Below are 54,348 nucleotides of genomic sequence, written 5' to 3'. Positions count from 1 at the left end.
AATACACGGAGCCAACCGCAGCGCATGCCACGAAAATGATAATGCGTGTCCGCAATCCAAGTTCAGTGGTGAACCTCAAACGGCTGGCGTTGACGTCAATAACAGCGACGAAACCTTAACCATTCGGTAGGCGACGTCGATTTGCGTCGTGAAGGCGGGAAATCCTTGAACAGCATGGTTAAGCGAGGCTGGCCACTGGACGTCTATTGATTGACACTCGCAAGCAAGATGGTCAAATCAAACAGGTATCTGGCGCCTTAAGGGCGCCTTTTACCAGCTGATTGAGCCCCGCTTCACCTGACGTCCTATGTAACCCTCCGTTTACCATCAGAGTCTTTGAATGTCAGCGATCTAGGCTAGCATTGGAAATCGGGCAGCCAACGCCACGCGGTATGGTTCAAGAGTCGGAAAATGGGAATAGAGTAAGGATGATCGTTCTCCTTGATCAAGATGGAGTGCTAGCCGACTTTGAGCGCGGTTTTCTCGCATCATGGCGGGTACGCTGCGTATTTCGGTCCATCGTGACCGCCCATTTCGGTAAGGCGTGACCGGTCATTTCGCTAAGGTGTGACCGGCTGTTTCGGTCGATCGTGACCGATTTCTCCCGGTTTCCGGAATCATCGGTCACACCTTACCGAAACGCCCCACCTGCGTTCGTTGTGCATGACTTTCACGGCGCATCCTTCCCGGTTTCGGGGGAGCGATGCCAACACCGCGAGTGGCCATGCGTGACATCAAAGAAATACTGCGATTGAAGTTCGAGTGCGGCTTGTCGCACGAGCGAATCGGGCGGGCGTTGGGCCTGTCCAAGGGCGTGGTCAGCAAGTACGTGGCGCGGGCGAGGATTGCCGGGCTGGACGGGGTGTCGGCGGCAACGTTGGATGAGGCGCAGATCCTTGCGCGCCTGTGCCCGGTGCCGGCGCTCGTGCGCGGGGATCGCGCCGCTATCGACCTGCCGTGGGTGCATCGCGAACTGCGTCGCAAGGGCGTCACCCTGCAATTGCTCTGGCAGGAATACAGCCAGGCGCATGCCGGACAGGCGACCTACCAGTACACCCAGTTCTGCCAGAACTACCACGACTATGCCGGAGCGCAGCGTCGCTCGATGCGTCAAGTCCATCGGGCCGGTGAGAAGCTCTTCATCGACTACGCCGGTCCGACCATGGCCATCGTCAATCCGGACACCGGCGAATTGCGTCGGGCCCACATCTTCGTGGCGGTGCTGGGGGCGTCGAACTACACCTATGCCTGTGCGACCCCGGGCGAGACGCAGACCGACTGGCTGCGAGGCTTGAGTCAGGCACTGACCTTCTTTGGCGGTGTGCCGGCGCTGGTGGTGCCGGACAATCCGCGCGCACTGATCAAGCATCCGGATCGCTATGAGCCGCTGCTCAACCGGGCCACCCAAGCCTGCGCCGAGCATTACGGCATGGCCATCCTGCCGGCGCGACCGCGCAAGCCGCAGGACAAGGCCAAAGTCGAGGTTGGCGTGCAGGTGGTCGAGCGCTGGATCCTGGCCCGGTTGCGCCATCAGGTCTTCTTCACTCTGGCCGCCCTCAATCACGCCATTGCCGAGCTGCTGGTCGAACTGAATGCGCGCGCGTTCAAGAAGCTTCCGGGCAATCGACGCGAGTGGTTCGAGACGATCGACCGGCCCGCGCTGCGGCTCTTGCCAACCCAGCCCTATGAGATCGCACGGTTCAAGCCGTGCACGGTCAATATCGATTACCACGTCGACATCGACGGCCACTATTACAGCGTGCCGCACGCGCTGGTGCGCAAGACCGTCGAAGCACGCATCACTGACACGACGGTCGAGATCCTGCACGGCGGCCAGCGGGTGGCGAGCCACGCACGTGCCGAGTCGCGTGGCCGTCACACCACGGTGGCCGAGCACATGCCCGCCGCCCATCGCGCCCATCGGGAGTGGACCCCCGGGCGCTTCCAGCGCTGGGCCGGCGATAGCGGTCCGGCGACCCATCAGTTGGTCACTCACCTGTTGATTGATCGTCCGCACCCGGAGATGGGTTATCGCAGTTGTCTGGGCCTGCTGTCGCTGGCCCGCGAATATGGCCTGCCCCGTCTTGAAGCAGCCTGTGCCCGCGCACTGGCGACGGGTGCACGCACGCGCAAGTCGGTCCTCTCAATCCTGCGCGCAGGACTTGATCAGCAGCCCTGTCCGACGACCCAACCCCAGGCCGACTGGATCAGCCCGGCACACGAAAATCTGCGTGGCCCGGCCTACTACCTGGATCCACCCAACCCCACTCTGAAGGAGATTGCATGTTGACCCATCCCACTCTCGACCAATTGCGCACGCTCAAGCTTGACGGCATGGCGTGCGCCCTCGAAGAACAACGCCAGCTGCCCGCCTGCGAGGACCTCGCCTTCGAGGATCGACTCGGCCTGCTGGTCGATCGCGAACGGGCGTGGCGTGACGGCCGACGCCTTGAACGTCTCTTGCGTGCGGCCAAACTCAAACACGCACAAGCCTGTCTGGAAGACGTTCAGTACAGCGCCGGTCGCGGACTCGACAAGCGTCTGATCGCAACCTTGTCCGGCGGCGACTGGATCCGCCAGGGACAAAGCATCCTGCTCACCGGCCCGACCGGTGTCGGCAAAACCTGGCTTGCTTGCGCGCTCGGCCAGCACGCCTGTCGTCAGGGCTTCCCGGTGCTCTATCAACGCGTCCCGCGTCTGACCGAGACGCTGCGCATCGCCCACGCCGACGGCAGCTTTGGTCGTGTCCTCGCCCAGCTCGCGCGCATCGATGTGCTGATCCTCGACGACTGGGGCATGACCCCGCTTGATCAGGCGGCACGTCACGATCTGCTCGAAGTTATCGACGACCGCAGCACCAGCAAGTCCACCCTCATCACCAGCCAGTTGCCGATCGACCACTGGCACGCCTGGCTCAATGATCCCACCGTCGCCGATGCCATTCTTGACCGTCTCGTGCACCGCTCCCACCGCGTCGCCCTGAAGGGTGAATCCATGCGCCGAAAACCACCGGAAAAACCCAAATCCGACAATCCATCGTGACCGCTGACGTACACTAACTCCAACGCACAACGACTCAGGTTAAATCGGTCACGATCAACCGAAACGAGCGGTCACGATCAGCGAAATACGCAGGTACGCCATCCCGACGTAGTCGCTATCCGCGCTGATCAACGCAAGACGTTTCGGGTTCGCGACGACTACCCGCTTGATCTGCGTGCTCAAGTTGACGCGATTTATCACGCCCCGAGCTTCTACCGCGATCTTGCGCCAATTGCTGGGGCCGTTGAGGGTGCGAAAGCAATGCTCAATGCAGGAATCGACGTTCGTATTTGCACATCCCCGTTGGACGCATACCGGCACTGCGTTCCTGAAAAATACGAATGGGTTGAACGCTACCTCGGCCACGAGTTCGTTCGGCGAATCGTCGTGACGAAAGACAAGAGCCTGATCCTCGGAGATGTGCTCATCGACGACAACCCTGAGATTCCGGTTTCTCGGCCCCCAGCGTGGTGCCATGTAGTCTACGACCAGCCTTACAACGGCAACCATGTGGGCCCGCGGGTTACGTGGAAGAGCTGGGAGGCCATTTTGGACCCGAATTTCCTCGTGGATGTTCCGAATTGCACCCGCCCTCATTTGGCGTAGACCTGCTTATAGATACGGTTGTTGAGCAATATCCGCTATTGCCATTGCGATTCCCATACACGCTCCGGCATAGGCAGCCATGGCGGGCTGCGTCACGCGGATCCTGCGGCCAACATCTGTGACCAATATCGACATTTCATTCCGGCAATATTCGTCTGCTAAGTGCGCTCGATGGACGATGCAATTACGCACGTAGATCATCTCGCGGAGTGCGCGGCAATGTTCGTCACTTATGGCGGTGGGGAGTCGCACGGCTTCGAGTCGTCGGAGCCAACCGTTCGGGGCGATTTTCTCCGTTCTCGTGAACGCCTTCAATCTAGAGGCTGCATGTTGTGCCTCGGTATGCGTTAGGTCGCGCTCAACCGGCGTGGTCAGTTTCGTGACCCCAAGTTTGGCGAGATGGACGAGTAGTCCTGGTCGAAATCGCAATGCAACGATGATCGTGTCGTCGATCCCTGCCTCAAGCGCCGAACAGAGGTTTACTATGACCATCGAATGCATTGGGTGAAGATTGTTGGAGAGTAGTTCTCCCCCACTCGCTGTCTGCCCAACCTCCTTTCGTAGCTTCCCAACTAGGGTCGCATTTCCCTTCAGCGAATCGATACCTGCGTGAAGAATTCGCGCGACGCTCAACGTTTCGTGAAGGAGTTGGAGGGTGCGGCCGGCAATGAAATTAAGTTCTATAACGAGGCCTGTATTCTTGCGAAGCTCATATGGTAACGACGCCTCGGCACGCCCTATCATGAGGTCGTGTACAAAGTCCGCGTCGTCAAGCTTTGCTGGTCTCTCGTTCATGCTTTTGTGCTCGGTATGGTTGCTTGCGTTGCACAAATTGAACCGATACTCATGGATGAAACTCGCTACCTGAGTTTTTCTAATGGCTGGAAGCTGACCTAGGCATTCGAGTGTTCACTTTACTCGGCCAGCCGATCATGTTGCATCGGTGCGCGGATCACTGCGTTCCGGTGCACGGACGAATTTTGGAGGTTCGTTGAAACACCTAGTAATGAAGTTTCCCAAGCTTACGGTCTTTAGACCTTTTACCGCCAAGCGGCCATCGACACTCACCCGATCATAGGCGTGCTGGTAGCACTCTGCAGATGCTGGAGAATATTCCGCCACTACGTAGGGCATAGCGCGTCGAAGTCCGCTTCCGCGTACATCAGCAATCGCTTGAAGCGCATGCTCGATCACCACGCATTCCATTCCGGGTGGGACGTCGAGCAATATCGGCGACAGCATTGATGCTTCGCTAGGGCGTCGCTCGATTTCAATCCAATAGGCGACCCGACCATTCAACGTGAGCTGCAGAACGAGCGCAGCTCGGGGAATTCCTGAAGCGCTGGATGTTTGGCTTCCCTTCGGATGGAGGGCGACCCATCCGCGACCAGGAACGCGCCCATGCGAACGCATCCTTTCGTCAAGAAAATTCCAGCAATGTAGTCCCTTTCGGTCGGTGCGCAGTGACGACTGCAGTGGCCCGAACAGACTGTAGTCATCAATCACGCCTTCCAATGCCAATTGTTCAAACGCAGCGAGCAGGTGATCAAAATGTACCTGCCCAGGAATCAAAAGGCTTTCTACCAGCGCCTTCCTATCCGTATCGATCTGGGACGAATTGGCGCCGGTGGAAGCGCTTTGTTCTTCCGAGGGGTCTGAAGATTGTCTTGGTGATGCGGTGTAGCGCTGGTGACTATTTTTTTCAAGTTTTCTGGTTTTGGGTTGGCGAAGGTAGCTGATGTTCAAACCTTCAAACGCCAGCGCCGAATACTGCGAAGAGGCGTCGTGTTGCGCCGACAGTTGCGCTTCTTCGTGCGCTCGTTGACTCGAACTTGACGCCGAATACGGGCGTGGGCCGTCATTCTCGCGCGGTTGATCTGAGCCTGCACCACTATTGAGGCGTTCCCATGCGATCATCGGAACGATATCCGGCCAATCAAATGCAGCAATATGAGTTGCCAGGAAAGTTCGCGAACCCTTTCGAGCAACGTCAGCGAGCCAGAAGCCACGGACCTGCAATTGTAGCGATCGATCCTCTGGCGGGAGCGGGATATGGCCGCTCGCATACCAGAGTGCATGTCGATTGCTTCCGCGATCTTGCAAAGACTGGGAGTACAACGCCTCTGCGCATCGAGAAGCGTGAGGATCAAATTGAAAGAGCGCCATCAATGGCGCAAAGGTGTCGGGCACTTTCGTTTCAAGAATTACGTGCCACTCCCCCGTCGTGGGATCGACTTGGGTCCTGAGGCCCGACTTCAATTCGCCGAAGAAGATTAGCTCTCGTTTGATCTTGGACCATGGTCCCATCGCGAATGCGTTCGCAATGGCCGTATGGGGAAAATAGAACGTCTGCTCAATGAGCGTGCGGGGAATCACGATGTCCGCAGGAGCTTGATCGTCTCGGTATATCCAGCATCGGGATGGAGCAAAGTCTTTGGGTAGATGGAACTGGACCGGATTCAGCACACGAAAAGGCGTGTCCCAATTCTTTGGGCGGGGCAACTCTTCGCCACAAGTCACCGACGTTCCGCATGACTCACCTGTTGCCAACGAAATCGACTGGACCTGAGTGGGGAGCGTGCCGACCAATTTCTTGGTTCGAAAAACCTGACCTATGCGCAAAGCCGACAGCGATCCGACATGTACGCGACCACGTTTGTATGTCGGATACCTGTCGCGAGGGAGTCGCAGGAAAGCGGTAATTTGGTCTGTTCGGAACCGCGCAACCTCAGACTTGGAGGAAACTGGCAGCTCTTGGAACAGGATCTCGATTGAGTTGGTTCGACTCAGCGCATGTGCTTGTCGGTAGCCATCAATCCATTTGATGCACCAGAATGCATCTCCTTCGGGAAACTCTAAAAACTCCATCGACCTCGTGCCCAGTACCTTTCTGCCATTACCCTACCCGAGTCGTGCCTATAAGTGGAGGGTCGTTTAATTAGGCGGAATTGACAGCAACCGCCGAAGCGGTGTGATGCGGCGCACGGAAAGCGCGCTGCATCCAGTTGCTCATCCCGCTGTCTACACCAGCCACCGAACGCACCGCGGCAAGTTCAAGCGCCTCATGCTCGGCCAGCGGCGGCAGGATGCCGGGCAGTCGACAGGCGAGCATGGTCTTGCCGGTACCTGGCGGACCTACGAGAAGCAAATTGTGGGCTCCGGCGGCGGCCACCTCGAGGGCGCGGCGGGCGTGTTGCTGACCGCGAACTTCGCTGAGATCGGGTGCTGTGCTGCTGAGCGGCGTCTCAGGCGCGCGTTCGGCGCGCGGCAAGCTCTCGCGCCCACACAGATGCGCACACACTTCGAGCAGACTGCCCGCGCTGCGTACATCGGCGCCGCTGACCAGCGCGGCCTCTGCGGCATTCTGGGCCGGAACAATGACGCGGCGTCCGCACAATGCGGCGCGCATGACTGCCGGTAACACACCGTGGACGGCACGCAGTCCGCCGGACAAGGCCAACTCGCCGAGGAATTCATGCTTCTCCAGCGCATCGCGCGGAATGCTGCCGTTGGCGGCAAGAATGCCGATGGCGATCGGCAGATCGAAGCGGCCGCCATCCTTGGGCAGATCGGCCGGTGCAAGTCCGACGGTGATCTTGCGCTGCGGGTAGTCGAGTTGGCAGTTGAGAATGGCCGCACGCACGCGATCACGCGCTTCGCGCACCGCGGTTTCCGGCAGGCCGACAATGGAAGTACTCGGCAGACCGCCGGAAAGATGAACCTCGCAGGTGACCAGCGGTGCGCTGACGCCTTCCTGGGCACGGCTGTAGACGACGGCGAGACTCATGATCGGGTTGCCGTCGTTGAAACAATCGAACCTTCAGCGCCGCGATCCGCGCAACAACACCAGTCAGTGTCGCGGCTGGGCCGATATCGAGGCCTCGAGCGCGGCGAGCTGTCGTTCAAGCTGCTCGATCTTCTCGCGCGTGCGCAACAACACGCAGCGCTGCACGTCAAACTCCTCGCGCGTGACCAGATCGAGCTTGCCGAGTCCGGTTTGCAGGATTGCGTGGAAGTTCTTGCCGAGATCTTCACGGGCTTCCTTCATCCCTGTGGGAACAATGGCGGCGAGGCGTTGTGCCAGTTCGTCGATGGTGGTGGCAGTAATCATGGCAAACCTCGAAACGTTGGGGAGCACGCTATGGTAACCGGCGGCGCTTGAATCGGCCGCTGCAAATCAGCGAGAACCCCGAGCGATGTGGGAAGTGTCGACCGCGATGACGCGAACGTCATCGCAGTCGACTGCAAATCCCTGCTTGCATCCGTGCCTGCATCCCTGCTCGCGTCCCAGCGCCTGCGTCAGCGGTGTTGCCGACGGGCCATCCCTTGGCAACAGAGTCTAGGCAGGTCGCAAGCATTCCACAGTGGGCGTTTTCTGATTTTCGTGTAGGAATTTTCCTACAAGGGGCGGGGACGGCTGAGTGCAGGGAACGGCGAATTCACAAGCCACGCGGCCGGCAGCCCGCCATCGCCGCGTGCCGGCTTTGCAGATAGCACCGCTCAGGGATCTTCACGAAATCGGATTGCCGCTATAGTTGTCACCATTCCACGATCTCAAGGACACAGCGCATGAAAATGGTCATGGCGATCATCAAACCGTTCAAGCTCGATGACGTGCGCGAGGCGCTTGCCGATATCGGCGTTCAGGGCATCACCGTCAGCGAGGTCAAGGGCTTCGGCCGCCAGAAAGGCCACACCGAGCTCTATCGCGGAGCGGAATACGTCGTCGACTTCCTGCCCAAGATCAAGATCGAGATTGCGGTCGCCGAAGATCAGCTCGAACGCGTCGTCGAAACCCTGCGTGAAAGCGCCAACAGCGGCAAGATCGGCGACGGCAAGATCTTCGTCTGGCAGCTTGATCAGGTCATGCGCATCCGCACAGGCGAGCTTGACGACGACGCACTCTAGGGCCTGTTCGCACTATTCCGCCGATGGTGCCGGAGGCCGGAAAGTCGCAGCGCAACGCCATTCGTCGTAATAATGTGAACAGGCCCTAGATTCGACTCGGCTGGATTGTCACATGCCCCCTCGCCAACGCCTGTCTCTTGATCACAAGTTTCGGCATCAACTTCTGGTCGGTTTCGCGAAACTCGACATCGGATTTCATGGAGGAACAGAAATGAGTTCGTCATTCCGGCACTTGGACAAGTTCGGGACACGCTCTGCTGCTGTGTCGGAATATCCAAGACTCTGGATCCATGGTGATTTTTACGCCGCTTCGCGACGCGGCATCCCTGCCCTTTTTCACTCGCCTCCGGGCGAGCGAGTGTCTTCTCTTTGCGTGGCCAAAGAGAAGGCACCAAGAGAAAGGCCACCCCGCAATCGCGCCTTGCGCACAGTCCCTGTGCTCCAGGTGCGCGAGGCCGCTCCGGGGTTCGCCGACAGTCCATCCCTGGACTGGCGTCAAACTCGCCCACATCGTGTGGGCGACCCTTCGGGCTGGTCCTCCGCAACCTCGCCGCGATCGAGGGGACCCCATAAAGCGCGCATCGTGCGCGCCACAGCAAAGAGCAAAGCCAAAGTCAAAAGCGCGAGCATGCGGGAATCTGATTCGTCTTGGCTGCGCAGGCGACTGCATGGATGCATGAGGTACGCCTCCATGGATGGAAGCGGTAGAACGGCGTCGGCAACAGCCGTCGAGAGGTCGCTGCTGCGCATCCTGCGCACGCGACATTCGCACATCCATGTGCAGCACAACGCAGCAGTTGCCGAGCGTGCTGCAAAACAGAAAAGTCACTGGACCCTGTTTTTGCAAGGGTGACTGAAGGCTGGAGGCGAGTGATGGCCGAGCGAGAGATCGCGTTGGCGCCGGAACGCCTCATGACAAACCTTGCAAGCGAAATCTCCTTGGTCTTCAGCGGAACGCAATCCAGATCGCGAGCGCAACAAACAGCAAGGCCGCGCCAATCCGCGCCGCCCGCAACGGCAGGCGATCAGCAAAGCGTGCGCCTAGCCAGACCACCGGCACATTGGCCAGCAACATGCCGATCGTCGTGCCCACCACTACTTGCCATAGCGGCGTGTATTGCGCCGCCAAAACCACGGTCGCAACCTGGGTCTTGTCGCCCATTTCGGCGAGGAAGAACGCAATCAGGGTTGCTGCGAGGACGCCGCGGCTGCCTCGATCAGGTATTTCGTCGGCGTTGACCTTATCCGGAATCAGGGTCCACAAGCCGATGACAAGAAACGAAATCGCCACGATCCAGCGCAGAACATCCGGTGCCAACAAGGCCGAAACGCTGGCACCGAACCATGCCGCGATGCCGTGGTTGGCCAGGGTCGCGATCAGGATGCCGACGCAGATGGGCAACGGTTTGCGATATTTCGCGGCAAGAATCAGAGACAGCAGCTGGGTTTTGTCGCCCATTTCGGCGATGGCGACGGCGGCCGTCGATATCAACAGGGTTTGCACTGAAGCTCCACGGTTTCGGAAGGCGCCTTGATAGCCTTACGAGTGAGTTTTGTCGAGGCAAGATTCCGCTGCTTGACACGCGAATGCGAATCGTTATCATTCAGGAACTGTCGATCAACGGAGTCCGCCATGCTGAGTTCCGAGATGCATTCATCCAACGCCGCGTCCGCACAAAGCCCAACCCAAACGGGCTTTCAACCGCGGCCATCACTCAACCGACAGCCGCAGCGTACCGATAGCACGCATTTGTTGCAAGGCGGGCGTGAACTGCTGATTGCGCACGCGGGCGAGGAATATCGTTTGCGCCTGACCCGCAACGACAAGCTGATCCTGACCAAGAGAGCGGTATCCCACACCAAAGGCCATGACGATGAGCGACGGATACCCACTTTGCGAAGATCTCCCGCCGCTGGATGTTGCGGATTGCGACCGCGAACCCGAGGCCTATGCGCATGCCTCGCGACCGGCCCGACATCGGCCGCAACAGCCATTTGCCAGCAACGAACTGCTGTCATGGCTGCCTCGATTGGGGCCGGTGCTGTGGTTGCAACACCGACAGGCCGGCCTCGACAAGCTGCCGACGCGTCACTCGGGATCGACGCTGCTGCTCGATCATCCAGCCATCACCGCGCTGGCAAACTGCAAGGTAATCCGCGCTCACCAGCGGGTCACGCCGCAAGGTCCGCGTGAGTGGCTCTCGTTCCACTCGAGTGACGGCAGCGCTGGCGCCAAGTTGTTCCTGCTGCCCGACTCTGATGTGCTGGCCTGGGACCAGATGTGCCTGGCGACGCATCTGACCGAAACTGAGCCGCCAAATACAGAACCGCCTTCACACGCAAGCTTCCTGCGCCGGGCGCTGGATCACTTCGGCCACCGTTGGCGAGCGCATCTGCTCGAGTTCAGCTTCAAGCAGCGGCCGTGGCTGAGCGTGCTCGGCGCACAGCCGCCTTTGCGCATCTCGCTATTGGGCCTGGATATCGTGCGAGTCATCGCACGCGACGAAAATGCCGAGTGGGCTTCGCCTTTGCAGCTGCCCTGAAAAGCGATTGCGCAGCGGGACTCAGTTTCGCCGACGCCGTGAACCACGCAAGCTGTCAATCGGAAAACTGGCAATGTCTTGACTTCCTGAGCGAATCGGCTGCCCGGCGGCCGGTGCCCAGGCCTGGGCGTAGACGACCTCGAAGGTCGCTGGAAGCAGCCCCTCGTGACGAAAAGTTTCGTAGGCCTCGATGACGCGCTGCAAATGCGCCTTGCCGGTCAGGGTCCGCGATCGATCCCTGTTTGCGTTGGTCGCGCCGATGGCACGCAATTCGCGCATCAGGCTGCGTACGTCGGGATAGGTCAGGGTGAACACATCGCGTTCCAGCACCGGATCACGAAAACCGGCGGCGAGCACGGCATCGCCGATCTGCTGGATATCGAGAAATCCGCTGACATGCGCACCACCGCCGACCTCGGCGAATGCCGCGCGCAACTCGTTCAGGGTCTGCGGCGCGAACGTACTGAACAACAACAAGCCGTTCGCGCGCATCACGCGGCGAAAACTCGCGAATGCGGCTTCAAGGTTGCCCGACCATTGCAGGCACAGGTTCGAGTGCAGCAGATCGACGCTGGCATCAACAAAAGGCAGAGCCTCGGTATCGCCGCAGACTCGTGCAAACGGGCGCAACCAGCCACGATTCTTCTTCGCCGCTTGCAGCATCGGCAGAGCCAGGTCGAGGGCGATGGTCTGCGCTTGCGGGAAGCGCTTGCGCAGCGCTGCGGTGCCGCGTCCGGTGCCACTGCCGACATCGACGATGCGCGAAGGAGCGAGTTTGGAATCATCAAGACGTTCCTGCAGGCGCGCTTGCACTTCTTCTTGCAGGATGGCGTGGGCGTCGTAGCTCGCTGCAGCGCGACCGAACGAACGACGAACCTGAGCGGAATCGAAAATACCGCTCATGCCGCGACCGCCACGTTCGCGAACTCCGAGATTGCCTCGGCGACCTCGTTGGCGTGACTCAAAAACGGGGCGTGACCGGCCGAAATTTCGAGGTACTTGCCGCGTCCTGTTTGTTCTGCCGCCCATTGCATGGCGGCGGCTGGAACCAGACGGTCGCGGCGCCCGGCGATCCACAGGCTCGGCGTGCTGAACGTCGCAAGTTCAGCGCGATAGTCGGCTCGATCGAGAATGTCCAGACCATCGAGCAACGCCTGTTCCGATGGGTCGCCACGCTCGAACACGCGCGCCTTGAGCTCGCGCAATTCTTCCTGCGCGTTGGCTGAACCCAGCGTCTCGAGCGCGAGGAAGCGCTCGATCGCCGGGCGGAACGCGGCCACCAGTCCGGCGCCGAACTCGCGAAAGATCGTCGCCGGAACCGCATGCGGCCAATTCACATCGCGCACAAAGCGCGGGCTGGCTGCAATTTCGACGAGACCGCGAACCTGTCGCGCATGGTCGAGGGCGCCGCGTAGCGCGACCAGCCCACCCAACGACCAGCCGATCCAGATCGCGGGCGGTGTTGCCCTGGCAATGGCCTCGGCGACCGCGCCCGGATCGAGTGAACCGGGCACATAGTCATGGTTGTGGCCATGCCCGGGCAGATCAACCAGATGCAGGCGAAAGTGTCTGGCCAGGCGCTCGCTGAGCGGCGCGAAGATGCCGCTGTGCATGGCCCAGCCGTGAACAAGAACCAGATCCGGACCCTGGCCGCGACAAGTGATCGACACATTCATTGACTAGCTCACGCTCCTGGAGGAATCGGCGAAGGACGGATCGTTGCGAATGCGCTCGACGCGCGCTGCAAGATCATTCCAGATGGTCTTCGCCACGCCGGAGAGAAACCAGCCCGGCACGCGCAGCCACGGCGGACGCGCCATGCGCTGCATGATTCTACCAGCCAGCCATTCCTGGTCGAATGCATCCCACACACCGCCTGCGACGGTCAGGTTGGCGCGCAGGACCGGATGCACCTCATCGAACAGAATCACGCGAAGCTCGGCCATGCTGTAGTCCGAGCCGGCCAGCGCGCGGGCCACGGACTGCAGCGAATCACCGGTTTCGGTATCGAGATAGAGCTCGGACAGTTGCGCCCAGACCAGGCGGCGCGAGGCGAGATTTTCGGCGAGGATTGTCACCGGCTGCCCACCCCGGCGGCGACCAGTGCAGCAAGCAGCTCCGCGAGGTCGGATTCCTCGTGCTCCGCAGACAAGGTGACACGCAGTCGTGCCGAATTTTCAGGAACCGTCGGCGGGCGGATTGCCGGTACGAAAAAGCCGGCCGCCTCGAGTCGACTTGAAACCGTCATGGCGGAATCGCTGGCACCAATCAGCACGGGCTGAATTGGCGTAGGTGAATTGGCAAGCACGATTCCGTGTTGACTGGCGCCGTGGCGAAAGAAGGCGATCAGGCGCAGCAGCTTTTCGCGTCGCCAATGTTCATCGCGGGCCAGGCGCAACGCAATACGACTGGCCGCCGCCAGCGCTGGTGGCATTGCGGTCGTGTAGATCTGCGTACGCGCGAACTGGCGCAATCCTTCAATCAGATCAGCGGGTCCGGCGACAAAGGCCCCGGCGACACCGAGTGCCTTGCCAAGTGTTGCCATCAACAACGGAACATCCTGCGCGTCGAGCCCGGCCGCGGCGACGCTGCCCTCTCCGTTGTCGCCAAGCACGCCAAGCCCGTGCGCATCGTCGATCATCAGCGTGGCTTGCTGCTCGGTGCACAAATCGGCGAGCGCACGCAGTGGTGCGATGTCGCCATCCATGCTGAACACGCCGTCGCTCGCCAGCAGTGCAGCGGCCTCCGGCTCGGAAAGCAATTGCCGGCGAGCACTTTCGACATCGGCATGCACATAGCGCTTGAGTCGTGCCCCGCTCAGGCGAGCGCCATCGATCAGGCAGACATGGTTGAGCTTGTCCTGGACGCAGACCGCGCGCGGATGGAGCAGGGTCTGCATGATGCCGAGATTGGCCATGTAGCCGGTCGAGAACAGCAGTGCGCGTTCGCGACCGGTCCACGCCGCAAGCTCGCTTTCCAGCGCCGCATGTTCATCGCGATGCCCGCCGAGCTGGTGCGCAGCCGTTGCGCCGACACCCCACTGCTTTGCGGCCTTGATCAGCGCCTCAAGCAACTGCGGATGCCGGGCCAGGCCGAGATAGTCGTTGCTGGCAAAATTGCGTAGTCGCTTGCCATCACTGACAAGGTAAATGCCGTCGCTCGCGCTGACCGTGCGCAGGCGACGCAGCAAACCATCCTGCGCGCGCTGCTCGCAGGCATTGGCCAGGTTGCTGAGCAGCGACGGTCGGCTCATCGCCGCAGTTGCCGGGGCAACCCTTGTCTTTGCTCGATCATGCGTCGACGTCGTGCTCAGGCGGTTGCCGGTTCGCAGCCAGCGTGCTCGACAATGTCGGCATGCACGGTGCGCGAGTGCGCGGAATTGCTGTCAATCGGCATGGCATGGATGCCGAGTCGCGAGAACAATTGCTGATCGGCGAGGACATCGGGATTGCCCGTGGTCAGCAGCTTCTCACCGTAGAAAATGGAGTTGGCTCCGGCGAAGAAACACAGGGCCTGCAGCTCATCGCTCATCTCGGCGCGACCGGCCGAGAGGCGCACCATCGATGCCGGCATGATGATCCGTGCAACCGCAACCGTGCGTACAAATTCGAACGGATCAAGCAAGGCAGTACCCGCCAGCGGCGTGCCCTCGACCTGGACCAGGCGATTGATCGGCACCGATTGCGGATGCTCGGGCAAGCTGGCCAGGGTTTGCAGCAAGCCGCCGCGCTGCTCGCGCGATTCACCCATGCCGACGATACCGCCGCAGCAGGTTTTCATGCCGGCCTTGCGCACATGGCCGAGGGTGTCGAGACGATCCTGATATTCGCGAGTCTTGATCACGTCGCCGTAGAACTCGGGTGCGCTATCGAGATTGTGATTGTAATAGTCGAGACCGGCCGATTGCAGCGCTTCGGCCTGCTCTTCCGACAACATGCCGAGGGTGGCGCAGGTTTCCATGCCGAGTTCGTTGACCGCACGGATCATCGCGGCGACTTTCGGCACATCGCGATCCTTCGGCGAGCGCCAGGCCGCGCCCATGCAAAAGCGCGTCGCACCGGCAGCCCTGGCCTGTTTTGCCCGCTCGATCACGGTTTCCAGCGGCAGCAGCTTCTCAGCCTTGACTCCGGTCGAATAACGCGCCGCCTGCGGGCAATAGGCACAATCCTCGGGACAGCCACCGGTCTTGATCGAGAGCAGGGTCGAAACCTGTACCGCATTGGCATCGTGGTGCGCGCGGTGCACGGAATGGGCGCGCTCAAGCAGATCGGCAAATGGCAGATCGAGGAGCGCAAGCACCTCGTCGCGGGACCAGTCATGGCGTGAAACGGACATCGCGGCATCCGGCATTGGGTAAAGTGCGGCGAGTCTGGAGTCGTCATCGGAGCCTGTCAACTTGGAATGGAAGAGGAAAGTTGACGGCGTACTGGGTGCTTTGCTCGCCTCGGTGCTGCCGTCACGCTGCCTGCTTTGCGGCGGCGAAGGCATGCAAGCGCGCAGCCTGTGCGCGGGCTGTCTGGCCGACTTGCCGGAAAACACCTGTTGTTGTGCGCGCTGCGCCTTGCCGCTGGAACACGCCGCCGATGCATGTGGCATCTGCCTCAAACGCGAGCCGCCATTCGCTTCGGCCTGGGCACCGTACCGTTACGCGCATCCGCTGAATCTGCTCGAATCGCGCTTCAAGTTCCGGCGCGATCTCGCCGCCGGGCATCTGCTTGCCCATCTGATGATCGATTGCGCGCGACGGCAATTGACCGACGCGCTACCGCAGCGCCTGCTCTGCGTGCCCTTGCATCAGGCCCGATTGCGCGAACGCGGCTACAACCAGGCGCTTGAACTGGCCAAGCCGCTGGCCAGAGCCCTGGAAATACCGCTTGATGCCCATGCCCTGATTCGCACACGCAGCACCAGCGCGCAAACCGGTCTCGATGCCAAGGCTCGTCGGCGCAACCTGAAAGATGCCTTTGCCGTGGATTCGGCGGCCGAACTACCCGCGCATGTCGCGATCCTCGATGACGTCATGACCACCGGCACGACCTTGAGAGAGTGTGCTCGAGTGTTGCGCAACGCAGGCGTCGAACGCGTCGATGTCTGGGCACTCGCGCGTGCGCCGGCACGGCGATGAGTGTCGTCGGATTTCCCGCTGACGCAGAAACAGCCTTGCGTTCCGGCTCATGGACAAGCCCAAAACAAGCTTCGAGCGCCGAGGTGAGAACCCAACTCCTCGATTCATGTTGATCATTACGCCGCTTTGCGGCGTGCCTTAAAAGTGCAAAGGCACGAGACTACCGAACCTTCGACCTCGGCAACCGGCCCCGATCAACGAATCGCCAGCGCCAACAGCAAGCCAACCCACAACACAAAACCAACCCAGTTGTTGTTGCGGAACGCGGCGAAGCAGGCTTCGCGTTCGCGATGGCGGATCAGCCATTGCTGCCAGGCGAACAAGCCGGCGGCAATGCCGAGACCGGCAAAATATGGCCAGCCGAGTTCTGCCCGGGTGCCCGCCAGCAACATGGCAAACAGAAACGTAAACATGAGGATGCCGAGGATCGGGCGGTCGGCATCAGCGAACAGAATCGCGGTGGACTTGGCGCCAACGCGGATGTCGTCTTCGCGATCGACCATGGCGTATTCGGTGTCATAGACCGTCGAGAACAGCACGTTGGCCAGAAACAGCAACCAGCCCAGCGCGGACACTTCGCCGGTCACCGCAGCAAAGGCCATCGGAATCGACCAGCCGAAGGCAGCGCCGAGAACGACCTGGGCAAGATGGGTATAGCGCTTGCAGAACGGGTAAATCGCGGCCAACGCGGCACCGGCGAACGACAACTTGATGGTCAGGGCATTGGTCAACAACACGAGCACGAAGGCGCATCCAAGCAGGCCGGCGAACAACAACAGCGCCTCCTTCTTCGACACCCGACCCGCTGCCATCGGCCGGTTGCGGGTGCGTTCGACTTCACCATCAAGCCAGCCGTGATCGGCGTAGTCGTTGATCACGCAACCCGCTGCGCGCATGACGAATACGCCAAGGGTGAAAATGATCAGCGCGCCGATTGGCGGAAAATCGTTGGCTGCAAACCACAGACCCCAAAGCGTCGGCCACAACAGCAGCAACGCGCCAACCGGACGATCCATGCGCATCAGCACCAGATATTCGCGAATGCGCTCGCGCCACGGATCAGCCAAGCCAGAGGTCAGCCACGTGATCACTTGCATCGAACGTGTCGAAGCGTCGGCAGGATGAGCCGGCGCCGCTTTGCCGGCTTTTCTCGCAGAGTCTTTCTTCGCTGCGCCGTGCACGGGCAGCTCGACCGCCGGCGCATCCGCCCATGGCGGCGGAACGCCATCGCCGGTATCGCCGGTGTTTGCACGCGGCACATTTTTCTTTTCCGCCGAGCGCCTGGCTGCGGGTTTGGTGGCAGCGGTCTCGCTGGCAGCTGATCGGGCGACACTGGCGGCCGCCGCTGTTGTCGGCGGGCTGCCGAGTGGCGCTGGTTTTGTCCGGGGCGGAGGCGATCGCGGCACCGATCGTGATGCCGCCACGGTTTTTGTTGCTGCCGCGCTCTTGCGCGCTGGCGATGCCGGATCGGTCTTTGCTGCCGTCTTCAGCACGCGCTTCGGGCGGCTCGACGGATCGGAAGGAGGAGGGACTTCGTTCATGGTATCCAGTCTAAGGCAACGCAGAAAACAACGACCGTACTTCAGGAACGGCGCGCGCGCCTGGCCAACCCGGGTCGCCATGCAAGCGCAAGCAGGATGCCAATCAGAAAGCCCGAAACATGGGTCCACCAGGCGACCGCGCCGAAAGCCGGACCGACATAGGTGAAAAGAATCTGCAATACGGCCCAGAATCCGATCAGCAAGGAAGCCGGGACACGCACGAATTCGAGAAAGAACCCCAGTGGCAGGACAAGCCCCAGATGGGCGCGCGGAAACAGGGCCAGATAGGCACCGACCACACCCGAAACCGCTCCGCTGGAGCCGATGATCGGTGAGTTGACCGCGGCCAGAGTCAAGGCACCGATCAGATTGGCCAGCGCCCCGCCGAGAATGACCAACAGCAGAAAGCGACCGGCCCCGAGGGCGCGCTCGGTGGGCACGCCAAAGATGATCAGGAACAACATGTTGGTCGACAGATGGATCCAGTCGGCATGGATGAACAAAGCCGTGACCAGGCGTGCGAAACGCAGTTCAACAAGCTGGGTCTGCCAGGGCACCTGGTTGTCGAGCAGGGTTGTCGGCACGGTTCCCCAGATATTGAGCAGACGGCCGCGCTCGGAAACCGGTTCGGCGACAATCCACAGGAACATCGTCACGCAGGCGGCAACCAACAGGAATGTGGCCCACGGTGGCCGTGCTTTGCGTCGACTTTCGAGCTGGACGAACATGTTCTTCTTCGTCCTCGCCTGTCCGCTCAGCGACCGCCGCGCGGATACAGAAAGCGAACGCCTTCGTGCTCGAACACCACGCCATCGCTGCGAATTTCGATCAGCATCATGCCGTCGATATCATCGCCCTGGACATGGCGCTCGCCGTTGATGATGACAAAGCGTTGCGCCGGATCCTTGGCGAAGACATGCATGCTGATCTTGATCTCGGGCAATTCGCGCCGGGTGACCAGGGGCAGCTCCCACATCAGCTTGAGGCCATCCGCCTGGGCTTGCACAGGCGCCGCTGCTGGCTTGGCCGCCTTGTCAGCGTTGCGGCGGACCTGGCTGCCGGGTGCAGCGGGTTTGTCGGTGCCTGGCGCAGGCATTCCGGCATCGGCCATCGCCGACGCCAGTGCTGCGGGGTCGGCCGCCGAAACCGGTTCGGATTCCTTGATCGTCGCCGCAGGTCCGGCAGCGGGATTGGTTGCGACCAGTTCACCATCGCGCAGCTTGCGCCGCCGTTCGGCATTGGCCGTGCCGGCCTGCGCGTTGCCAGCCCGGGTTGTCTCCGGATTCGGCTGGCCAAGCTTTGCCGGCGGCGGGGTATCGTTGAACGTCGTGGCGTCGGCGACTCTTGCAGGTGCAGGTGTCGTTGCAGTCGTTGCCGGCGCGCTGGTCACTTGCGTCGCGGGCGCCGGGTCGGCACCGTCGCGGCGAAACCACCAAAGGGCAATCAGGCCGATTGCGATCAGCACGATCAGGATTGGCAGCAGGCTGCGTCGACGGCGCACGGCGATGACCGGCGAACCAATCGATGGCGACTCCCCCAGGCGACGCTGGCGTTCGGACTTTTTCAGGGCTTCAAGAATCAGCGACATGATGCGATCGATCTACTCGATGTTGCGGGTCAGATGCGGACCGGTTTCGTCCAGGGCGGACAGGGCAAACAGGGTTTCCGGGCCAATGATGCCATCGGCCTGAATGGCGTAGGCGAGTTGCAGCTTGCGCACGCGCTCGACCAGTTCGGCGTCGAAATAGGCCGGACCGGTTTCCGCATCGGCTCCGCCATCGAGGTGATTCAGGTTTTGCTTGGCCCAGGCGACACCGGGACCGGCATCTCCAAGGCGCAGCGAACCGGTGATCGCCACGGGTACGCGCCAGACGGCGATGAATTCGCCGGTCCAGAATCGAGACAGCGCCTCGCGCGGAAGCGTGATGCTGTCGCCGGCAACATCAATTTTGACCTTGCTGCGACCGGCCCCCTGAAGCAGGGCGTACAGCGGTTTGTCGCTGTCGCCAAGAATGAGGATCAGCGGACGATCAAAGCGGACCACCTGTTCGAGCGTGCCATGACCACGCAGGCAATTGATGCCGGGGGCGATCACCGGCGGGCAGCGCGAAGCCGCGCGCACCGAAACCTCGTCGGATCCAACCTGCCAGCGTGAGAGCAGCTTGGTCAGCGTCGACAATTCGGTTTCCGGGGGATCGGCCAACTCCGCCTGCAGCTTGTCGACGCCGGATTCGACGGGTTTGGAGCTGGCAACGACGACTGGCTTGACCGGTGGTTCGTCAGTGTCCTCGTCGAGGGCGTGGTAGCCGAACACGGACAGCGCAAGCACGATCAGCGCGGCAAGCACCCAGCGCGCATAGCGGCGCACCCAGTAGCGTGCGTGGCCGGGCAGGGTTTCGTCCGCCGAGCGATCGACCAGGCGCTCGCCGATGGTTTGCTGCTCACGCGCATAGCCGGCCATCAATGCACGATCGGCGATCACATTGATCAGGCGCGGAATCCCGCCTGAGCGCTGGAACAATGCGCGCATGCCGAGGCGCGAAAACGGCATATGCTGGCAGCCCGCCACGGCCATGCGGTGTTTTACATAGGCCTCGGCCTCGGCCGAGTCGAGCGGGGTCAGGTGATAGCGCGCGGTGATGCGCTGGGCAAGCTGACGCATTTCCGGACGATTGAGCATGTCGCGCAACTCGGGCTGGCCGAGCAGGATGATTTGCAGCAGCTTTTGCGTCGGCGTTTCCAGATTGGTCAGCAGGCGAATCTGCTCGAGTGCATCGAGCGAGAGGTTCTGCGCCTCATCGACGATAAGGACAACGCGCAAGCCTTGCGCATAGGCATCGAGCAGATAGGTGTTGAGTGCGTCAGTCAGGCCCTTGAGACTGCCTTGCTTGCCCTTGATATCCAGCTTCAGCTCTTCGCAGACGGTCTCGATCATCTCAACCGGCGACAGCTTCGGATTGAGCAACAAGGCAACCTTGGTGTCTTCGGGCAACTGTTCGAGCAGCAAGCGGCTCAGCGTGGTCTTGCCGGTACCGACTTCGCCAGTGAGCTGGACGAATCCGCCACTGCCGCCCTTGCCGACGCCGTACAACAGGTGCGCGAGCGCATCCCGATGGCGCTCGGACAAGAAAACATAGCGCGGATCCGGCGTTATTGAAAACGGGGCCTCGCGCAGGCCGTAATACTCAAGATACATGGGTCTACTCTACCCGACTGCATGGGTCGGACGCGTGCATTGTTGCATTGCAACGGCGAAACGACATGGAATCGCTGCACTTTGTGCGAAGAGCCCCAATGGACTCGGTTTGTTGCGGACAAGTTCAGCTGTTTGCTGCAGCAAGCCGCGCGGAAGCCCGCTTCAGCTCATGGATCCACTCGGCATTGAGGCGCCGTGAACCGGCCGGCATGAGTTTGACGTGGTGCAGCGACTCGGCGACCAGATCGACGGCAGCCTTGTTCTCGTCCCAGCTCTCCAGCACCTCGATATAACGAACCCGTGCCTCGATACCGGCGTAGTAGCCGATCAGGGCATCGAATTCCTCACGCGCCTTGTCGCGCTCGCCACAGGCGGCCAGCGCCCGCGCATAGATCAAGTGGCCGTCAGGCGATTTGAAGTCCGGGCGGCTGGAAATCAGGGATTCGAGCAATTCGCGCGCGGCCGTGGCTTCGCCTTGATCGAGCAGGGCCCGAGCAAGCTTGACCTGGATATCCGGATCGTCGCTGTGTACGCCGTGCAAGGCCTCGCGATAAGCGCTGATCGCATCTTCATTGCGTCCGACACCGTGCAGCGCGTCGGCGACGCGAATGCGGTTGGCGATCGTTGCCAACTGCTCGAACTCCGCCTCGGCCTCGCGCAATTCCCGCCCCGGATCGAGGCTGTCGCGCAAGCCGCGGACCACGCGCCGACCACCACGCGAACGCGACATTTCGGGAAGAAAAACGGCGAGCACATAGATGATGCTGCCAAGCAGCGGAAACAGGAACAGCACGAACAACCACCAGCGTTCCTGACCGGTGCGCAAGACATGCACGGCACACAGGATCGCGACGAAGATATGCAAACCAAAACCCAGAACAGGCACGCCTCGGACTCCATTCGACAATCCGCCCAGTTTCCTTTGCCGATTGCGGTCTGTCCAGAATTGGATCAGGCAACCCAGGCGTACAGGCGCAGTTCTTCGGCATCATCAGCCAATCGGATCAGCCGTTCGAAACGCAGGCCGATCTTCTCAAGCAATCGCGCCGAGGGCAGATTGTCCTGCGAAGTAATCGCAATGATGCGGCGCAGACCGAGCCGACCACGACCGAAATCCATGCACGCACGTGAGGCCTCCAGCGCGTAACCCTTGCCGCGCGCTTCGGGCAAAAAGCCGTAGCCGATATCGACATCATCGAGACTTGCCCGACGGATCAGCCCACAGATGCCGACGCAATCTTCCATGCCATCCGGAACCACGCCCCACAGACCAAAACCATGCTCCCGATAACTCGCCATTGCACCATCAACGATGTACTGCCGCGCCTGCTCCAGCGTGCGCACGCCGCGATCGGCGATATGCCGGATGAAATCCGCGTCATTGAGCAGGGCGAGCATGAAAGCGGCATCGTTGGGCGTTAGTTCGCGCAGGGTCAGGCGTTCGGTTTCTAGTTGGAATGGTGGGGGGTTGGTGTTGGTTGGCATGGTGGTCAATGTTCGAACGAAGAATGATCGGATTGATGGTGCCTGAGGAGTATTCTGGACTAGCGTCAAACCGAATTCGAAAGAAATCCATCGCCTCCCGTCGCTCCTGCGCAGGCAGGAGTCCAGCGTCTTTGCGCTACCAAAGTACGCTCGGCAATTGCTCCTGCGTTGTGCTGCACATGGATGTGCGAATGTCGCGTGCGCACGATGCGCAGGAGCGACCTCTCGACGGCTGTTCCCGACGCCGTTCTACCGCCTCCATCCATGGAGGCGTACCTCCTGCATCCATGCAGTCGTCCTTCGTCGCGCGGCATCCCTCCCATTTTCTCGTCGCCCTTGCGAAGGCAGGGGCCCAGTGACCTTGCTGTTGATGTCTACGCCGCTTTGCGGCGCGGCATCCATGCCGGGGTTTCACTCGCCTCCCGGCGAGCGAGTGTCTTTCTCTTGCGTGGCCAAGAGAAAGGCACCACTGCGCTGCAGGAGCGGCGAAGTGGCGCAGGAAAGGCCCGTAGGGTGGCTCGCAGGGATGCCGCGCCGCAAAGCGGCGTAGAACTCAAGACCAAGGTAACTGGGCCGCCACCTTTCGAGCTGAGACTCAACGGTGCCGAGCTTGCTCGGAAACTTGCGATCATGGTTCCCTTCGACAAGGACGGGTTCGGCTCACCACGAACGGAAGTTGGTGGACATTGCCGATACAAGTCCCACTCCCACAGAACTCCTACTCCAGCGACAGCGCCAACCGACTCATCGATTGGTCAACTGCAGCTCGATGCGTCGATTCTTCGCGTAGGCCTCAGGTGTATCGGCCGAATCGATCGGCTGGAACTGGCCGAAGCCGTTGGCCGACAGGCGGTTCGCCGGGATGCCCTGGACCACCAGATATTTGACGATGGCCACGGCACGCGCGGTCGACAACTCCCAGTTCGAGGGGAAGCGGTCGGTGTGGATTGGCCGCTTGTCGGTGTGGCCATCGATGCGCAACACCCAGTCGATTGACGAAGGAATCTCGGCGGACACTTCGCGAACTGTCGCGGCCAGCGAATCGAGGCGATCCTGCGCGGCTGGGCCGAGCTCGGCGGAACCGGAATCGAACAGGATGTCGGTCGGCACGATGAACCGATCTCCTGATACTTGCACGTCGCTGCGGTTGCCCAGCGCCTCACGCAACTTGCCGAAAAATTCAGAGCGGTAGCGTTCGAGTTCGCCAACGCGATTGGCCAGGGCGATGTTGAGCTTGTTGCCGAGATCGGCAATTTTCGTGTCCTTGTTCGAGAGCTCTTCCCTGGCAATGCCGAGGGCGGTTTCGAGTTTGGCCAATTGTTCGCGGATCGCGGCCATCTGTCGATTGAGCAATTCGACCTGTGCCGTTGCCGCATTGCCGAGTTCGGTTTGCTTGACCAGATCGCCGCGGCTGGTGTCGAGATCGGTTGCCAGGCGCGCGACTTCGGCTTCGAGCTGGGCCTTGAGTTCGTTCAGGGCGGTAATGTTGTTGCTGAGTTTGGCCGCCTCGATATTCGCTGCGCTGAGATCGGCTCCGAGTTTGTCGCGTTCGGCCTCGGTGCTGCCGAGCGACGCGCTGAGTTCGGCAACGCGAATGTCGAGGGCGCGCTTCTGGTCTTCGCTCAGGGACAGGGTGCGGGCGAGCTCGGCGACCTGCGCATTGAGTGAATCCAGCGCCTTGTTCTTGCCGGCCAATGTGTCGGAAAGCACAAACTGGCCGATCGCGAAGATCAGCAGGACAAAGATCATGACCATGATCAATGAACTCAGCGCATCGACGAATCCCGGCCAGATGTCGAATGCGCGCCGACGTCGGCGAGCGAGGGAGCTCATGCGCGAGGCTCGCGGCCTGTGCCGACGGCAGCGGCGATCGTGCGCGAGAGCAGGCGAAATTCGCTGCGCAGCTCATCGGACAGGCGCGAATCCGAGGCCGGATGACTGGCGATCTGGCGCAATACCGTTTTCAGTTCATCCTGGGTTTGCGCGGCGCCCTGGCGATCCCGGGCATCGCGCGCGATCAAATCATTGAGGCGACCGAGCTGGCTGGATATTTCAGCGAACTGCTCGTTCGCGCCGCGTCGCTCGCGCTCGTTCTCGACGATTGCGCGCTGCATCCGTTCAAGGCCGTCGGCGGTTTGCTCGAGCAGGGCTTGCACATAGGCCGGTACCGAAGCATCGCCTTCGAATGAGCTGCCCGAAGAAAGATGGGTCATGCCCGACAACCATTCCTCCAGGTCGTTGTAGAAACGGTTCTGCGCATGCCCGGCTTGCAGATCGAGGAAGCCGATCACCAGTGAACTGGCGAGGCCGAACAGCGAGGTCGAGAAGCTCGTCGCCATGCCGCCAAGCGGCTCCTTGAGGTTCTCCTTGAGGGCGCTGAACATGGTCAGCGCATCATTGCCGACATTCAGCGTACCGATCGTTTCCGAGACCGATCGGATGGTCACCAGCAAGCCCCAGAACGTGCCGAGCAGGCCGAGAAAAATGGCCAGGCCGATCAGGTAGCGCGAAAGGTCGCGCGATTCCTCAAGACGCGATTGCACACTGTCGAGGATCGTGCGCATCGACGGTGCCGACAGCGCCGCCTTGCCGCGTTCGCGATTGCCCAGCATGCGTGCCATCGGTGCCAGCAGGCGGGGTTTGCCTTCGACCGCGCGCTCGGGGTTCGAGCGACGGAACGATTCGATCCAGCGCGATTCGTTGCTGAGCAGCATGACCTGGCGGAAATTGACCACGATGCCGGCGGCCAGCACGGTCAGGATCACGCCATTGAAAAATGGATTGGCCTGGAAAATCTCAAGCAGACGCGCGCCAACGAGAGCGCCAAGCGCAAGCACCAGAATCAGGAAGGCGGACATCCATACGAGTGCGCGATTGAATCGGGTCATGCTTGGCCTCGGTGTTCGAAGGGGTTGGAATACTCGGATGCGTCAACGCAGCAATGCGTTGTGCGGATTCGCGGCGCCTACCATGCCACGCGAACGCCGACAGATTGGATCAATGTCGTGTTTTCGACCGTCATTGTTGATGTTTGGTTCAGCGTCGCGGCTTGGCCCGGTGCGTGGCGACGGCGCTCCACGGGTCATCGGGCCACGGATGCTTGGGATAGCGGCCCTTGAGTTCCTTTCTGACTTCCGGGTAGGTGCGCTCCCAGAAACCGCGCAGATCCTGGGTCACCTGAATTGGCCGCCCGGCCGGTGAAAGCAGGTGCAAGGTCACGGCGACGCGGCCGTTGGCCACGCGCGGCGACTCGGCCAGGCCGAACAATTCCTGCAGCTTGACCGCCAGCACCGGTGTCGCGTCGGTCGGATAGCTGAGCCGGCGTTCAAGTCCGCTCGGCACCTTGATCGAAGTTGGTGCCTGCTGGTCGAGCAGACGGAGCTGCGCATAGTCCAGTTGCGCGGTCAGCGTGTTCGACAATTCCTCGGCGCGCAAGGCATCGAGGCGACGCTTGTTGGCGAGCACTGGAGCGAGCCAGGATTCGAGCGTGGCCAGCAAGGCCTCGTCGGAAAAATCCGGCAGTCCGGATTCAGTCACATGACAACGCAGGAACTCGACGCGCTGGCGCAACTCGATCGCCGAATCGCTCCACGGCAGTGCTTCAAGACCGAGCTCACGCACGGCGGCAATCAGCGCCGGCACGGTGTCTTCGGCCCGTGCCGGCACACTTCGCTGCTGCAGAGTGATCGCGGCAAAGCGGCGTTCTTCGAAAACCTCGACGGCGCGCGTGTCGCGATTCCAGCGCACCTTGCGCACGCGCTCGAAGCGCTCGGCAAAATCACGCTCAAGGATGGCTTCGTCGAATGGCGCGGCGGCAAGGATCAGGCTGTCGCGTTCGTCATAACGCAAATCGACGACGACCAGCCACGGCTCACCGTACAACGAACTCTCATCGAGCAGACGCGCGCCGCGGCCATTGGCGAGCTGGTAGCGGCGCGGGTTGGCGCTGTCCTGTCGTGCGATGCGATCGGGGTAGGCGTGGATCAGGATATCGCCGATCGTGGTTGCTCCCGTCGCATCGGACCTCTCGCGGCTGACGCGCGCGCGCCGTTGCCAGGCATCGGCCGACTGCTGGATCGCTGCCAGTACTCCGCGATCCGCACCGAGCTCGCCAATCGACCGCGAGTCGCGTCCGCGCCAGGCCGCCAGCGCATTTGCGCGCTGGCGAAAGTCATCATCGCGGCTGGCCTGGCCACGCAGCGGATTGCGTGCCTCGATCAGGGCGACCAGATCGCAGGCCAGGGCCCGATCTTGCGTAGCTGCACGCAAGACCGCCGCCGCCAGGCGCGGATGCGCGCCGAAAGCAAGCAGCTGGCGACCAAAGGCGTTGATCGAATCGTTCGCCTCGAGCGCGCCGAGCGCACGCAGCAATTCCCTGGCCTGGGCCATGGCTCCGCTCGGTGGCGGATCCAGCCAATCCAGCGCATCGCTGCCCCAGGCCTTCAGTTCGAGCACCAGTTGCGACAATTCCACGTGTGCAATCTCGGCGCTACGCGAAGGCTCCAGGCGGCGGCTCTGTGGCCACAATCGATAAGCGATGCCAGGGCCGAGACGCCCGGCACGCCCGGCGCGCTGATCGGCCGAAGCTTGCGAAATGTTGACCGTCTGCAGACGCGAGAATCCGGAATTCGCATCGAATCGCGGTTCGCGGGCGAGGCCGGTATCAATCACGGCGCGGATACCGGGCAGGGTCAGGCTCGATTCGGCGACATTGGTCGCCAGCACGACGCGGCGCCGGCCGGTTGCCGAGGGCGCAAGCGCCGCATGCTGATCGCTCAGTGACAACTCGCCATGCAGGGCGACAACATCGATATCGTTTGCATCGAGTGTGCGGCGCGCGGCATCAATTTCGCGGCGGCCGGGCAGGAACACCAGAACATCGCCATCCGCTTCGCCCAGTGCCTGCGCAACCACACGAGCGAGATGTGCGGTCCAGCCGCGCTCCGGCCAATGTTCGCCGGCGCGCGCTGGCGGATACGTGATGCGTATCGGGAAACTTCGTCCGGCACTGCTCAGCCGTGGCGCATCAAACCAGCGCGCGATGCGCTCGCCATCGAGCGTCGCCGACATGATGAGCAGACGCAGATCCTCGCGCAGCGTCGCCTGCACATCGCGCGCCAGAGCGACACCGAGATCACCATGCAGATGGCGCTCGTGGAATTCGTCGAACAGGATCGCGGCGACATCCGGCAGTTCCGGATCATCCTGCAACATTCGCGTGAGGATGCCTTCAGTGATGACTTCGATGCGTGTCGCCGCCGAGATTCTGGATTCGTGGCGGATGCGATAGCCGACGGTTTCGCCAACCTGTTCGCCACGTGCCACGGCCATGAACTCCGCTGCGGCACGCGCTGCGATGCGTCGCGGTTCGAGCATGAGGATGCGCCGTCCCCGCCGCCACGGTGCATCGAGCAGTGCGGGTGGTACCTGAGTGGTCTTGCCGGCACCGGGCGGCGCTTCAAGCACGAGTCGCGGATGCGCTGCCAGCGATCGGCACAGCTCGGGCAGCACTTCCTGGATGGGGAAATCAGCAGAACTCAATGCAAGGTGTCGTGAATTGGCAGGACTGGCATTGTCGCCGATCGGCTGCGCGCAAACGAAAAACGGCGCGATTCAATCGCGCCGTTTTCGGTCAAGGACGATTCATCCAGGTGGTTACTGGCAGCCGAGTCCGTTGATGTTGGCAATACGGATCCAGTCGCGCGTGCCGTTACCGGTCGGGATGCCTGCAGGCAAGCCTGAGTTGGAGGCGAAGCTGAAGGTCATATTGTTGCAATCGGGGAAACTGACCGTTGCCGAACCCCACGGAATCGGAGCGCTTGCAGCACCACTGTTGCCACCAAGACCACCACCGGTTCTGTAGAACATGCCGGATGTTGCGCTTGTGGCCCCGCGCGGAATATCCACCTGACCAAACAACCAGAACGGCAGGCCGCTCGGATCGAAGGCGGTCCAGGTGAACGAAACTACAAGTCTGTCGGCATTGGTGGGATGATCAAAGATCTGCAGCGCGATGCCCTCACCGCTGGCGGTCGGGTCATACCAGTTGCTGGTCATATAGCCCGAGATCGGAAGGTTCTGGAACGCTGCCGGGTAGGTCTGTGCGGTCGGGTTGTAGACCGGAACATCGATGTAGAAGAGGTTGTTGCTTGCGAACAGGTTGTCAAAGCGCACGCTGAAGACATTGTTGAAATCAAACACGCTGGTCACATTGCTGTCGTAATTTTCGAGAACTAAGGTTGTATCGTTGATGATCGGCGTGTCGACCTGCACATCGGATATCCAGGTATTGGGTTCGATCGCGGTTCGAGCGATATTTTCCGGATAGTCCGAGTCGCCAAAACCGACAGAACCCTGACTGACGCGAATGGCCGGGAACAGGGGGTAGATGGTTGTGCTGTTGCTGTTGCGGTTGATCCGCATCAGCGTCGCCGACTGGAAGTTCGATCCTACGGGCGTGCTGCAGGCAACCCGCCAGATGGTGATATTGACGATCTCGGTCGAATCGACCTGTTGCGTGTTGGTATTGAAGGCAGCCAGCGAAACGTTCTGGCTGTAGGTCGGGCCGCTGCTTTGATCCGGCAACGGGTCAGCCAGGCAGCTCGGTGGATAAGGGGTCAGATTGTTGGGTCGCGGCAATCCCGGGATCGCAGAGTTCACGCTGTTGGCAGACTTCGCCGGATCTTCCGCTGACCGTTTCTGCAGCATCTGCAGGCGTTCAGTCATTACCGTGTTGACCCGCGCTGCGCGCGAGGCGTCGACGCCGACCGTGGTCTGTGTTGCCGCGCTGGCGGAGCAGGCGGCAACGAGCAATGCGGCGCCAAGGAATAGTCGGGTGTGATTGAACATGTTGAACTCCGGAGGATTGGACTAACGGCAAGGATACTCGCAGCGACGGGGTGAACCCGCTGTGAACTTTCAACAGGGCGAGGCGGTAGGCTTGTGCATCGCTTGGCGACATAATCGCGCTTTTGCACGGCGATTTTCTGTATGCAACTGATTGATATCGGTGCCAACCTCACCCATGAATCGTTTCGACCTGATTTCGATCAGGTGCTGGAGCGGGCGCTGGCCAATGGTGTCAGGCAAATGATCGTCACCGGGGCGAGCGCGGCCGGTAGCCGCATGGCGGTAGCGCTGGCCCGCGCGCATCCGGGTGTGCTGTTCGCCACCGCCGGGGTGCATCCGCATCACGCCAGCGACTACGACGACGCCACCGATGCCGAGTTGCGCGAGCACCTCAAAGCCGACGAGGTCAAAGCGGTCGGCGAGACCGGACTCGACTATCACCGCAACTATTCCCCGCAAGCCGCGCAGATCGAGGCCTTTGAGCGCCAGCTGCAGATTGCCGTCGACTGCGCCAAGCCCTTGTTTCTGCACCAGCGCGACGCGCACGCGGACTTCATGGCGGTGATGCGCAACTACCAGGGACGTCTCGGCAAGGCCGTCGTGCACTGCTTCACCGGCACGCGCGAGGAGATGGTCGACTATCTCGATGCCGGCTGGCATATCGGCATCACCGGCTGGCTCTGCGACGAACGCCGCGGCACCCATCTGCGCGAACTTGTGCGTGATATTCCGGCCCATCGTCTGATGATCGAAACCGACTCGCCGTATCTCTTGCCGCGCACCGTCACCCCGAAACCCTCGCACCGGCGCAACGAGCCGATGTATCTCAGGCACATCGTCGAGGAACTGGCGCGAGATCGCGGAGAGGAGGTTGAGGTGACAGCGGCGAATGCCTTGGCGACGAGTCGGGCATTCTTCGGGATCTGAAACGTTGTTTCAGATAGTGAGCGGGGGAGCGGTGAGCGGATAGCGCACAACGAGGCGCTTGGTGCGTTGTCTCTGACATTCCTGGTTTTCACCCATCAATCAAATTCGCTTGAACGGACTTTCCCGCTCACCCGCTCACCGTCACGAACGCAACCCCACACCACGCTTCAACAACCACAAACCCAGCCCACCCAACACCACGACAAACCCGATCATCAAGGCAAACGCAATCCAGATCGGCACGTCGCTGGTGTTGAGCAAGCCGTAACGGAACGCGTTGACCATGTAGAAAATCGGGTTGGCGTGGGTCAATACCTGAGCCCAATCGGGCAGCAGCTTGACCGAATAGAACACGCCACCGAGATAGGTCAGCGGGGTCAGGATGAAGGTCGGCACGATGGCCACATCATCAAACTTGCGGGCAAAGATTGCATTGATGAAACCGGCCAGCGAGAAGATCGTCGCGCCGAGCAATACCGTGCTGATGGTGATCAGTGGATGCGGAATGCGCACCTCGGTGAACAGCATCGCGATGCACATGACAATCACGCCGACGAGCAGGCCACGCAGCACGGCACCGGCGACATAGCCGCCGAGGATGACCCAGTTCGGCATCGGGCTGACCAGCATTTCCTCGATGTGGCGACCAAATTTCGCACCGAAGAAACTCGATGAAATATTGCCGTAGCTGTTCTGGATGATGGCCATCATGACCAGGCCGGGGACGATGAAATCCATGTAGTCGTAGCCGCCCATGTCGCCGATGCGAGCACCGATCAGGCTGCCGAAAATCAGGAAATACAGGGTCATCGTGATCGCCGGCGGAACCAGGGTCTGCGCCCAGATACGCAGGATGCGGGTGATCTCGCGACGCGCGATCGTGACCAGTGCGGTCAGGTTCGGGTGGCGGCTCGGCGTACTCATGCTGCTTCATCCTTGTTGCCGGTCATGCGTACGAACAATTCCTCAAGGCGGTTGGTCTTGGTGCGCATCGAGCGCACGCGGATGCCAGCCGTGTCGAGATTGGCGAAAATGCGGTTGAGATTCATCGTCCGCGGCATCGCCAGATCGAGCGTACGGCCGTCCACCGCGCGGATCTCGACGCCATCGATAACCGGCAATACGTTCGGCAAGTCGCCGTCGATATCCAGCAGGAAGCCTTCGACGTCGAGCTGCGCGAGCAAGGTCTTCATCGGCCCGTTCTGGATGATGCGACCGCCGTCAATGATGGCGAGGTTGCGGCACAGGCTCTCGGCCTCCTCCAGATAATGCGTGGTCAGGATTACCGTGGTACCGGCAGCGTTGACCTCCTTCAAGGTGCGCCACATGCCGCGCCGGATCTCGATATCGACGCCGGCGGTGGGCTCGTCGAGAATCAGCAGGCGCGGTCGGGTCATCATCGCGCGGGCAATCATCAGGCGCCGTTTCATGCCGCCGGAAAGCGTGCGCGCCATGGTGTGCGCCTTGTCCCAGAGCTGGGCGCGGCGCAATTCCTGTTCGGCGCAAATTTTGGCTTCGGCGCGTGGTATGCCGTAAAAGCCCGCGTAGTTGCAGAGAATCTCGAACGGCTTCTCGAAGAAGTTGAAATTGACCTCCTGCGGAACCAGGCCAAGCAGACGCATCGCTGCCTCGCGATCCCTGGCGATATCGACGCCGAACACCTTGACCGAGCCGGAGCTGGCATTGACCAGCGAGCTGACAATGCCGATCAGGGTCGACTTGCCGGCGCCATTGGGGCCGAGCAGGGCGAAGAAATCGCCGGGCTGGACGTCGAGCGAGATGCCCTTGAGGGCTTCGACGCCGCCGGCGTAGATCTTGCGCAACTCATGAATTTCGAGCGCGGGGGCTTGGCTCATGGACATGGGCAGAAAGGCGTAGGCGAGGGAGGCTGATAGTATAGCGGGCTGTTCCCAACGACTGTTTTCGACGTGGCCATCATCCAGTTTCCGCTCCGTCTCGTTTCCGCCCACATGATTGCCCCGGCCGTGCGTCACATGGTCTTCGAGCGCGCCGATGACGAGCCGTTCGCATTCATCCCCGGGCAATTCATGCAAATCCACTTCCATTATGCCGATGGCAAACCGACCAAGCGCAGCTATTCGGTCGGAACGGTTGGCAGCGGCGATGCGACACCGATCCGGCAGATCGAAATCGCCGTGTCCTATGTCGATGGCGGTGCCGCAACCGAGCTGCTGGGCAGTTTGCAAGTGGGCGACAGCGTTGATGCGAGCGGCCCGTATGGTCGCTTCTGCCTGATGGATGCCGACAGCAATTCGCGCTACCTGCTGGTTGCCACTGGCACCGGTGTCACGCCGTATCGGGCCATGTTGCCGTTGATCACGAAGCTGACCCGGAGTCGCGGTTGCAGCTTCGAGCTGATCTACGGCGCGCGTAACGAGGGCGACCTGCTCTATGGTGACGAATTCGCCGCATTTGCCGAAACGACGCCGGGGTTCGGCTTCCATCCGTGCTTCAGTCGCGAGCCGCGCGCCGTTCCGCGCGCAGGTGATCGCAACGGTCGCGTACAAGTCGCCATCGAGGCGCTGAAGCCGGATGCGGCGACCGATATCGTCTATCTGTGCGGTAACCCGGACATGGTCGACGAGAGCTTCAGTCTGCTCAAGGAAGCCGGCCTGCCGGTGCCGCAGATCCGCCGCGAAAAATATATCTCTTCGCGCTAGTCCGGCTCAATTCAGTGTAAAGGGTGCTTGACACTTGACGGTTTCGCTCGCTAGGCTATGTCAAGCTTACTTGACACGGAATACCCCATGCGAGCCACTGACAAACGCTATCTGCGCGAACTCCTGCCCTCGATGGCCGTCTACACGATCGTCATGCTGACCGTGTGGCCGCTGGTACGAACAACCGACGACGTCATGTTGCGGGCGCTTATCGCCATGGCTCCCGTGATTCCAATCGGTTTCACCACACGCGCCATTATTCGGCACATCCTCGCCGCTGACGAAATGATGCAACGCCTGCATCTTGAAGCGCTGGCAATTTCAGCGGGTGTCGTCGGTGTCACCAGCCTGATTGGCGGTTTCCTCGCCGCTGGCGAGGTCATCTCGCTCGATGGTTCGATTCTGTTCTGGGTATTTCCGGTGCTGGCGGGGACCTTCGGTTTGGCGCGTAGCCTGGCGATACGACGCTGCGACGCCGAATAGGCGCCGTCGAAGTTGAATCGCAGCCGCGCAACACGGAGATTCACGTGACCCACGAAAATCGCAAAATGAACCTGGGCAATTGCCTCGCGGCTGCGCTGGCCTATGTGGCGACGACCTGGTTTTGCCTCTGGCTCCTCGAGCACAGCTTGCTCGACGCGCCCTTGATGCTGCGCACGCTGGTCAGCCTGCTGCCGGTGGTTCCAATCCTGTTTGCGATACGCGCCGTCGTTCGGCTGCTGCTTGCCGGTGACGAGATGCAGCGGCGGATCGATCTTGAAGCGCTGGCTATTGCCGCGGTCGCAGTGGGACTCGGTTGTCTGACCTTGAGTCTGCTGCTGGTCGCCAATGTCATCGCATTGAGTGCGCGAGACGCCATGCGCTGGGTCTTTCCGGCGCAATGGATCGCCTACGGACTGGCCCGGATCTGGGCACAGCGACGCTACCAATGAATAATCGCGTCCGCGAACTTCGCAGTAACAGTGGCTGGTCACAAGCCGAGCTGGCCGATCGTCTTGATGTCTCGCGGCAAACCGTCAATGCCATCGAAACCGGCAAATACGATCCCAGTTTGCCGCTCGCTTTCGCCATCGCGCGCCTGTTCGGCGAGTCGATCGAAACCATTTTCAATCCTGATGCCTGAACTCGAATGAACGTCATGAATCGATGGAAACGTTACCTGATCGACATGGGCCCGGTGACCCTGTTTTATATCGCCAGCGTGCTGATTGCCGGCGTCGTCAGCAAACGCATGGACCCCGGTGCGCTGAGAATTCTCGTCTCCATGATTCCGCTGCCTTCAATTGCCTGGATGGCCTATGCCGAGATGCGGCGTCTGCGCAAACGCGACGAATTGCGCCAGCGCATCGAAGTCGAGGCCATGACCATCGCGTTCTCGGTATCGCTGTGCGTGATCGTCATGCTGACCTTTCTGGATTTGTTCGATGCGATGAAGACAACCATTCCGGTCGCCGGCTTGATCATGTGCGCCTGCTGGTTGGGCGCGCAGATCTGGGTCCGTCTGCGCTATCGCTACTGGGCATGACGCAATGACTCTGGATCATCGCCCGAACAACAAGACATCTGTCTCCAAGAGGTTTCCATGAAAAAGAACATGAAAATAGGCATTGCAGCGCTGCTCGCCGTGCTTGCATTCGGCTACGGAAAATACCGCGACAAACCGTCGACGACGGATTCCGCGCAAAGCACGAGTGGAAAATTTCGTATTGCCGCCGGTGCCGAAACCTTTCGCTTTGGCACCTTGGACTTCAAGCCTTGCGAACTCAAGCGCGAACACTCGGCGGCTACCACCAAGGCCTGGTGCTCGCCGTTTCAGGTGCCGGAGAACCGCGCCGACAAGAATTCTCGCAAGCTTGATCTCAAGTTCGCCCTGATCCCGAGCAGCCAGGCCGCCGATGACGACTTCATCGTTTATCTGGCTGGTGGTCCGGGTCAATCAGCGGTCGATACCTGGCCGCAGATGGCCGACGCGCTTGGACCGGCGCGCAAACATCGCCATGTGCTCCTGCTCGACCAGCGCGGTACCGGCGCTTCCAATCCACTCAAATGCAAGAGAGAGGACGAGGATTCACTACCGTTCAATCTCGAACGCACAGCCGCATCAACTCGGCAATGCTTGCAGGAGGTGTCCGCACACGCCGATCCGCGCTTCTATACGACTACCGATGCGGTCGAGGATCTCGAAGCGCTGCGTCAGGCGCTTGGCGCACCGAAATTCGATCTGGTCGGGGTTTCCTATGGCACCCGCGTCGCCCAGCAATATCTCAAGCGCCATCCCGACGGTGTGCGCAGCATCGTTCTCGACAGTGTCGCGCCGAATGAGCTCGTCCTCGGCGCCGAGTTCGCGCGCAATCTCGATGATGCGCTCAAGGCTCAGTTTGCCAAATGTGCAAAGCAGGCCGATTGCGCCAAGACATTTCCTGATCCGTACGCGGATCTCTTCAAGCTGCGTAAAGCTCTGACCGACTCACCGCGCAAAGTCAGTTACGCCGATCCGGTCAGCTTCGAGCAGAAAACTGAAACCCTAAACGGCGACTCGATGGTCGGACTTGTACGCATGTTTGCCTACGCTCCGGAAACCGCAGCCTTGCTGCCGCACACCATTGAGCAATCGCTGGCCGGCAACGATGCGCCGTTGCTTGGACAGATCGGCATCCTCAGCCAGGGCATCGAAGATCTGGTCGGCAGCGGTCTGCAGCTCTCGGTGATCTGCTCGGAAGATGCCGATCGACTGCAGCCAAACAAAGCCGATGTCGACACCTTGCTGGGTGATCGCATGGTCACCGTGCTCAAGGCCCAATGCGAAATCTGGCCGCACGGCGAGAAGCCGGCTGACTTCAATGAGCCGGTCAAGGGCGATACGCCGATTCTCGTGCTCGAAGGCGAACTTGATCCGGTTACCCCGCCACGCTACGGCGAACAAGTCATGAAGCATCTCGACAACGCCAAACTGATCGTCGCCAAGGGCCAGGGTCACAACGTCATCGGTCGCGGCTGCATGCCGAAGCTGGTCAGCGAATTCATGGACACGCTAGCCCCGAAGGCGCTCGATGCTGCTTGCGTCGACGAGCTCGGCCCAACCCCCTACTTCCTCGATTTCAATGGAGCTGCACCATGATCGAACTGAAAGCACTGAACAAGGCCTTCGGCGAGGTCAAAGCCGTTGACGGCGTAGGCTTCACCGCACGCGATGGCGAGATCACCGGCCTGCTTGGGCCCAACGGCGCCGGCAAGACGACCACTTTGCGCATGCTCTATACCTTGATGAAACCCGACAGCGGCCAGGTGCTGGTCGATGGCATCGATGCTGCCGTCGATCCGATCGCCGTGCGCAAACGCCTCGGCGTGCTGCCCGACGCACGCGGCCTGTACAAGCGCCTGACTTCACGCGAAAACATCGAGTACTTCGGACGCCTGCAAGGCATGGACGAGGCAACGATCGCCAGCCGCATCGATGGCCTGTCAAAGGCGCTCGACATGGGCGAAATCATCGATCGACGTACAGACGGATTCTCCCAGGGCCAGCGCGTGAAGACCGCAATCGCCCGGGCCCTGATCCATGATCCGAGGAACTGCATCCTCGATGAGCCGACCAATGGTCTTGATGTCATGGCGACTCGGGCCATGCGTGACTTCCTGCGTCACTTGAAAGCCGAAGGCCGCTGCGTACTGTTCTCCAGTCACATCATGCAGGAGGTCGGCGCACTGTGTGATCGCATCGTCGTCATCGCCCATGGCCGCGTCGTTGCCGATGCCTCGCCAGACCAGCTGCGCGAGCAGGCCGGAACCCCCAATCTCGAAGATGCCTTTGTCCAGGTCATCGGATCCGCAGAAGGACTCGCCGCATGAAAACCATCCTCACTGTCTTTCTCAAGGAAGTGCGCGAGAACATCCGCGACCGACGCACCGTCATCAACACCTTGCTCACCGGTCCGCTGATGGCACCACTGATTTTTGTCTTGCTGATCAATGGCATCGTTTCGCGCGAACTCGACAAGGCCGAAAAGCCGTTGCCGGTGCCGGTCATCGGTGCCGAGAACGCGCCGAACCTGATCGATGCGTTGACCCAGTACGGCGTCATCATCAAGGATCCGATCACGAATCCAGAACAAGCGGTACGTGATCAGGAGGCCGATCTGGTTCTGCGCATTCCACCGAGCTATGCCGACGCGTGGAAGAAGGGCGAGCCAGCCCAGGTCGAATTGATCTTCGATGAATCGCAACGCGATGCGCAGGGTTCGGTGAGCCGCCTGCGCAGCATTATCGAAGGCTATGGCCAGCGCACGAGTTCGCTGCGTCTGGTCGCGCGTGGCTTGTCACCAACGATAACCCGGCCACTGGTGATCGCCGATCGCGACCAATCCACCGCGCAGGCGCGCGGCGGCATGATGTTCTCGATGCTGCCTTACTTCTTCATCCTCGGCGCCTTTATCGGCGGCATGGCTCTGGCCATCGATACCACCGCCGGCGAGCGTGAACGACAGTCCCTCGAACCGCTGTTCGCCAACCCGGTCGCGCGCACAAAGATCCTGCTCGGCAAGCTCGGAGCCACCGGTGCCTTTGCCCTGACCACGCTGTTGCTCAGCATCATCGCGTTTTCGTTTGCCGGTCAGTTCATGCCGACAGAAAAGCTCGGCATGACTCTGTCGATCGGCACCCACTTTGCGGTGTTGACCCTGATCACGATGTTGCCGCTGGTATTCCTGATCGCCACGCTGCAAACCCTGGCCGCCGCCTTCGCCAAGAGCTTCCGTGAGGCGCAGACCTATCTGTCGCTGCTGATGTTCGTGCCGGCCCTACCGACCCTGCTGATGTCGATCTTCCCGTTCAAGGTGGAAACCTGGATGTACGCCGTACCGCTGGTCGGCCAGCAAGTCACGATCACCCGGCTGATGCGTGGTGAAGCCATCGGCAGCGCCGAAATCGCCCTGTGCTTTGCATGCACGTCGTTGGCAGCGGTGATCGTGTACTTCATCACCGCGCATATCTACAAGGGCGAGCGCCTGGCGATTTCAACCTGATGGCTGGTGAGCGGGCTTTGATGCGGGAGTGGGGAGTGGGGAGCGGTGAGCGGTGAGCGGTGAGCGGTGAGCGGTGAGCGGAGAGCGCTCTTCTACATGTCGATGTGACCACCATGGTTCTCGCGACACAATCCAATTCGCCGAAACCGCCCTTTCCACTCCCTATTCCCCACTCCCCACTCCCGCCTTCAAAGCCCGCTCGCCGCGCGCGCCACGGCGCGAAACAACGCCCGGCCCTTGTTCATCGTCTCGGCCCATTCGGTGGCTGGGTCGGAGTCGTAGACGATGCCGGCACCGGCTTGTACGTGCAGGTGGCCGTCCTGGATCACGGCGGTGCGGATGGCAATGGCCATGTCGGTATCGCCGGACCAGCCGATGTAACCGATCGAGCCGGCATAAATGTTGCGCTTGATCGGTTCGAGTTCGCGGATCACTTCGAGCGCACGAATCTTCGGCGCGCCGCTGACCGTTCCGGCTGGAAACGACGCGCGCAGCACGTCCATGCTGGTCAGGCCATCAATGAGATCGCCTTCGACCTGGCTGACGATGTGCATGACATGTGAATAGCGTTCGATGGCGAAGCTGTCGGTCAGCTTGACGCTGCCGGTCTTGCTGACCCGGCCGACATCGTTGCGGCCGAGATCGATCAGCATCAGATGTTCGGCGCGCTCTTTCGGATCGGCCAGCAGTTCGGCTTCGAGGGCAAGATCCTGCTCGGGCGTATCGCCACGGGGCCGGGTTCCGGCCAACGGTCGCAGGGTGACCTTGCCATGCTGCTGGCGTACAAGAATTTCCGGCGAAGAACCGACAATCTGGCTCACGCCCAAATCGATGAAGTACATGTATGGCGACGGATTCAGCGAACGCAGGGCGCGATAGACATCGACCGGTCGTGCGCGAAACGGCACGCTGAGCCGTTGTGAAAGAACGACCTGGAAAATGTCGCCGGCACGGATATATTCCTGGGCCTGGCGCACCGCTGCCTCGAAACCCTCGCGGGTGAAACCGGAGACGAAATCAGCTTCGTCGAGCGGCTTCGGATCGAGTGTCTCCGGATAGCTCGATCCGGAATGTCGCAGGCGAAAGGCCAGTTGGTCGAGTCGACGACAAGCCTGAGCATAAGCCTGTGGCTGCGACGGATCAGCATGCACGATCAAATACAGCCGCCCCTTGAGGTTGTCGAAGACGGCGACTTCCTCGCTGAGCATGAGCAGGGCGTCAGGCGTGCCAAGCTGGTCGGGCTTGTCGTCCATGGCGAATCGCGGCTCGATCCAGCCAATCGTCTCGAAACCGAAATAGCCGACCAGGCCGCCGGAAAATGCCGGCATGTCGGTCAGGGTCGGCACGCGGTATTGCTGGCGAAGCGCGTCGATTTCGGCCAGCGGATCGGCCAGTTCACGAGTCTCGACGACTTCGCCAAGTTCCTCGATGCTCAGCGTGTGTCCGCGTAACGAGTAGACGCGTCGACACGGCAGACCAATGATCGAATGGCGTCCCCAGTTCTCGCCACCCTGCACCGATTCGAACAGATACGAATACGGTCCATCGGCGAGCTTCAGGTACACCGACAGTGGCGTATCCAGATCCGACAGCACTTCGCGCGCGACCGGAATCCGGTTGTAGCCCTCGGCGGCGTAGGCGTTGAATTGTTCCTGCGTGATCACGGCTCTGCTTCAGGTCAAAACGGCCCGAGAAGATAGCAGGGCATGGTGAATCGCGACAGCGCGGGCGCCACGCCGTGGATTATCCCAACCGGCGGCGGGTCATTGCCGCCAGGTGCAAGCTGAATTCGACGCCGCTGCCATCGGCGAGGTTGGCTGCACTGGCATGGCCGTTATGCAATTCCGCAACGAGGCGCACGACATGCAGGCCTAGGCCAAGATGCGGCGTCTCGCCGCCACCGCGCGCGCTGCGCTCGCGCAGACTGACCAGTGAATCGAACAGGCGCTCCTGCATGTTGCCAGGCAGCAGCGGACCGCTGTTGGCCATGCGCAGGATGATTCCCGACTCGCCACGGGCCAGTCCAATCCGGATCCATCCATCCGCGCTGCAAAATGAGCGCGCGTTGTCGAACAGCTTGTCGAGTGCCTGGGCAATCAGATCGGGTGCGCCGTGGAATGGCAGCGGACTCTCGGTGAGATTCACTTGCAGCTGCCGTGAACCGGCAACGCTGCGATAGCCTTCGGCGCAACCGGCGACCAGTTCGCGCAGATCGAAATCCTCGGCTTCGGCCGAAGCGATCGCGCGTTCCACGCGACTCGATTCACTCATCGCGCGGACGATGCCGCCGAGTCTTCCGGCGCCATCGCGGGCACGATCAAGATACGGTTGGGCATCGCTCGGCAGGTTCTGGTGGTCGAGGTTGTCGAGCGAGGATTTGACGATGGCCAGTGGCGTATTGAGTTCATGCGAGAGTTTGGATGCGAGGGTCTGCAGGTACTCGGTGTAGCTGCCGACTTCGTCGAACAGACGTCCAAAGCTGCGCGCCAGATCACCGAGTTCATCGCTGGAATTGGCCAGCGGCAGCGGACCGGAAAGCCGACCTCCGGCTCGTGTCGCGCGCTCGGTTGCATTGCGCAGGCGGCGAATCCGCCAACTCAACAAGCCGCCAAACAACAGCAACAAGGCCGCGGTTACCAGCAGGGCCAGCAGGCTTGCACCGAGCAGGCTCGACAGCGCCCGATTGGCCAGCATCGGCAGGGATGGGTTGGCCTGCTCAAGTACGAGCGCGCCACGCTGGGCATCGCGACTGCGCAAGGGAACTGCGGCAATCAGCAACACACCTCCGTTGTCGGTGCTGCGCCATCCGGTCGCGGGCACGCCAGACAAAGCCTGCCAGAGATCATCGCCTTGCAAGCGCGGATCGATGGCGCCGAAAGCGTTGACATAGCGGGGCGCTGAAGCTCCATCGGTCGACTCCGGTGCGAGCAGATGGCGATAAATGAAACCGGCCAGCCAGCCCTGGTCTTGCCCTGCTGGCACAGCGAAATCGAGCGAACCACCAGCGGCCACCAGCCAGCCATCGGCCGAGACCATGCGCACGCGCACATGGTCGGGAGCGAGCCTGGCGAGCAAGATGGCGGTGGCCTTGTTGTAGCCGAGCAAGGCGAGAGGCGTGCCGGGTGTCCGAGTTGCAACGGCAGAGTCGTGGACATCGAAGAGCATGTGATCCGGCGCGTCGGATCGCGCAATCCGCAACTCGATGCTGTAGCCGGAGCCATCCTCCTGCCATTCGCCGGTCAGACGATCCGGGAACGGGCCTTCACCGTCAATCGCCGGCGCATCGAAACTGCCCGGGGCCGCACTCGCGATTCGGTAGCGGCGAGACTGGCCGGCACGAATCAGGGACAGATCGAGATAGTCGCTGCGTGACACCGCGAAATCCCTGGCATCAACACGCTGCCGTGTCGCATCGCGCACCCGCGCATAGAGATAAAGCCATTGCTCATCTTCAGCGAGCATGACCTCAAGCTTGGCCTTGTCGCCATCCGCCGCAATGGTTTGCGCATAGGGCCGGAAGGTCTGCCAGTCATCACCATAGCCATCGATATGCATGACCGCCTTGCGTTCGTGCACGTAGAGCACGGCATCCGGCTGCGGCGCCTCGATGCCCAGTACATCAAGCGAACGCGCCAGCGTACTCGCCGAAGCCAGCAGGGTCTGCTCCTGACCCTGGCGCAACACCGCCTCGGTCTGCTGCACAAACTGCCAGCCGGCCCAGGGCAGGGTCAGCGTGGACAGGGCAACGAGGAGGAGTTTCAGGCGCAGGGACATGGGTGGGGCGGGAGTGGGGAGTGGGTTGAAAACGGGAGTGGGGAGTCGGGAGTGGGTTGGCGCTGGGAGTGTGAGGGGTAGCTTGGTACAGGTTAGCGGTTAGCGGGGAAAGCAGCCTGCGCTGGAATGACGAGGTGGCAGGGCATTGGCTTTTCCCACTCCCCACTCCCCATTTCCAGCTCTAACCCACTCCCGCTCCTCTAACAACCCACCTATATCCCGCACCGTGCACGGTATCAATCGCATCAAAGGCGGGATCGATGGCGATGAATTTGCGCCGGATGCGTTTGATGTGGGAGGTGATGGTGGCGTCGTCGACGACGACCTGGGCGTCGCGCATCAGTTGTTCGCGGCTCTTTACGTGGCCGGGGAAGCGCACCAGGGTGTGCACCATCCAGAATTCGGTGACGGTCAGCGGCACTTCTTCGCCGTTCCAGGTGACGCGCATGCGTTCGGATTCGACGCGCAGCGGGCCTTCTTCGTGGATGCTGTCGGCGGCGCTTGGCTTGCGCAGGGCTTCCATGCGCCGGAACAGGGCGCTGATGCGCGCGGCGAGTTGGTGGAATGAGACGTCCTTGGCCAGGTAGTCATCAGCACCCAGACGCAGGCCGGAGATCACATCGAAATCCGAATCGCGTGCGGTCAGGAAAATGATCGGCAGGGTCGCTTCCCTTGCGCGCAGATTGCGGCACAAATCGAAACCGCCTTCCGGCTCGTCGCCGAGGCCGACATCAATGATGACCAGCTCGGGCATGCGCTGGGCGAATGCGCTTTCGGCTTCGGCACGGCCGGCATAGCCGCGCACTTCGTAGCCGGCGCGGGTCAGCGCCTCGACATAGTTGGCGCGGATCAGCGGTTCATCTTCAACGATGGCAATGCTGCGCGGCATGACTTCACTCCAATGGCGTTGCAATGAGCTTACGCAGCGTCGTACCCATGCCGCAATGCGTGAACCACGATTGCCCGCAAACCGCCACAACTGATCGCGAACGCGTCACCGAGCGGACGCGAACCGGCCCGCGACGTTCGCTGGAATGGCATCGAAGCCACCGGGAGCGTGCAATGAAAGCGGACCACAACGAAACCAATACCGATCTTCAACCCGGCTTCGAGCCGCTGCGCACAATCTTCGCGATTCTCGTCCTCGTGCTTGGCTTCGCCGCCGGAGCACGTGCGGAAACGGGTTTCGGCACGATCAAGGCAACGGCCACGGACGGCCAACCGTTCGAACTCGTTGCGCTGGCCAGCGATGTCTACTACCAAATTGGCGGACTCATCGCCGAAGCCAGCATCCGTCAGCGTTTCACCAACACCAGCAACGACTGGATTGAGGCGCAATACCTGCTGCCATTGCCTGATGGCGCCGCCGTGCATGACATGACCTTGCGGGTCGGTGAGCGCGTCATCGTCGGCGAGATCCGCGAGAAGGAGCAGGCGCGCCGCGAATACGTCGAGGCGGCGGCGAGCGGCAAGCGCGCGGCTCTGGTCGAAGCGGATCGGGCCAACCTGTTCCGCACCGCCGTGGCCAATGTCGGCCCGGGTGAGACCCTCGAAGTCGAAGTGCGCTGGTGGCAGCAGGTGAGCTATCACGATGATCGCTTTTCGCTGACCCTGCCGCTGACCTACACGCCCAGATACGTGTCGCAGAAGCTCGCGGGGAACGCTGAAGAAGGGGCCAATTCACATCCATCCAGATCATCGACGACCCACGATGATGTGCACAGCACAGAGGCACCGACGGTCGCAATCAGCATCGATCTCGATCCCGGGCTTGCCCTGAGTCGGATCGAAAGCTCGACGCATGCGCTGACCGTGAAACGTCAGGGCACGCGCTACTCGATCACTCTGGCCAGAGGCAGTGTTGCCGCCGATCGCGATTTCGTTCTCGATTGGCTGCCGGTGCTCGGCAGCGCACCCGCTTCGGCCATGCTCAGCGAAGCCGTCGACGGCGAAACCTACGCGATGATCATGATGTTGCCGAACAGCGAGATCGCCGAGCCGTTGCCGCGCGAACTGATCCTGGTCATCGACACCTCGGGCTCGATGCAGGGTGAGTCGATCAGGCAGGCGCGTGCCGCGCTCGATCTGGCCTTGTCCTCATTGCGTCCGAGTGATCGTTTCAATGTCATCCAGTTCAATTCGGAAACCGAGTCGCTGTTCGATCAGGCGGTTCCGGCGACACCCGCGGACGTGGCCCTGGCGCGACAGTGGGTGGCAAAACTCTACGCCACCGGTGGCACCGGAATGGTCACCGCCTTGCGTGCCGCGTTGCAGGGATCTCCGCCGCCTGGCTATGTGCGCCAGGTCGTATTCGCCACCGACGGCGCGGTCGATGATGCCGCCGGGCTCTATCAACTGATCGATCACGATCTTGGCCAGTCGCGGCTGTTCCCGATCGGCATCGGCAGTGCGCCGAACGCGCAGTTCATCACCCGCGCGGCGACCTCGGGACGGGGATCATCCATCGTCATTCGTGGTCCGGCCGAGGTGCAGGCGCGCATGCACGAGCTGTTCGCCAAACTCGATCGGCCGGCGCTTCGCGATCTTTCCCTGAGCTGGCCCGGGATTGCCGAGAGCTACCCGCAGCGCCTGCCCGATCTGTACGCCGGCGAGCCACTGCTCGTTGTTGCCAAGCTGTCGAACCTGCACGGCACGCTTGAGGCGCGCGCGACGGGTAGTACCTCGTCGTGGGCGAAATCGCTGCCGATGGATCGTGCGGCCAGAGCTACCGGAATCGCGCGCCTGTGGGCGCAACGCAAGATCGAGAGTCTTGAGCAGTCGATCGATCAGGGTGCCAATGCCGACGAGGTGCGCAACGCGGTGCTGCAACTGGCCATCGACCATCACCTGGTCAGCCCGTACACCAGCCTGATCGCCGTCGAGCAGACCCCGGCGCGCGATGCCGCTGAGGATCTGCTCTCCAAACGCATCGCCAATGGCCAGCCCGCCGGCAGCCTGGCCTATGCCGCGACCGCCACCTCGGCGCCGCTGCAAATGCTGATCGGACTGATCTTGCTGCTGATCGCCGGAGTGTTCGCCTGGTGCGGACGGCGTCGCCAATCGAATTCCTTCCCGGCCTGACTTTGGAGAATCGAAATGAATCTTTCTTTCTTGAACTGGCAAGCTGGCCCATCGCGTGATCAGCCGAACCATGATGATGGTGCGAACGACTGGCTTGGCGGCGAGGCCTGGGTAACTCCGCAAACCATCGTTATCGACACGATCGCCAGCCCGCGTGCAGCGTGCAGCGAAGATCCGGCCAACGACTGGGTTCCGCTCTAGGGCAACGCTGATGACAGCGAAACTCCTGCGTCGTACGGCATGCCTGCTGGCCCTGTGCGCGTGCATGCCGCTCAGCCATGCCGCCTACATGAATGCCAAGGCCGAACTGGCCCAGGTCCTGCTGCAACGTGCCTGGCAGCAACGTCTGCAAACCGGTGACCCGGCCAAGCCCTGGCCGTGGGCGGATACTTCACCGGTGGCCAGATTGAAGGTTGCCCGACTGGGTATCGACGAGATTGTTCTCAGCGGTGATTCGGGTCGCACGCTGGCATTCGGGCCGGGCTGGGCGGAATCCACCGCGATACCCGGAACGCCGGGCTTGAGCGTGGTCAGCGCCCACCGCGATACGCATTTTGCTTTTTTGCGCAATCTGCGTATCGGCGACCGGATCGAAATCGACAACGCCGATGGTTCACGGATGCTGCGTGTCACGACCATGCGCATTGCCGACTCGAGTCGCGAGCACATCGGCGTCGACAACGATGCCAATGGCCTGATGCTGGTCACCTGCTATCCGTTCGATGCCTTGACCGCAGGAGGACCGCTGCGATTCGTGGTCACAGCGGTCCCCGAGCATGCCTCCTGACGCCTGTTTCCTTCTGCCGAGGGGCGAAGGGAGTTGCCTGACAAGCCTGCCGAGTCAAATCCCGACAGACACCACGCCGCCGGATTCACTCACCGGTTGCAGGCTCCATGCCTTGTTCTGCACCGGACGGTGCTGATCGGTATCCCTTGCCATGGCTGCGGCGTGCGCCACGATGCTCAGCGCGTTGTTCAAGTTTCCAGCTCACATAGTTGGCATAGGCGGTGTCGCCGAGCGCGGCTCGGAGTTTGCTGTTTTGCTCTTCGCGCAGGATCTTGCGCTCGTTGCGCACCCTGTCCATCAAGGCGCGTTGTGCTTCTCGGGTTTCCATTTCGATGCGGACGATGTCATCTCGCTGGGTTTGGGTAAGGCCCGGAACCGTGGCGATCCTGGCCTCGGGAGATTGCCGGCTCGGGCGCGTGTCTGCATACGCTGCACTGGCGAGCAACGTGACCAGCAGGGCGCTGGCAATGGCCTTGGTACTGAATAGTTTCATGGTCGTTTCCTTTGCTTGTGGGGAGTGACACGAGACGATTCCGCCAGACCGGGAATCGTGGGGGTTCGACGTGCGCAAAGTCAGGCAACGGGGCATGCTGCCGCTGGCTTCTGCATCGCCGTCTGGCGGATCGTCTCGTGATTCCAGCCTGGACCAGCAATGCGCAGCAATCGCAGAGGAATCATGGAAATTCTGCGCAGATTGAATCTTCGACGTGCGCTCGCGCTATCGTGCGCCGGTCGGCCGCAATTTGACTGCATCAATGAACCTTCGTCTCTGGCAACGCCTGTTTCTGACCTTCGCCGCGCTGGCCAGCATTGCCCTGGCCGGTTTCGTCGTCTGGCAGCAGCAGGCATTCCGTCGCGGCTTCCTGGCCTACCTCGATCAGGCCGCGCTGGAACGCCTGCAGCCGGTCGCAGATCGGCTTGCCGATTCGTATTCCGAACACGGAAGCTGGAGTTTCCTCCACGGTGACCGGCGCCAATTCAGCGAGTTGATCGCTCCGGATCTTCGTCGCACGCTGCGCCAGGCGGATCGCCAGCGTGGTGAGCCATCCGTGGCCAATGAGCCGGGACGCGATAGCGAATCGGCTCATCATCGAATGCCGCCGGAGGCGTGGCGGGAGCGTAGATTCGAGCACGCGCGTCGCCGTTATGAGGCCCAGCTCTCACGTCTGCTGCTGGTCGATGCGAACGGTAAACCGGTTGTCGGCGACGCGTCGATTGCACGCAACTCGGCCAGCGTGCCTGTCGAGCTTGATGGCAAGCGCATCGGCAGTTTGCTTTTGGCGGCACTGCCGCAGTTGCGAAGTGCTGCTGACCTGGCTTTCGCTCGCGAGCAATTGCGTGTTGCGCTGGCCGCAGGCGTGGCCATTCTTGCGATCGCGCTGTTATTGGCATTTACCCTGGCGCGCTGGTTGCTGACCCCGGTTCGCGAGTTGGCCGCCGGTACGCGGGCGCTGGCCGCGGGCGATTATGGACGTCGCATCGGCGATCGGCGAGGTGACGAACTCGGTGCGCTGGCGCGTGATTTCAATCATCTTGCCGGTACGCTTGAGCAACATCGTGAGGCACGTCGACGCTGGGGTGCCGATATCGCGCATGAATTGCGCACACCGTTGAGCATCCTGCGCGGCGAGATCCAGGCCTTGCAGGATGGCGTGCGCAGCCCGACGCCGGCAGCGTTGAACTCGCTGAATGCCGAATGTGAGCGCATGGGTTCCTTGATCGAGGATTTGTATCTGCTGTCGCTGGCCGATGCCGGTGCACTTGAATATCGTTTTGAAACGCTGGATCTCGGAGAACTGATCAGCGACGCACTGGAGACCCAGACAGCCATTCTTTCCGCAGCGGGGTTGAGCGTCGAAACCGATATCGACGAGCTGCCCCCAATCCGCGCAGACGCACGACGCATCGGCCAACTCATCGACAACCTGATGACCAATACGCGGCGTTACACGGACGCACCCGGGCGCATTCGCGTTGCCCTGAAAAGAAACGCGGATCAGGCCATCCTGTCCATCGAGGACAGTGCACCCGGCGTGCCGGAAGAGTCGCTGGAACTCCTGTTCGAGCGCTTGTATCGCGTTGATGCTTCGCGCAATCGCGCAGCCGGAGGTGCCGGCCTCGGTCTTGCCATCTGCCGCGCCATCGTTGGCGCGCACGAGGGAACGATCAAGGCACGGCATTCCTCGCTCGGTGGTTTGTGCATCGAAATCCGCATTCCCCTGGCCTTGCCAAACGCATGAATCAAACCGCACACATTCTGATCATCGAAGACGAACCGAAACTGTCGGCTCTGATGAGTGACTATCTGCATGCCGGCGGCTTTCAGGCGAGCATTCTCGAAAGCGGCAACAACGCGATCGAGTGGATTCGGCAACACGCGCCCGATGCGATCCTGCTCGACATCAACTTGCCCGGTATCGATGGCTTGACCTTGTGCCGGCAAGTGCGTGCGTTCTCCGCGGTCCCCATCCTCATGCTCACCGCGCGGGTCGAGGAGATCGATCGTCTGCTCGGCCTCGAACTGGGCGCTGACGACTACATCTGCAAGCCATTCAGTCCGCGTGAAGTGGTGGCACGGGTACGTGCCGTGCTGCGCCGGTCACGCCCGCAGGACGAGTCGGTTGCCCGCGCCGTGGTTCTTGACGAGGAGCGTTTTGAAGCGCGTGTGCATGGCCAGCCGCTGGCCCTGACCCCGGTCGAATTCCGCCTGCTCGGCAAACTGGCCAGCCAGCCCGGTCGGGTCTTCTCGCGCGAGCAGCTGATTGGCGCGCTTTATGCAGATCACCGCGTTGTCAGTGATCGGACGGTCGACAGTCACGTCAAGAACTTGAGAAAAAAGCTGCTTGATGCGGGCATCGACCCGATTGCCGCCGTCTATGGCGTCGGATATCGGTTCGAGCTGCTTGACGACGAGGTCTCGCCGCCTCGCCGCTGAGTGGCTGTGGCGATGTCCGAATCGGCCACTGGGTGTCACACGCTTTTCATTAGCCGCTCCATTGCCTAGCATGCGCATCGGGGAAACGAGGGAAAACACATGCTCGAGAGCTCCATTCCGGTCAAGACCGAAGCCGGTCGACTCGAAATCGACGAGCGCAAGCTGAAGATCGGCGCCCGCCAGCGCATGGTGCTGATTTCGATCAATGGCGAACGCACGGTCGGAAGCATTCGCAAGCAGTTCGTCGCCATCAACGATATTGACAGCCTGCTTGGGGAATTGCTGGCGTCTGGATTGATCGAGTTCACTTCGACCGATCATTCGCACGACCCGGCCGAAGTCATCACCGCGCCGCCGCCTGACCTGCCTTCATCGGCCAACTCGGAAGCCAGGCTCGTTGCGCCTGCCGAGGCAAGCCCGGTCGCCAGCGAAGCGACACCAGCAGTTGCATCGCCAACTGTCTCCGACGGCCTGGTCCAGGCACGCGAATACATGAGCCAGACGCTCAGCGCCAAAGTCGGTTTGCGTGCCTTTCTGTTCAGCCAGAAAATCGAAAAGAGCAACTCGCACGAGGCGCTGAGGGGGCATCTGCCGGAGTTTCGTCGTCTGCTGCGAAAGAGTCTCGATGCCGGCAGGGTCGCCGAGTTCAGTGCCCACGTTGAGGACCTGCTGGCGAACCACTGAATCAGCCGTGAGCCGATTACCAACCTCAAGCCATCGGCTTGGGCTTGATCGACATCGTGCCGAAGCCAGATCCACAGTGCTGGACGAAGCCGACCGAGGCAGGCACGATTGTCGGTTCGATCTTGCTGATGGATCCTTTGCCAGCGCATGGAAGAGTCGCTGTTTCGCCAGTTGCTGTCGCGCAGCACCCACTCGGTGCTCGACCAGCCGACGCTCGCCAAAGGTGCGGATTACCTGCGCCGCAGCCGCGTGCGTGAAATCTGGTACGAAAATTCAGACGATGCCGGGACCCTTTTCGGATCCGTGCAAGGCCGTGAGCCGGATCCCTATACCGCGGCCATCCTGATCGGCCTCAACGGCGGCAAACCGAGATTCGCCACGCAATGCACCTGCCCGCTCGAAGGAGAATGCAAGCATGTTGCTGCCGTCGCCCTGAAGATGCTCGGCACGCGCGGCTCGGCGCTTGAATCCGCCAGGCCTTCTGCTGCAACCAGCAATGGGCCGGCGGCGTGGAAACCCTGGTTCGATGCAATCAATGCCGAGCCCAGATCCAGGCTGCGCAAACCGGCCGAGGATCCGGCGCTGGTGTTTGGCATCCTGCTACGCATCGGCGAGGGAACCTTGCCCGGTCTGCAGGCGCAGCCGGTCTGGCTGAAGCCGAACAAGCGCGGTGGTCTCGGTTCACCCCAACCGGTCGGCCAATTCCAGTTTGGTGCCGATCCCTGGCAACGCCTGACCGCGCGCCAGTTTGAGCACGTCGCGCGCCTGCGCATGGCCAGCCCGCACTACGCATCCAGCGCCTGGTATCCGTTGACCGGTGAGCGCGACGAAGCGCTGCTGGAAATCCTCATCAACGAATATCCGTGTTTCGTCGAAAAGCCTTCGCGCGGACAGGTCGCGCTGGGCAGCCAGTGCACTCTGGATTGGGGCTGGACACTCTCCGACGACGGCAACCAGAAGCTGGCTCCGCAACTGTTTGAGGCTGACGCCAGTACCCGTCTGCTGCGGATCGCGCAGATCTGGTATTACGATCCGACCAAGCTCGCCATCGGACGTGTCGAGGGCGATGCCCAGGTCATCGATGCCGCCCTGCGTGCGCCGGCACTGCTGCCCGAGCATGCCGATTTCGTCGTCGAACGCTGGAATCAAACCCATCAGCTCCAAAGCCTGCCGAAACCATCGCGGGCAGCGACGCCACAAACCCACGAGGTCACGCCGATCCCGGTGCTGACCCTGCGTGCATTTCCGGTGCTGGTCCTGAATCAGGGCGTTACCCAGCGCTATCAGGCCGGCTGCGTGCGTCTGAGTTTCGACTATGAAGGGCCGCGTCTGCCATTTGCTCCGGTCAAGCCGCGCGAACGGCGCATGCACGAGGGGCGATTGCTCGACATCGTGCGCGATCGTTCCGCCGAGATTGCCGCTTGTGAGCAGCTCGAGGAGCTGGGACTGATCGACATTGACCTGTTGCCACGCCTGCCCAACCTGCCACGCGATACGTTTGCCGATGGCGACTTCGTACTCGAACCGCGTCGCGGTCAGCTGATCGCTGCCGAGCATCTTTTCGCGCTGGCACCGCGTCTGCGGGATTCCGGATTCCAGCTTGAGACCGATGCCGGTTTTCCGTTCGAGCTACTCGATGAGCCGGATGACTGGTATGCCGAGATCGAGGAATCCGGCAATGCCTGGTTCGACCTGAGCCTCGGCATCGATATTGGCGGCGAGCGCGTCGACCTGCTGCCGATCCTGCGCCGACTGCTCAGCGATCCCGGCTTTCCGTTGAGTCCTCGCAAGGGCGAGGATGACGATGCGTTGTGGCTGGTGCCGATCGATGATCGCCGTCGCGTACCGTTGCCACTGGCACGCCTGCGCGAGTTGATGTCGCCCCTGCTCGAATGGCTGCAGGATATGCCCGAGCGCGATGCCGAGCAGGGCGCCCTGCGCCTGCGCCGCTCGCAGGCCAGTGTCCTTGATGAGCTGTCGGCGAAATCCGAAATGCCGTGGCGCGGCGGCGAGAAGCTGCGTGAACAACTGGCCCGCTTGCGGGATGCACGAACACCGGCGATGGAGCCGCCCGGCTTCAAGGCGACCCTGCGCAGTTACCAGCGTGATGGTCTGGCCTGGCTCGGCTTTCTCGCCGATGCCGGACTCGGCGGCGTGCTTGCCGATGACATGGGGCTCGGCAAGACCGTGCAGGTGCTCGCCCATCTGCTCGCCGAAAAGCAGCGTGGCAATCTGGATCGCCCGGTGCTGATCGTCGCCCCGACCAGTCTGGTTTCGAACTGGCGCGATGAGGCCAGGCGCTTCACGCCCGATCTGTCCGTGCTGGTCCTGCACGGGCCGGCCCGCGGTGGTCTGCACGAGGCAATCCCGCATCACGATCTGGTCATTACCACCTATCCGCTGCTGGCTCGCGATCGAGACGAATTGCTCGCCCACGATTACGCTCTGCTTGTGCTCGATGAGTCACAAGTGGTCAAGAACGCAAAGAGCCAGGCGGCCAGGATCGTCCGCGAAATTCCCGCACAACGGCGTCTGGCCATGACCGGGACGCCGCTGGAGAATCATCTTGGTGAACTCTGGGCCCAGTTCGATGCGGTCGAGCCTGGCCTGCTCGGCAGTGATCGCCACTTCACCCGCTTCTATCGCACGCCGATCGAGAAACACAACGATGTCGAGCGCCGCGAACGCCTGAGTCGACGCATCGCGCCGCTGCTGCTGCGCCGGCGCAAGGAAGACGTGCTCGACGATCTTCCCGAAAAAACCTTCATCCCGCGCAACGTCGAACTCGATGGTGCGCAACGCGAACTCTACGAAACCCTGCGTCTGGCCCAGCACGAACGCGTTCTTGCCGAAGTGCAAAAGCGCGGACTGGCACAGAGCGGCATCATCGTTCTTGATGCGTTGCTCAAATTGCGCCAGGCCTGCTGCGATCCGCGCCTGGTCAAACTCGAAGGGGCCAAACGCATCAAGCAATCGGCCAAACTCGAATTGCTTCTCGAGTTGACCGACAGCCTGGTTGCCGAGGGCCGTCGCATTCTCGTCTTCAGCCAGTTCGCCGAAATGCTCGATCTGATCGCCAAAGCCTTGACCCAGCGCAAGCAGAAGTTCCAGTTGCTGACCGGGCAAACACCGAGCACGCAGCGCGCCGATCTCGTCGCCCGTTTCCAGGCGAAACAAGTGCCGATTTTCCTGATCAGCCTGAAGGCCGGTGGCGTCGGTTTGAATCTGACCGCTGCCGACACCGTGATCCACTACGATCCGTGGTGGAACCCCGCCGTCGAAGCCCAGGCCACCGATCGTGCCCATCGCATCGGTCAGGAAAAGCACGTATTCGTCTACAAGCTGATCTGCACCGGCACCGTCGAGGAGAAGATCCAGGCCATGCAACAACGCAAGGCCGACCTCGCCAACGCCGTCCTCGAAGGTGGCAGCACGCAATCACTGCGCTTCGATGAAGATGATCTCGCCGAGTTGTTCGCGCCGTTGTAAAACGCGTGGTGCGATCAACCCTGCTGATGGTCACAACTTGAACGCGACTCGCATGCCACCATCTTTCACCGGGAGCACGGGTTCAAAGACCGCGCTCGCCACCGCCCAACTGGAGTCCAATCACGATGCGCGCACTTTTCGTACTGTTGCTCTGGGCCATCCTGCTCGTCCTCGCCTGGCCGGTTGCCCTCGTCCTGCTGATCCTGTGGCCGATCCTCTGGCTGCTGTCGATCCCGTTCCGCATCGTCGGCTCGCTGATGGAAGGCATTCTTGCCCTGATCAAGGCCATCTTCCTGTTGCCCGCACGCATCCTCGGCTATCGACCGCCAGCGTCGAGTCAATAGCGGATAGCGTGGAAGGCACCCAGGCATCGAGGTTGAGATGTTGAGAGCTGAAGCGGATATGCAGGCGGACCCGATGTCTGTTGGCGAGGCACCCGGCAACGGTAAATCTGGACCGCGGTCGTGAATTGAACCTGGTCAGGTCTCAGTTCTGCGCCCGGGTCCAGTTTCGCCAGCGCCGCGTCATCTGTACACCAATCAGGCATATCCCGAGCCAGGCCAGGCTCTCGAAGAATGCGGCGAGCACGTCACTGAGGAAGTGCGCCCCGAGGTACATGCGACTGGCTGCGACCAGCAAGACCATCGCCATCGCCGCGCTGACGATCGCCACATTGCGTCGGCGCGAGTGACTGCGGCTGATCAACAACGCGGCCAGGAAGCCGTAGAACAAGGTACTGCCGGAGACGTGACCACTGGGAAAGCTGAAGCTGGCAAGGCTTACGATCGGATCGACAAACTGTGGTCGCGCACGGGCAAAGAGATACTTGAACAAGGTATTGATCAGGATTCCGCCCGGAACCACCAACACCAGACCGAGCAGCCAGTCACGCGCGCCAGTTTTGAGCAGTATCGCGCCGACGAGGAGGGTCAGGATGCTCATCGGTATGACATCGTGCAGATCTGAAACGACCAGCATGAACTGCGTGGTCAATGGTGTGGCACCCACATGCAACCAGTCGGCGAGTTGCTGATCGAGCACGGTGATCCGTTCAGCGTTATGGACATCCTCGGCAAGATCGACAAACACGCCTATCGAGGCAAGGATCAGGCACAAGAGCAGACTGAGCGGCCATGCCGGATGGCTCCGGAGTGTTTGTACCGCCCGGGCAAGTTTGTGATGCCAGGAATTTTTTGCACTATCCCGCATATCACCAATTTTCATGGGATTCCGGATTTCCGGGAATTATGACGCGTCTGCCGATGACATCCGCAATCTGCAGATGAAAAGCGTCTACCATCCGGCCGCGATCGCCGAAGCAACTGGCCGGCTTCGCCAGCGAAACGAACCAAACCCGTAGGCAAACTCCACTGTCGTCAACGAGCTGCGTATTCCCGGCATTGACCGTCACCATCTTCGCCAATGGAGTTTGCCAGTCTCATCGGCAGCACTGGCCAGCGCAGTCGACCGGCAGTGATCGGCCAAAAGGGGACGGTCGAATGTCTACTCTGACCCGGGCTTCTCGCGTGGATTGGGAAAGTGCACCTTTCCGTACCCCGGATGATTAGGTTTCTGTAACAATGGAGCCATTCGTCAGCTACGGAGAGGCCTGAATGGCTGGGATCGAACTATTCATCGGAATTGTTGCGCCGGCAGGTGTCGACTACTTGGCTG

The 54,348-nt window shown here is 61.3% G+C and carries 49 protein-coding genes and 2 pseudogenes; 24 read left to right on the top strand and 27 right to left on the bottom strand.

The features are described 5' to 3' along the window. Positions 1-703 precede the first annotated feature (703 nt). From istA to VFN25_RS16805, 3 genes are read left to right on the top strand one after another with little or no spacing between them, the layout of a single operon-like run. A complete protein-coding gene (gene istA, locus VFN25_RS07380; RefSeq protein WP_325140380.1) occupies positions 704-2,290 on the top strand; it encodes an IS21 family transposase in 1,587 nt (528 codons plus the stop codon). After that, on the top strand, positions 2,284-3,042 hold the full coding sequence (gene istB / locus VFN25_RS07375) for an IS21-like element helper ATPase IstB (protein WP_325140378.1): 759 nt from the start codon (positions 2,284-2,286) through the stop codon (positions 3,040-3,042). The genes istA and istB overlap by 7 nt, the downstream gene beginning before the upstream one ends. A 3-nt stretch (positions 3,043-3,045) precedes the next feature. Beyond that, positions 3,046-3,648, top strand: coding sequence for a 5' nucleotidase, NT5C type (locus VFN25_RS16805; protein ID WP_414648890.1), 603 nt, complete (start codon positions 3,046-3,048; stop codon positions 3,646-3,648). 6 nt (positions 3,649-3,654) lie between these two features. Here VFN25_RS16805 and VFN25_RS07365 read toward each other — a convergent pair whose 3' ends face one another. From VFN25_RS07365 to ubiK, 4 genes and pseudogenes are all read right to left on the bottom strand, one after another. Next, on the bottom strand, positions 3,655-4,443 hold the full coding sequence (locus VFN25_RS07365; RefSeq protein ID WP_325140374.1) for a hypothetical protein: 789 nt from the start codon (positions 4,441-4,443) through the stop codon (positions 3,655-3,657). Between the two features lie 135 nt (positions 4,444-4,578). Then, complete coding sequence (locus tag VFN25_RS07360) at positions 4,579-6,516, bottom strand: hypothetical protein (RefSeq protein WP_325140371.1); 1,938 nt, start codon at positions 6,514-6,516, stop codon at positions 4,579-4,581. Positions 6,517-6,598: 82 nt separating this feature from the next. Beyond that, positions 6,599-7,435: pseudogene (locus tag VFN25_RS07355) on the bottom strand (YifB family Mg chelatase-like AAA ATPase); the annotation flags it as partial. A gap of 63 nt (positions 7,436-7,498) precedes the next feature. After that, positions 7,499-7,759 carry a ubiquinone biosynthesis accessory factor UbiK gene (gene ubiK / locus VFN25_RS07350; protein WP_325140369.1) on the bottom strand — a complete coding sequence of 87 codons (261 nt, stop codon included), beginning with the start codon at positions 7,757-7,759 and terminating at the stop codon, positions 7,499-7,501. Between the two features lie 458 nt (positions 7,760-8,217). Here ubiK and VFN25_RS07345 point away from each other — a divergent pair, with 458 nt between their 5' ends. Then, on the top strand, positions 8,218-8,556 hold the full coding sequence (locus tag VFN25_RS07345) for a P-II family nitrogen regulator (protein ID WP_325140367.1): 339 nt from the start codon (positions 8,218-8,220) through the stop codon (positions 8,554-8,556). Positions 8,557-9,502: 946 nt separating this feature from the next. Here the strand turns inward: VFN25_RS07345 and VFN25_RS07340 are convergent. Then, complete coding sequence (locus tag VFN25_RS07340; protein WP_325140365.1) at positions 9,503-10,060, bottom strand: TMEM165/GDT1 family protein; 558 nt, start codon at positions 10,058-10,060, stop codon at positions 9,503-9,505. Between the two features lie 252 nt (positions 10,061-10,312). On the opposite strand from VFN25_RS07340, the pseudogene hemP reads away from it, so the two are divergent. After that, a pseudogene (gene hemP / locus VFN25_RS16800) lies at positions 10,313-10,399 on the top strand (hemin uptake protein HemP); the annotation flags it as partial. Positions 10,400-10,430: 31 nt separating this feature from the next. Beyond that, positions 10,431-11,099 carry a hypothetical protein gene (locus tag VFN25_RS07330; RefSeq protein ID WP_325140389.1) on the top strand — a complete coding sequence of 223 codons (669 nt, stop codon included), beginning with the start codon at positions 10,431-10,433 and terminating at the stop codon, positions 11,097-11,099. A gap of 21 nt (positions 11,100-11,120) precedes the next feature. Here the strand turns inward: VFN25_RS07330 and bioC are convergent, their stop codons facing one another. The 5 genes from bioC to bioB are packed head-to-tail and all read right to left on the bottom strand — an operon-like array spanning position 11,121 to position 15,449. Then, positions 11,121-12,002, bottom strand: coding sequence for a malonyl-ACP O-methyltransferase BioC (gene bioC, locus VFN25_RS07325; protein ID WP_325140363.1), 882 nt, complete (start codon positions 12,000-12,002; stop codon positions 11,121-11,123). Continuing rightward, a complete protein-coding gene (gene bioH / locus VFN25_RS07320; RefSeq protein WP_325140361.1) occupies positions 11,999-12,775 on the bottom strand; it encodes a pimeloyl-ACP methyl ester esterase BioH in 777 nt (258 codons plus the stop codon). The genes bioC and bioH overlap by 4 nt, the downstream gene beginning before the upstream one ends. Positions 12,776-12,778: 3 nt before the next feature. After that, positions 12,779-13,177 carry a DUF7079 family protein gene (locus tag VFN25_RS07315; protein ID WP_325140359.1) on the bottom strand — a complete coding sequence of 133 codons (399 nt, stop codon included), beginning with the start codon at positions 13,175-13,177 and terminating at the stop codon, positions 12,779-12,781. After that, positions 13,174-14,352 (bottom strand): 8-amino-7-oxononanoate synthase, encoded by a 1,179-nt coding sequence (bioF, locus tag VFN25_RS07310; RefSeq protein WP_325140357.1) that lies wholly within the window; start codon positions 14,350-14,352, stop codon positions 13,174-13,176. The genes VFN25_RS07315 and bioF overlap by 4 nt, the downstream gene beginning before the upstream one ends. Positions 14,353-14,408: 56 nt before the next feature. Next, positions 14,409-15,449 (bottom strand): biotin synthase BioB, encoded by a 1,041-nt coding sequence (gene bioB / locus VFN25_RS07305; RefSeq protein ID WP_325140387.1) that lies wholly within the window; start codon positions 15,447-15,449, stop codon positions 14,409-14,411. A 46-nt stretch (positions 15,450-15,495) separates the two neighbouring features. On the opposite strand from bioB, the gene VFN25_RS07300 reads away from it, so the two are divergent. Beyond that, on the top strand, positions 15,496-16,224 hold the full coding sequence (locus tag VFN25_RS07300; RefSeq protein ID WP_325140355.1) for a ComF family protein: 729 nt from the start codon (positions 15,496-15,498) through the stop codon (positions 16,222-16,224). A 194-nt stretch (positions 16,225-16,418) separates the two neighbouring features. Here VFN25_RS07300 and ubiA read toward each other — a convergent pair whose 3' ends face one another. From ubiA to VFN25_RS07250, 10 genes are all read right to left on the bottom strand, one after another. Continuing rightward, positions 16,419-17,321, bottom strand: coding sequence for a 4-hydroxybenzoate octaprenyltransferase (gene ubiA, locus VFN25_RS07295; protein ID WP_325140385.1), 903 nt, complete (start codon positions 17,319-17,321; stop codon positions 16,419-16,421). 485 nt (positions 17,322-17,806) lie between these two features. Beyond that, complete coding sequence (locus VFN25_RS07290; protein ID WP_325140353.1) at positions 17,807-18,493, bottom strand: rhomboid family intramembrane serine protease; 687 nt, start codon at positions 18,491-18,493, stop codon at positions 17,807-17,809. 26 nt (positions 18,494-18,519) lie between these two features. After that, positions 18,520-19,353 (bottom strand): general secretion pathway protein GspB, encoded by an 834-nt coding sequence (locus tag VFN25_RS07285; protein WP_325140350.1) that lies wholly within the window; start codon positions 19,351-19,353, stop codon positions 18,520-18,522. Positions 19,354-19,365: 12 nt separating this feature from the next. Then, positions 19,366-20,961, bottom strand: coding sequence for an ExeA family protein (locus VFN25_RS07280; RefSeq protein WP_325140348.1), 1,596 nt, complete (start codon positions 20,959-20,961; stop codon positions 19,366-19,368). A gap of 124 nt (positions 20,962-21,085) precedes the next feature. Next, positions 21,086-21,847 carry a tetratricopeptide repeat protein gene (locus VFN25_RS07275; protein WP_325140346.1) on the bottom strand — a complete coding sequence of 254 codons (762 nt, stop codon included), beginning with the start codon at positions 21,845-21,847 and terminating at the stop codon, positions 21,086-21,088. Between the two features lie 65 nt (positions 21,848-21,912). After that, entirely contained in the window at positions 21,913-22,446 is a 534-nt protein-coding gene (locus tag VFN25_RS07270) for a GNAT family N-acetyltransferase (RefSeq protein WP_325140343.1), read from the bottom strand. A gap of 744 nt (positions 22,447-23,190) precedes the next feature. Then, positions 23,191-24,279, bottom strand: coding sequence for a peptidoglycan -binding protein (locus VFN25_RS07265; protein ID WP_325140341.1), 1,089 nt, complete (start codon positions 24,277-24,279; stop codon positions 23,191-23,193). Beyond that, positions 24,276-25,334, bottom strand: coding sequence for a MotA/TolQ/ExbB proton channel family protein (locus tag VFN25_RS07260; RefSeq protein ID WP_325140340.1), 1,059 nt, complete (start codon positions 25,332-25,334; stop codon positions 24,276-24,278). The genes VFN25_RS07265 and VFN25_RS07260 overlap by 4 nt, the downstream gene beginning before the upstream one ends. A gap of 148 nt (positions 25,335-25,482) precedes the next feature. Further along, a complete protein-coding gene (gene hrpB, locus VFN25_RS07255) occupies positions 25,483-27,987 on the bottom strand; it encodes an ATP-dependent helicase HrpB (RefSeq protein WP_325140338.1) in 2,505 nt (834 codons plus the stop codon). A gap of 114 nt (positions 27,988-28,101) precedes the next feature. Continuing rightward, positions 28,102-29,295, bottom strand: coding sequence for a hypothetical protein (locus tag VFN25_RS07250; protein WP_325140336.1), 1,194 nt, complete (start codon positions 29,293-29,295; stop codon positions 28,102-28,104). A 141-nt stretch (positions 29,296-29,436) separates the two neighbouring features. Here VFN25_RS07250 and VFN25_RS07245 point away from each other — a divergent pair, with 141 nt between their 5' ends. Further along, positions 29,437-30,222 (top strand): TatD family hydrolase, encoded by a 786-nt coding sequence (locus VFN25_RS07245; RefSeq protein WP_325140334.1) that lies wholly within the window; start codon positions 29,437-29,439, stop codon positions 30,220-30,222. A 141-nt stretch (positions 30,223-30,363) separates the two neighbouring features. Here VFN25_RS07245 and VFN25_RS07240 read toward each other — a convergent pair whose 3' ends face one another. Then, on the bottom strand, positions 30,364-31,146 hold the full coding sequence (locus VFN25_RS07240) for an ABC transporter permease (RefSeq protein WP_325140332.1): 783 nt from the start codon (positions 31,144-31,146) through the stop codon (positions 30,364-30,366). Then, entirely contained in the window at positions 31,143-32,084 is a 942-nt protein-coding gene (locus VFN25_RS07235; RefSeq protein WP_325140331.1) for an ABC transporter ATP-binding protein, read from the bottom strand. The genes VFN25_RS07240 and VFN25_RS07235 overlap by 4 nt, the downstream gene beginning before the upstream one ends. A gap of 72 nt (positions 32,085-32,156) precedes the next feature. On the opposite strand from VFN25_RS07235, the gene VFN25_RS07230 reads away from it, so the two are divergent. From VFN25_RS07230 to VFN25_RS07195, 8 genes are all read left to right on the top strand, one after another. Then, positions 32,157-32,903 carry an FAD-binding oxidoreductase gene (locus VFN25_RS07230; protein ID WP_325140382.1) on the top strand — a complete coding sequence of 249 codons (747 nt, stop codon included), beginning with the start codon at positions 32,157-32,159 and terminating at the stop codon, positions 32,901-32,903. 87 nt (positions 32,904-32,990) lie between these two features. Then, a complete protein-coding gene (locus VFN25_RS07225; RefSeq protein WP_325140329.1) occupies positions 32,991-33,386 on the top strand; it encodes a hypothetical protein in 396 nt (131 codons plus the stop codon). Positions 33,387-33,430: 44 nt separating this feature from the next. Next, positions 33,431-33,835, top strand: coding sequence for a hypothetical protein (locus tag VFN25_RS07220; RefSeq protein ID WP_325140327.1), 405 nt, complete (start codon positions 33,431-33,433; stop codon positions 33,833-33,835). Further along, positions 33,832-34,026 (top strand): helix-turn-helix transcriptional regulator, encoded by a 195-nt coding sequence (locus VFN25_RS07215; protein ID WP_325140325.1) that lies wholly within the window; start codon positions 33,832-33,834, stop codon positions 34,024-34,026. The genes VFN25_RS07220 and VFN25_RS07215 overlap by 4 nt, the downstream gene beginning before the upstream one ends. A gap of 15 nt (positions 34,027-34,041) precedes the next feature. Next, positions 34,042-34,428, top strand: a complete 387-nt coding sequence (locus VFN25_RS07210; protein WP_325140323.1) for a hypothetical protein — start codon at positions 34,042-34,044, stop codon at positions 34,426-34,428. 69 nt (positions 34,429-34,497) lie between these two features. After that, positions 34,498-36,021 (top strand): alpha/beta hydrolase, encoded by a 1,524-nt coding sequence (locus tag VFN25_RS07205; protein WP_325140321.1) that lies wholly within the window; start codon positions 34,498-34,500, stop codon positions 36,019-36,021. Beyond that, positions 36,018-36,752, top strand: a complete 735-nt coding sequence (locus VFN25_RS07200; protein WP_325140319.1) for an ATP-binding cassette domain-containing protein — start codon at positions 36,018-36,020, stop codon at positions 36,750-36,752. Before VFN25_RS07205 ends, VFN25_RS07200 begins: the two co-directional genes overlap by 4 nt. After that, positions 36,749-37,924, top strand: coding sequence for an ABC transporter permease (locus VFN25_RS07195; protein WP_325140318.1), 1,176 nt, complete (start codon positions 36,749-36,751; stop codon positions 37,922-37,924). Before VFN25_RS07200 ends, VFN25_RS07195 begins: the two co-directional genes overlap by 4 nt. A gap of 188 nt (positions 37,925-38,112) precedes the next feature. On the opposite strand, the gene trpE is transcribed toward VFN25_RS07195, so the two are convergent. The 3 genes from trpE to pdsR form a co-directional block, all read right to left on the bottom strand. Further along, positions 38,113-39,588: an anthranilate synthase component I gene (trpE, locus tag VFN25_RS07190; protein ID WP_325140316.1), complete on the bottom strand. Its 1,476-nt coding sequence runs from the start codon at positions 39,586-39,588 to the stop codon at positions 38,113-38,115. Between the two features lie 79 nt (positions 39,589-39,667). Next, positions 39,668-41,698 carry an ATP-binding protein gene (locus VFN25_RS07185; protein WP_325140314.1) on the bottom strand — a complete coding sequence of 677 codons (2,031 nt, stop codon included), beginning with the start codon at positions 41,696-41,698 and terminating at the stop codon, positions 39,668-39,670. Between the two features lie 181 nt (positions 41,699-41,879). Continuing rightward, complete coding sequence (pdsR, locus tag VFN25_RS07180; protein ID WP_325140312.1) at positions 41,880-42,587, bottom strand: proteobacterial dedicated sortase system response regulator; 708 nt, start codon at positions 42,585-42,587, stop codon at positions 41,880-41,882. 23 nt (positions 42,588-42,610) lie between these two features. Here pdsR and VFN25_RS07175 point away from each other — a divergent pair, with 23 nt between their 5' ends. From VFN25_RS07175 to VFN25_RS07165, 3 genes are read left to right on the top strand one after another with little or no spacing between them, the layout of a single operon-like run. Continuing rightward, a complete protein-coding gene (locus tag VFN25_RS07175) occupies positions 42,611-44,779 on the top strand; it encodes a marine proteobacterial sortase target protein (RefSeq protein WP_325140310.1) in 2,169 nt (722 codons plus the stop codon). Positions 44,780-44,794: 15 nt separating this feature from the next. Beyond that, positions 44,795-44,980 (top strand): hypothetical protein, encoded by a 186-nt coding sequence (locus VFN25_RS07170; RefSeq protein ID WP_325140307.1) that lies wholly within the window; start codon positions 44,795-44,797, stop codon positions 44,978-44,980. A gap of 10 nt (positions 44,981-44,990) precedes the next feature. Next, entirely contained in the window at positions 44,991-45,566 is a 576-nt protein-coding gene (locus tag VFN25_RS07165; RefSeq protein WP_325140305.1) for a class GN sortase, read from the top strand. 85 nt (positions 45,567-45,651) lie between these two features. On the opposite strand, the gene VFN25_RS07160 is transcribed toward VFN25_RS07165, so the two are convergent. Beyond that, positions 45,652-46,059: a hypothetical protein gene (locus tag VFN25_RS07160; RefSeq protein ID WP_325140303.1), complete on the bottom strand. Its 408-nt coding sequence runs from the start codon at positions 46,057-46,059 to the stop codon at positions 45,652-45,654. 262 nt (positions 46,060-46,321) lie between these two features. On the opposite strand from VFN25_RS07160, the gene VFN25_RS07155 reads away from it, so the two are divergent. The 5 genes from VFN25_RS07155 to VFN25_RS07135 all read left to right on the top strand — a co-directional run bounded on the left by VFN25_RS07155 (position 46,322) and on the right by VFN25_RS07135 (position 53,018). Further along, positions 46,322-47,806, top strand: coding sequence for an ATP-binding protein (locus VFN25_RS07155; RefSeq protein ID WP_325140301.1), 1,485 nt, complete (start codon positions 46,322-46,324; stop codon positions 47,804-47,806). Then, complete coding sequence (locus tag VFN25_RS07150) at positions 47,803-48,501, top strand: response regulator (RefSeq protein WP_325140300.1); 699 nt, start codon at positions 47,803-47,805, stop codon at positions 48,499-48,501. The genes VFN25_RS07155 and VFN25_RS07150 overlap by 4 nt, the downstream gene beginning before the upstream one ends. Before the next feature lie 99 nt (positions 48,502-48,600). Beyond that, on the top strand, positions 48,601-49,185 hold the full coding sequence (locus tag VFN25_RS07145; protein ID WP_325140298.1) for a hypothetical protein: 585 nt from the start codon (positions 48,601-48,603) through the stop codon (positions 49,183-49,185). Positions 49,186-49,332: 147 nt separating this feature from the next. Then, positions 49,333-52,674: a DEAD/DEAH box helicase gene (locus tag VFN25_RS07140; protein WP_325140296.1), complete on the top strand. Its 3,342-nt coding sequence runs from the start codon at positions 49,333-49,335 to the stop codon at positions 52,672-52,674. Between the two features lie 125 nt (positions 52,675-52,799). Then, positions 52,800-53,018, top strand: a complete 219-nt coding sequence (locus VFN25_RS07135; protein WP_325140294.1) for a hypothetical protein — start codon at positions 52,800-52,802, stop codon at positions 53,016-53,018. 142 nt (positions 53,019-53,160) lie between these two features. On the opposite strand, the gene VFN25_RS07130 is transcribed toward VFN25_RS07135, so the two are convergent. Beyond that, positions 53,161-53,898 (bottom strand): phosphatase PAP2 family protein, encoded by a 738-nt coding sequence (locus VFN25_RS07130; RefSeq protein WP_325140292.1) that lies wholly within the window; start codon positions 53,896-53,898, stop codon positions 53,161-53,163. Positions 53,899-54,348 lie beyond the last annotated feature (450 nt).

This window comes from Dokdonella sp., from assembly GCF_035703485.1.
Classification (GTDB): domain Bacteria; phylum Pseudomonadota; class Gammaproteobacteria; order Xanthomonadales; family Rhodanobacteraceae; genus Dokdonella.
This window is presented reverse-complemented; position numbering and strand designations above follow the sequence as displayed.

Coding starts and splice junctions, on each gene's coding strand:
- istA (WP_325140380.1), top strand. CDS start 704: ATGCCAACACCGCGAGTGGCCATGCGTGACATCAAAGAAATACTGCGA.
- istB (WP_325140378.1), top strand. CDS start 2,284: ATGTTGACCCATCCCACTCTCGACCAATTGCGCACGCTCAAGCTTGAC.
- VFN25_RS07365 (WP_325140374.1), bottom strand. CDS start 4,443: ATGAACGAGAGACCAGCAAAGCTTGACGACGCGGACTTTGTACACGAC.
- VFN25_RS07360 (WP_325140371.1), bottom strand. CDS start 6,516: ATGGAGTTTTTAGAGTTTCCCGAAGGAGATGCATTCTGGTGCATCAAA.
- ubiK (WP_325140369.1), bottom strand. CDS start 7,759: ATGATTACTGCCACCACCATCGACGAACTGGCACAACGCCTCGCCGCC.
- VFN25_RS07345 (WP_325140367.1), top strand. CDS start 8,218: ATGAAAATGGTCATGGCGATCATCAAACCGTTCAAGCTCGATGACGTG.
- VFN25_RS07330 (WP_325140389.1), top strand. CDS start 10,431: ATGAGCGACGGATACCCACTTTGCGAAGATCTCCCGCCGCTGGATGTT.
- bioC (WP_325140363.1), bottom strand. CDS start 12,002: ATGAGCGGTATTTTCGATTCCGCTCAGGTTCGTCGTTCGTTCGGTCGC.
- bioH (WP_325140361.1), bottom strand. CDS start 12,775: ATGAATGTGTCGATCACTTGTCGCGGCCAGGGTCCGGATCTGGTTCTT.
- bioF (WP_325140357.1), bottom strand. CDS start 14,352: ATGAGCCGACCGTCGCTGCTCAGCAACCTGGCCAATGCCTGCGAGCAG.
- bioB (WP_325140387.1), bottom strand. CDS start 15,449: ATGCCGGATGCCGCGATGTCCGTTTCACGCCATGACTGGTCCCGCGAC.
- ubiA (WP_325140385.1), bottom strand. CDS start 17,321: ATGCAAGTGATCACGTGGCTGACCTCTGGCTTGGCTGATCCGTGGCGC.
- VFN25_RS07290 (WP_325140353.1), bottom strand. CDS start 18,493: ATGTTCGTCCAGCTCGAAAGTCGACGCAAAGCACGGCCACCGTGGGCC.
- VFN25_RS07285 (WP_325140350.1), bottom strand. CDS start 19,353: ATGTCGCTGATTCTTGAAGCCCTGAAAAAGTCCGAACGCCAGCGTCGC.
- VFN25_RS07280 (WP_325140348.1), bottom strand. CDS start 20,961: ATGTATCTTGAGTATTACGGCCTGCGCGAGGCCCCGTTTTCAATAACG.
- VFN25_RS07270 (WP_325140343.1), bottom strand. CDS start 22,446: ATGCCAACCAACACCAACCCCCCACCATTCCAACTAGAAACCGAACGC.
- VFN25_RS07265 (WP_325140341.1), bottom strand. CDS start 24,279: ATGAGCTCCCTCGCTCGCCGACGTCGGCGCGCATTCGACATCTGGCCG.
- VFN25_RS07260 (WP_325140340.1), bottom strand. CDS start 25,334: ATGACCCGATTCAATCGCGCACTCGTATGGATGTCCGCCTTCCTGATT.
- VFN25_RS07250 (WP_325140336.1), bottom strand. CDS start 29,295: ATGTTCAATCACACCCGACTATTCCTTGGCGCCGCATTGCTCGTTGCC.
- VFN25_RS07245 (WP_325140334.1), top strand. CDS start 29,437: ATGCAACTGATTGATATCGGTGCCAACCTCACCCATGAATCGTTTCGA.
- VFN25_RS07240 (WP_325140332.1), bottom strand. CDS start 31,146: ATGAGTACGCCGAGCCGCCACCCGAACCTGACCGCACTGGTCACGATC.
- VFN25_RS07235 (WP_325140331.1), bottom strand. CDS start 32,084: ATGTCCATGAGCCAAGCCCCCGCGCTCGAAATTCATGAGTTGCGCAAG.
- VFN25_RS07225 (WP_325140329.1), top strand. CDS start 32,991: ATGCGAGCCACTGACAAACGCTATCTGCGCGAACTCCTGCCCTCGATG.
- VFN25_RS07215 (WP_325140325.1), top strand. CDS start 33,832: ATGAATAATCGCGTCCGCGAACTTCGCAGTAACAGTGGCTGGTCACAA.
- VFN25_RS07210 (WP_325140323.1), top strand. CDS start 34,042: ATGAATCGATGGAAACGTTACCTGATCGACATGGGCCCGGTGACCCTG.
- VFN25_RS07205 (WP_325140321.1), top strand. CDS start 34,498: ATGAAAATAGGCATTGCAGCGCTGCTCGCCGTGCTTGCATTCGGCTAC.
- VFN25_RS07200 (WP_325140319.1), top strand. CDS start 36,018: ATGATCGAACTGAAAGCACTGAACAAGGCCTTCGGCGAGGTCAAAGCC.
- VFN25_RS07195 (WP_325140318.1), top strand. CDS start 36,749: ATGAAAACCATCCTCACTGTCTTTCTCAAGGAAGTGCGCGAGAACATC.
- VFN25_RS07185 (WP_325140314.1), bottom strand. CDS start 41,698: ATGTCCCTGCGCCTGAAACTCCTCCTCGTTGCCCTGTCCACGCTGACC.
- pdsR (WP_325140312.1), bottom strand. CDS start 42,587: ATGCCGCGCAGCATTGCCATCGTTGAAGATGAACCGCTGATCCGCGCC.
- VFN25_RS07175 (WP_325140310.1), top strand. CDS start 42,611: ATGAGCTTACGCAGCGTCGTACCCATGCCGCAATGCGTGAACCACGAT.
- VFN25_RS07170 (WP_325140307.1), top strand. CDS start 44,795: ATGAATCTTTCTTTCTTGAACTGGCAAGCTGGCCCATCGCGTGATCAG.
- VFN25_RS07165 (WP_325140305.1), top strand. CDS start 44,991: ATGACAGCGAAACTCCTGCGTCGTACGGCATGCCTGCTGGCCCTGTGC.
- VFN25_RS07160 (WP_325140303.1), bottom strand. CDS start 46,059: ATGAAACTATTCAGTACCAAGGCCATTGCCAGCGCCCTGCTGGTCACG.
- VFN25_RS07155 (WP_325140301.1), top strand. CDS start 46,322: ATGAACCTTCGTCTCTGGCAACGCCTGTTTCTGACCTTCGCCGCGCTG.
- VFN25_RS07150 (WP_325140300.1), top strand. CDS start 47,803: ATGAATCAAACCGCACACATTCTGATCATCGAAGACGAACCGAAACTG.
- VFN25_RS07145 (WP_325140298.1), top strand. CDS start 48,601: ATGCTCGAGAGCTCCATTCCGGTCAAGACCGAAGCCGGTCGACTCGAA.
- VFN25_RS07140 (WP_325140296.1), top strand. CDS start 49,333: ATGGAAGAGTCGCTGTTTCGCCAGTTGCTGTCGCGCAGCACCCACTCG.
- VFN25_RS07135 (WP_325140294.1), top strand. CDS start 52,800: ATGCGCGCACTTTTCGTACTGTTGCTCTGGGCCATCCTGCTCGTCCTC.
- VFN25_RS07130 (WP_325140292.1), bottom strand. CDS start 53,898: ATGAAAATTGGTGATATGCGGGATAGTGCAAAAAATTCCTGGCATCAC.